At 57.4% G+C, this 55388-nt stretch carries 59 protein-coding genes, 2 tRNA genes and 4 pseudogenes (1 of these 65 running past the window's edge); 38 read left to right on the forward strand and 27 right to left on the reverse strand.

Going from position 1 to position 55388, the window contains the following annotated elements:
* Window positions 1-163: 163 nt before the first annotated feature.
* The 3 genes from ahpF to M1B35_RS29230 form a co-directional block, all read right to left on the reverse strand.
* Window positions 164-1729, reverse strand: a complete 1566-nt coding sequence (ahpF, locus tag M1B35_RS29220; RefSeq protein ID WP_268263778.1) for an alkyl hydroperoxide reductase subunit F — start codon at window positions 1727-1729, stop codon at window positions 164-166.
* Between the two features lie 134 nt (window positions 1730-1863).
* Window positions 1864-2427, reverse strand: a complete 564-nt coding sequence (gene ahpC / locus M1B35_RS29225; protein ID WP_123333464.1) for an alkyl hydroperoxide reductase subunit C — start codon at window positions 2425-2427, stop codon at window positions 1864-1866.
* A gap of 118 nt (window positions 2428-2545) precedes the next feature.
* Window positions 2546-3517, reverse strand: a complete 972-nt coding sequence (locus M1B35_RS29230; protein ID WP_268263779.1) for a site-specific integrase — start codon at window positions 3515-3517, stop codon at window positions 2546-2548.
* Window positions 3518-3693: 176 nt separating this feature from the next.
* On the opposite strand from M1B35_RS29230, the pseudogene M1B35_RS29235 reads away from it, so the two are divergent.
* A pseudogene (locus M1B35_RS29235) lies at window positions 3694-4718 on the forward strand (DNA-binding protein).
* On the opposite strand, the gene gorA reads toward M1B35_RS29235, so the two are convergent.
* Together gorA and galU are read right to left on the reverse strand one after the other, a co-directional pair.
* Window positions 4715-6073 carry a glutathione-disulfide reductase gene (gorA, locus tag M1B35_RS29240; RefSeq protein WP_268263780.1) on the reverse strand — a complete coding sequence of 453 codons (1359 nt, stop codon included), beginning with the start codon at window positions 6071-6073 and terminating at the stop codon, window positions 4715-4717. The pseudogene M1B35_RS29235 and the gene gorA overlap by 4 nt on opposite strands.
* Window positions 6074-6203: 130 nt before the next feature.
* On the reverse strand, window positions 6204-7043 hold the full coding sequence (galU, locus tag M1B35_RS29245) for a UTP--glucose-1-phosphate uridylyltransferase GalU (RefSeq protein ID WP_053157579.1): 840 nt from the start codon (window positions 7041-7043) through the stop codon (window positions 6204-6206).
* A gap of 257 nt (window positions 7044-7300) precedes the next feature.
* Between galU and M1B35_RS29250 the strand changes: the two genes are divergently transcribed.
* Both M1B35_RS29250 and M1B35_RS29255 read left to right on the forward strand, forming a co-directional pair.
* On the forward strand, window positions 7301-7489 hold the full coding sequence (locus M1B35_RS29250) for a hypothetical protein (protein ID WP_123333472.1): 189 nt from the start codon (window positions 7301-7303) through the stop codon (window positions 7487-7489).
* Between the two features lie 152 nt (window positions 7490-7641).
* Window positions 7642-7923 (forward strand): hypothetical protein, encoded by a 282-nt coding sequence (locus M1B35_RS29255; RefSeq protein WP_268263781.1) that lies wholly within the window; start codon window positions 7642-7644, stop codon window positions 7921-7923.
* 72 nt (window positions 7924-7995) lie between these two features.
* On the opposite strand, the gene M1B35_RS29260 is transcribed toward M1B35_RS29255, so the two are convergent.
* Window positions 7996-8226, reverse strand: a complete 231-nt coding sequence (locus M1B35_RS29260; RefSeq protein ID WP_123333476.1) for a hypothetical protein — start codon at window positions 8224-8226, stop codon at window positions 7996-7998.
* Window positions 8227-8413: 187 nt separating this feature from the next.
* Window positions 8414-8764, reverse strand: a complete 351-nt coding sequence (locus tag M1B35_RS29265) for a hypothetical protein (protein WP_123333478.1) — start codon at window positions 8762-8764, stop codon at window positions 8414-8416.
* Window positions 8765-8973: 209 nt separating this feature from the next.
* Here M1B35_RS29265 and M1B35_RS29270 point away from each other — a divergent pair, with 209 nt between their 5' ends.
* The 4 genes from M1B35_RS29270 to ada all read left to right on the forward strand — a co-directional run bounded on the left by M1B35_RS29270 (window position 8974) and on the right by ada (window position 11348).
* On the forward strand, window positions 8974-9276 hold the full coding sequence (locus M1B35_RS29270; protein WP_123333480.1) for a DUF1883 domain-containing protein: 303 nt from the start codon (window positions 8974-8976) through the stop codon (window positions 9274-9276).
* A 35-nt stretch (window positions 9277-9311) separates the two neighbouring features.
* On the forward strand, window positions 9312-9482 hold the full coding sequence (locus M1B35_RS29275) for a hypothetical protein (protein WP_185039246.1): 171 nt from the start codon (window positions 9312-9314) through the stop codon (window positions 9480-9482).
* A 34-nt stretch (window positions 9483-9516) separates the two neighbouring features.
* A complete protein-coding gene (gene alkB / locus M1B35_RS29280; protein WP_268263782.1) occupies window positions 9517-10194 on the forward strand; it encodes a DNA oxidative demethylase AlkB in 678 nt (225 codons plus the stop codon).
* 95 nt (window positions 10195-10289) lie between these two features.
* Window positions 10290-11348, forward strand: coding sequence for a bifunctional DNA-binding transcriptional regulator/O6-methylguanine-DNA methyltransferase Ada (gene ada / locus M1B35_RS29285; protein WP_268263783.1), 1059 nt, complete (start codon window positions 10290-10292; stop codon window positions 11346-11348).
* On the opposite strand, the gene M1B35_RS29290 is transcribed toward ada, so the two are convergent.
* Window positions 11312-11800 carry a GyrI-like domain-containing protein gene (locus M1B35_RS29290; RefSeq protein ID WP_268263784.1) on the reverse strand — a complete coding sequence of 163 codons (489 nt, stop codon included), beginning with the start codon at window positions 11798-11800 and terminating at the stop codon, window positions 11312-11314. The genes ada and M1B35_RS29290 overlap by 37 nt on opposite strands.
* A 117-nt stretch (window positions 11801-11917) precedes the next feature.
* Here M1B35_RS29290 and M1B35_RS29295 point away from each other — a divergent pair, with 117 nt between their 5' ends.
* The 7 genes and pseudogenes from M1B35_RS29295 (at window position 11918) to M1B35_RS29325 (ending at window position 19089) form a co-directional block, all read left to right on the forward strand.
* On the forward strand, window positions 11918-12982 hold the full coding sequence (locus M1B35_RS29295; protein ID WP_268263785.1) for an NAD(P)H-dependent flavin oxidoreductase: 1065 nt from the start codon (window positions 11918-11920) through the stop codon (window positions 12980-12982).
* 177 nt (window positions 12983-13159) lie between these two features.
* Complete coding sequence (gene modA, locus M1B35_RS29300) at window positions 13160-13927, forward strand: molybdate ABC transporter substrate-binding protein (protein WP_268263786.1); 768 nt, start codon at window positions 13160-13162, stop codon at window positions 13925-13927.
* A complete protein-coding gene (gene modB / locus M1B35_RS29305; protein WP_268263787.1) occupies window positions 13928-14608 on the forward strand; it encodes a molybdate ABC transporter permease subunit in 681 nt (226 codons plus the stop codon).
* A gap of 3 nt (window positions 14609-14611) precedes the next feature.
* On the forward strand, window positions 14612-15700 hold the full coding sequence (gene modC, locus M1B35_RS29310; RefSeq protein WP_268263788.1) for a molybdenum ABC transporter ATP-binding protein: 1089 nt from the start codon (window positions 14612-14614) through the stop codon (window positions 15698-15700).
* A gap of 84 nt (window positions 15701-15784) precedes the next feature.
* Window positions 15785-16813: a DNA topoisomerase IB gene (locus M1B35_RS29315; RefSeq protein WP_268263789.1), complete on the forward strand. Its 1029-nt coding sequence runs from the start codon at window positions 15785-15787 to the stop codon at window positions 16811-16813.
* Window positions 16814-16977: 164 nt separating this feature from the next.
* Window positions 16978-18617 (forward strand): annotated as a pseudogene (locus M1B35_RS29320) (ABC-F family ATP-binding cassette domain-containing protein).
* 79 nt (window positions 18618-18696) lie between these two features.
* Window positions 18697-19089: a VOC family protein gene (locus M1B35_RS29325; RefSeq protein ID WP_123333500.1), complete on the forward strand. Its 393-nt coding sequence runs from the start codon at window positions 18697-18699 to the stop codon at window positions 19087-19089.
* Between the two features lie 26 nt (window positions 19090-19115).
* On the opposite strand, the gene M1B35_RS29330 is transcribed toward M1B35_RS29325, so the two are convergent.
* Window positions 19116-19436 (reverse strand): YbjQ family protein, encoded by a 321-nt coding sequence (locus M1B35_RS29330; protein WP_123333502.1) that lies wholly within the window; start codon window positions 19434-19436, stop codon window positions 19116-19118.
* A 369-nt stretch (window positions 19437-19805) separates the two neighbouring features.
* Between M1B35_RS29330 and M1B35_RS29335 the strand changes: the two genes are divergently transcribed.
* Window positions 19806-20090, forward strand: coding sequence for a hypothetical protein (locus M1B35_RS29335; protein ID WP_123333504.1), 285 nt, complete (start codon window positions 19806-19808; stop codon window positions 20088-20090).
* A 417-nt stretch (window positions 20091-20507) separates the two neighbouring features.
* A tRNA-Leu gene (locus M1B35_RS29340) sits at window positions 20508-20594 on the forward strand.
* A gap of 347 nt (window positions 20595-20941) precedes the next feature.
* On the opposite strand, the gene M1B35_RS29345 is transcribed toward M1B35_RS29340, so the two are convergent.
* Window positions 20942-21574, reverse strand: coding sequence for a hypothetical protein (locus M1B35_RS29345; RefSeq protein WP_268263790.1), 633 nt, complete (start codon window positions 21572-21574; stop codon window positions 20942-20944).
* Between the two features lie 549 nt (window positions 21575-22123).
* Here M1B35_RS29345 and ykgO point away from each other — a divergent pair.
* The gene (ykgO, locus tag M1B35_RS29350) at window positions 22124-22273 is read left to right on the forward strand and encodes a type B 50S ribosomal protein L36 (protein WP_020297337.1); all 150 of its coding nucleotides are present in this window, start codon (window positions 22124-22126) and stop codon (window positions 22271-22273) included.
* Between the two features lie 138 nt (window positions 22274-22411).
* On the opposite strand, the gene M1B35_RS29355 is transcribed toward ykgO, so the two are convergent.
* Entirely contained in the window at window positions 22412-22675 is a 264-nt protein-coding gene (locus tag M1B35_RS29355) for a DUF1652 domain-containing protein (protein ID WP_123334472.1), read from the reverse strand.
* A 381-nt stretch (window positions 22676-23056) separates the two neighbouring features.
* On the opposite strand from M1B35_RS29355, the gene M1B35_RS29360 reads away from it, so the two are divergent.
* A complete protein-coding gene (locus M1B35_RS29360) occupies window positions 23057-23545 on the forward strand; it encodes a P-loop nucleotide/nucleoside kinase family protein (RefSeq protein WP_268263791.1) in 489 nt (162 codons plus the stop codon).
* A 360-nt stretch (window positions 23546-23905) separates the two neighbouring features.
* Here the strand turns inward: M1B35_RS29360 and M1B35_RS29365 are convergent, their stop codons facing one another.
* The gene (locus M1B35_RS29365; protein ID WP_268263792.1) at window positions 23906-24310 is read right to left on the reverse strand and encodes a hypothetical protein; all 405 of its coding nucleotides are present in this window, start codon (window positions 24308-24310) and stop codon (window positions 23906-23908) included.
* Between the two features lie 363 nt (window positions 24311-24673).
* Here M1B35_RS29365 and M1B35_RS29370 point away from each other — a divergent pair, with 363 nt between their 5' ends.
* Window positions 24674-25237, forward strand: coding sequence for a histidine phosphatase family protein (locus M1B35_RS29370; RefSeq protein WP_123333511.1), 564 nt, complete (start codon window positions 24674-24676; stop codon window positions 25235-25237).
* A gap of 70 nt (window positions 25238-25307) precedes the next feature.
* On the opposite strand, the gene dapF is transcribed toward M1B35_RS29370, so the two are convergent.
* Window positions 25308-26126 (reverse strand): diaminopimelate epimerase, encoded by an 819-nt coding sequence (gene dapF, locus M1B35_RS29375; protein ID WP_123333513.1) that lies wholly within the window; start codon window positions 26124-26126, stop codon window positions 25308-25310.
* Window positions 26127-26363: 237 nt separating this feature from the next.
* Here dapF and M1B35_RS29380 point away from each other — a divergent pair, with 237 nt between their 5' ends.
* On the forward strand, window positions 26364-27083 hold the full coding sequence (locus M1B35_RS29380) for an SDR family NAD(P)-dependent oxidoreductase (protein ID WP_123333515.1): 720 nt from the start codon (window positions 26364-26366) through the stop codon (window positions 27081-27083).
* Window positions 27084-27191: 108 nt separating this feature from the next.
* On the opposite strand, the gene M1B35_RS29385 is transcribed toward M1B35_RS29380, so the two are convergent.
* Window positions 27192-28676, reverse strand: a complete 1485-nt coding sequence (locus M1B35_RS29385) for an MFS transporter (RefSeq protein ID WP_268263793.1) — start codon at window positions 28674-28676, stop codon at window positions 27192-27194.
* 113 nt (window positions 28677-28789) lie between these two features.
* On the opposite strand from M1B35_RS29385, the gene soxR reads away from it, so the two are divergent.
* Window positions 28790-29251, forward strand: a complete 462-nt coding sequence (gene soxR / locus M1B35_RS29390) for a redox-sensitive transcriptional activator SoxR (RefSeq protein WP_123333517.1) — start codon at window positions 28790-28792, stop codon at window positions 29249-29251.
* A gap of 51 nt (window positions 29252-29302) precedes the next feature.
* On the opposite strand, the gene M1B35_RS29395 is transcribed toward soxR, so the two are convergent.
* Window positions 29303-29740 (reverse strand): GNAT family N-acetyltransferase, encoded by a 438-nt coding sequence (locus M1B35_RS29395; protein ID WP_123333519.1) that lies wholly within the window; start codon window positions 29738-29740, stop codon window positions 29303-29305.
* Window positions 29741-29830: 90 nt separating this feature from the next.
* Complete coding sequence (locus M1B35_RS29400) at window positions 29831-30724, reverse strand: LysR substrate-binding domain-containing protein (protein WP_268263794.1); 894 nt, start codon at window positions 30722-30724, stop codon at window positions 29831-29833.
* Between the two features lie 343 nt (window positions 30725-31067).
* On the opposite strand from M1B35_RS29400, the gene M1B35_RS29405 reads away from it, so the two are divergent.
* Window positions 31068-31964: an arginase family protein gene (locus tag M1B35_RS29405; RefSeq protein ID WP_268263795.1), complete on the forward strand. Its 897-nt coding sequence runs from the start codon at window positions 31068-31070 to the stop codon at window positions 31962-31964.
* A 175-nt stretch (window positions 31965-32139) separates the two neighbouring features.
* Window positions 32140-32595: a hypothetical protein gene (locus tag M1B35_RS29410; RefSeq protein ID WP_268263796.1), complete on the forward strand. Its 456-nt coding sequence runs from the start codon at window positions 32140-32142 to the stop codon at window positions 32593-32595.
* 33 nt (window positions 32596-32628) lie between these two features.
* Here the strand turns inward: M1B35_RS29410 and M1B35_RS29415 are convergent, their stop codons facing one another.
* Complete coding sequence (locus M1B35_RS29415) at window positions 32629-33531, reverse strand: LysR family transcriptional regulator (RefSeq protein ID WP_268263797.1); 903 nt, start codon at window positions 33529-33531, stop codon at window positions 32629-32631.
* A gap of 188 nt (window positions 33532-33719) precedes the next feature.
* Here M1B35_RS29415 and M1B35_RS29420 point away from each other — a divergent pair, with 188 nt between their 5' ends.
* Together M1B35_RS29420 and M1B35_RS29425 are read left to right on the forward strand one after the other, a co-directional pair.
* Window positions 33720-34490 carry a type 1 glutamine amidotransferase domain-containing protein gene (locus M1B35_RS29420; RefSeq protein WP_268263798.1) on the forward strand — a complete coding sequence of 257 codons (771 nt, stop codon included), beginning with the start codon at window positions 33720-33722 and terminating at the stop codon, window positions 34488-34490.
* 337 nt (window positions 34491-34827) lie between these two features.
* A complete protein-coding gene (locus M1B35_RS29425) occupies window positions 34828-35853 on the forward strand; it encodes a tyrosine-type recombinase/integrase (RefSeq protein WP_268263799.1) in 1026 nt (341 codons plus the stop codon).
* Window positions 35854-36081: 228 nt separating this feature from the next.
* Here the strand turns inward: M1B35_RS29425 and M1B35_RS29430 are convergent, their stop codons facing one another.
* The 5 genes from M1B35_RS29430 to M1B35_RS29450 all read right to left on the reverse strand — a co-directional run bounded on the left by M1B35_RS29430 (window position 36082) and on the right by M1B35_RS29450 (window position 40689).
* On the reverse strand, window positions 36082-38001 hold the full coding sequence (locus M1B35_RS29430; protein ID WP_268263800.1) for an AAA family ATPase: 1920 nt from the start codon (window positions 37999-38001) through the stop codon (window positions 36082-36084).
* Complete coding sequence (locus M1B35_RS29435; protein WP_268263801.1) at window positions 37988-38497, reverse strand: ABC-three component system middle component 5; 510 nt, start codon at window positions 38495-38497, stop codon at window positions 37988-37990. The genes M1B35_RS29430 and M1B35_RS29435 overlap by 14 nt, the downstream gene beginning before the upstream one ends.
* 1 nt (window position 38498) lies before the next feature.
* Entirely contained in the window at window positions 38499-39065 is a 567-nt protein-coding gene (locus M1B35_RS29440; RefSeq protein WP_268263802.1) for an ABC-three component system protein, read from the reverse strand.
* Entirely contained in the window at window positions 39062-39355 is a 294-nt protein-coding gene (locus M1B35_RS29445; RefSeq protein ID WP_268263803.1) for a hypothetical protein, read from the reverse strand. Before M1B35_RS29445 ends, M1B35_RS29440 begins: the two co-directional genes overlap by 4 nt.
* A gap of 533 nt (window positions 39356-39888) precedes the next feature.
* Window positions 39889-40689, reverse strand: a complete 801-nt coding sequence (locus tag M1B35_RS29450; protein WP_268263804.1) for a hypothetical protein — start codon at window positions 40687-40689, stop codon at window positions 39889-39891.
* Window positions 40690-40961: 272 nt separating this feature from the next.
* Between M1B35_RS29450 and M1B35_RS29455 the strand changes: the two genes are divergently transcribed.
* The 8 genes from M1B35_RS29455 (at window position 40962) to M1B35_RS29490 (ending at window position 48228) form a co-directional block, all read left to right on the forward strand.
* Window positions 40962-41951, forward strand: a complete 990-nt coding sequence (locus M1B35_RS29455) for an aldo/keto reductase (protein ID WP_123333539.1) — start codon at window positions 40962-40964, stop codon at window positions 41949-41951.
* Complete coding sequence (locus tag M1B35_RS29460; RefSeq protein WP_123333541.1) at window positions 41948-42538, forward strand: flavodoxin; 591 nt, start codon at window positions 41948-41950, stop codon at window positions 42536-42538. Before M1B35_RS29455 ends, M1B35_RS29460 begins: the two co-directional genes overlap by 4 nt.
* A 24-nt stretch (window positions 42539-42562) precedes the next feature.
* Window positions 42563-43555, forward strand: a complete 993-nt coding sequence (locus tag M1B35_RS29465; RefSeq protein ID WP_123333543.1) for an aldo/keto reductase — start codon at window positions 42563-42565, stop codon at window positions 43553-43555.
* A gap of 59 nt (window positions 43556-43614) precedes the next feature.
* Complete coding sequence (locus tag M1B35_RS29470) at window positions 43615-44082, forward strand: (R)-mandelonitrile lyase (protein WP_123333545.1); 468 nt, start codon at window positions 43615-43617, stop codon at window positions 44080-44082.
* A 226-nt stretch (window positions 44083-44308) separates the two neighbouring features.
* Window positions 44309-45085 (forward strand): carboxymuconolactone decarboxylase family protein, encoded by a 777-nt coding sequence (locus M1B35_RS29475; protein WP_268263805.1) that lies wholly within the window; start codon window positions 44309-44311, stop codon window positions 45083-45085.
* A 121-nt stretch (window positions 45086-45206) separates the two neighbouring features.
* Window positions 45207-46151 carry an alpha/beta hydrolase gene (locus tag M1B35_RS29480; protein WP_268263817.1) on the forward strand — a complete coding sequence of 315 codons (945 nt, stop codon included), beginning with the start codon at window positions 45207-45209 and terminating at the stop codon, window positions 46149-46151.
* Window positions 46152-46200: 49 nt separating this feature from the next.
* Entirely contained in the window at window positions 46201-47253 is a 1053-nt protein-coding gene (locus M1B35_RS29485) for an alpha/beta hydrolase (RefSeq protein ID WP_123333550.1), read from the forward strand.
* Window positions 47254-47334: 81 nt separating this feature from the next.
* Window positions 47335-48228, forward strand: a complete 894-nt coding sequence (locus M1B35_RS29490) for a LysR family transcriptional regulator (protein ID WP_123333552.1) — start codon at window positions 47335-47337, stop codon at window positions 48226-48228.
* 425 nt (window positions 48229-48653) lie between these two features.
* Here the strand turns inward: M1B35_RS29490 and M1B35_RS29495 are convergent, their stop codons facing one another.
* Window positions 48654-49328, reverse strand: coding sequence for a glutathione S-transferase family protein (locus M1B35_RS29495; RefSeq protein WP_268263806.1), 675 nt, complete (start codon window positions 49326-49328; stop codon window positions 48654-48656).
* A gap of 81 nt (window positions 49329-49409) precedes the next feature.
* Window positions 49410-50156, reverse strand: coding sequence for an SDR family oxidoreductase (locus M1B35_RS29500; RefSeq protein WP_268263807.1), 747 nt, complete (start codon window positions 50154-50156; stop codon window positions 49410-49412).
* Window positions 50157-50292: 136 nt separating this feature from the next.
* On the opposite strand from M1B35_RS29500, the gene M1B35_RS29505 reads away from it, so the two are divergent.
* The 3 genes and pseudogenes from M1B35_RS29505 to M1B35_RS29515 all read left to right on the forward strand — a co-directional run bounded on the left by M1B35_RS29505 (window position 50293) and on the right by M1B35_RS29515 (window position 52210).
* Window positions 50293-51189: a LysR family transcriptional regulator gene (locus M1B35_RS29505; RefSeq protein WP_185039252.1), complete on the forward strand. Its 897-nt coding sequence runs from the start codon at window positions 50293-50295 to the stop codon at window positions 51187-51189.
* 65 nt (window positions 51190-51254) lie between these two features.
* Window positions 51255-51803, forward strand: a pseudogene (locus tag M1B35_RS29510) (SOS response-associated peptidase family protein); the annotation flags it as partial.
* Window positions 51804-52081: 278 nt separating this feature from the next.
* A complete protein-coding gene (locus M1B35_RS29515) occupies window positions 52082-52210 on the forward strand; it encodes a hypothetical protein (RefSeq protein ID WP_268263808.1) in 129 nt (42 codons plus the stop codon).
* 215 nt (window positions 52211-52425) lie between these two features.
* On the opposite strand, the gene M1B35_RS29520 is transcribed toward M1B35_RS29515, so the two are convergent.
* Both M1B35_RS29520 and M1B35_RS29525 read right to left on the reverse strand, forming a co-directional pair.
* A complete protein-coding gene (locus tag M1B35_RS29520) occupies window positions 52426-52878 on the reverse strand; it encodes a lysis system spanin subunit (RefSeq protein WP_268263809.1) in 453 nt (150 codons plus the stop codon).
* Between the two features lie 24 nt (window positions 52879-52902).
* Window positions 52903-53004, reverse strand: a pseudogene (locus M1B35_RS29525) (glycoside hydrolase family 19 protein); the annotation flags it as partial.
* A gap of 173 nt (window positions 53005-53177) precedes the next feature.
* Here M1B35_RS29525 and M1B35_RS29530 point away from each other — a divergent pair.
* Window positions 53178-53792 (forward strand): site-specific integrase, encoded by a 615-nt coding sequence (locus M1B35_RS29530; RefSeq protein ID WP_259740401.1) that lies wholly within the window; start codon window positions 53178-53180, stop codon window positions 53790-53792.
* Between the two features lie 47 nt (window positions 53793-53839).
* Here the strand turns inward: M1B35_RS29530 and M1B35_RS29535 are convergent.
* Window positions 53840-53913 (reverse strand) — tRNA-Cys (locus M1B35_RS29535).
* Window positions 53914-54359: 446 nt separating this feature from the next.
* On the opposite strand from M1B35_RS29535, the gene M1B35_RS29540 reads away from it, so the two are divergent.
* On the forward strand, window positions 54360-55388 hold the 5' portion of the coding sequence (locus M1B35_RS29540; RefSeq protein WP_268263810.1) for a MalY/PatB family protein. Its footprint extends 123 nt past the window's final position; only the first 1029 of its 1152 coding nucleotides appear in the window; it begins with the start codon at window positions 54360-54362; its stop codon lies off the right edge, out of view.

Consider the following 55388-nt stretch of genomic DNA (forward strand, 5'->3'; position numbering starts at 1 on the left):
CGGGGCGCTGTAGGACTTGGCTTGCCAGCGATAGCGCCCTCCCGCCCTGTACCTGACGCGAAGCCCTTATCAGCGACAAGCCGGCTCCCACACAGTTGGATTGCAAAGCGGCAATAAAAAACCCCATGAGCCAGCTATGGGGTTTTGTTTTTTCAGCGGGCGATCAAGCCGGTGCCGAGGTACGGATCAAGTGGTCGAAAGCGCTGAGGGATGCCTTGGCGCCCTCGCCCACCGCAATCACGATCTGCTTGTACGGCACGGTGGTCACGTCACCAGCGGCGAACACGCCTGGCAGGGATGTCTCGCCACGTGCATCGACAATGATCTCGCCCCGCGGCGACAATTCGACGGTGCCCTTGAGCCAATCGGTGTTAGGCAACAGACCGATCTGCACGAAGATGCCTTCCAGGTCGACGGTGTGGAACTCACCCGAATCCCGGTCCTTGTAGACCAGCCCGGTGACTTTCTGCCCATCGCCTTTCACTTCGCTGGTCAGTGCGCTGGTGATGACCTTGACGTTCGGCAGGCTGTGCAGCTTGCGCTGCAATACAGCGTCGGCGCGCAGCTTGCCGTCAAACTCCAGCAGGGTTACGTGGCTGACGATACCCGCCAGGTCAATGGCCGCTTCAACGCCGGAGTTGCCACCGCCGATCACCGCCACGCGCTTGCCTTTGAACAGCGGGCCATCGCAGTGCGGGCAGAAGCACACGCCTTTGGCCTTGTATTCCTGCTCGCCCGGCACGCCCATTTCACGCCAGCGGGCACCGGTGGCCAGGATCAGCGACTTGGCCTTGAGGCTTGCACCGCTTTCAAAACGCACCTCATGCAAGCCGCCCACTTCTTTGGCCGGAATCAGGGCACTGGCGCGCTGCAGATTCATGATGTCGACATCGTATTGGCGAACGTGCGCTTCCAGGGCACCGGCCAGTTTCGGCCCCTCGGTCTCTTGCACCGAGATGAAGTTCTCGATGGCCATGGTGTCCAGCACCTGGCCGCCAAAACGCTCTGCCGCCACGCCGGTACGAATGCCTTTACGGGCCGCGTAGATAGCCGCCGATGCACCGGCTGGGCCACCGCCCACAACCAGCACGTCAAAGGCGTCCTTGGCGTTGAGCTTCTCGGCCTGGCGCTCCACGGCGCTGGTGTCGAGCTTGGCGAGGATTTCTTCCAGGCCCATACGGCCCTGGCCAAAGTTGACCCCATTCAGGTAGACGCTGGGCACGGCCATGACCTTGCGCTCATCGACTTCAGCCTGGAACAGCGCGCCGTCGATGGCCACGTGACGAATGTTCGGGTTGAGCACCGCCATCAGGTTCAGGGCCTGGACCACGTCCGGGCAGTTCTGGCAGGACAGCGAGAAGTACGTCTCGAAGTTGAACTCGCCTTTAAGGGAGCGGATCTGTTCGATGACTTCAGCGCTGGCTTTCGATGGGTGACCGCCGACTTGCAACAGGGCCAGCACCAGCGAGGTGAATTCGTGGCCCATGGGAATGCCGGCGAAACGCAGGCTGATATCACTACCCGGGCGGTTCAGCGAGAACGACGGCTTACGCGCATCGGTCCCTTGGTCATGCAGGGTAATCAGGCTGGAAAGGCTGCTGATTTCCTTGAGTAATTCGAGCATTTCCTGGGATTTCGCACCGTCGTCGAGGGAGGCGACGATCTCGATCGGCTGGGTGACCCGTTCCAGGTATGACTTCAACTGAGCTTTAAGATTGGCGTCCAACATACGGGCGATTTCCATGTTCTGAATAAAGAGATGATTCGGTAAAAAAAAAACGCCCGAGCGAATCTCGCCCGGGCGTTTTGGGGGCGGTGCAGCTTACTTAGGTGCGGATCACCGCCCTGGAGTCAAACATGGACTTAGATCTTGCCGACCAGGTCCAGGGACGGAGCCAGGGTGGCCTCGCCTTCTTTCCATTTGGCTGGGCAGACTTCGCCTGGGTGAGCAGCGACGTACTGAGCGGCCTTGATTTTGCGCAGCAGCTCGGAAGCATCGCGACCTACGCCGCCGTCGTTGATTTCAACGATTTTGATCTGGCCTTCTGGGTTGATCACAAAGGTGCCACGGTCAGCCAGACCGGCTTCTTCGATCAGCACGTCGAAGTTGCGGGAAATGGTCAGGGTCGGGTCACCGATCATGGTGTACTGGATCTTGCCGATGGCTGGCGAAGTGTTGTGCCAGGCAGCGTGGGCAAAGTGGGTGTCGGTCGACACGCTGTAGATTTCGACGCCCAGTTTTTGGAATTCGGCGTAGTTGTCAGCCAGGTCTTCCAGCTCGGTTGGGCAAACGAAGGTGAAGTCAGCCGGGTAGAAGAAGACGACAGACCATTTGCCTTTCAGATCGGCGTCCGACACATCGACGAACGCGCCGTTTTTGAATGCGGTTGCTTTGAAGGGTTTAACTTGGCTGTTGATGATAGGCATCGTTGACTCTCCGTCATTGGTTGAAAACGTTGTGTGGAAACTTGATGGGGAGAATCCTAACCAATGATCCGGCTGATGGCTCATTGGCAAACCTGATGCTGCCGATTGGTTTTGGCTATCAGCCGAGCTTATTAATAGAAGAAACCTTTAGCGCCTGCTCGACGAGCTTTTCGCTGATCCGCGCCATGCCCATAAAGGGGCTGGCCTCGATGTAGCGCATGGCCGACTTCATGTCCTTCCAGCCGACGTAGCTCATCAGCGATTTCAAGTCCCAGCCGCTGCGGTGAGCCCAGGTGGCAAAGCCGCGACGCAATGAGTGGCTGGTGTAACGCTCGGCGGGAATGCCGGCCCGCTCCAGCGCCTGACGCAACAACGGGATCACGCTGTTGGCGTGCAAGCCCTCCTCGCTCAAATGCCCCCAGCGATCAATGCCGCGAAACACCGGCCCACGGACCAGCGCCGCAACGCCGAGCCAATCGCTGTAGGCCTGAACCGGGCATAGGCGCTGCAAAGCCGGCGTTTGGTAAGTTTTGCCGAGGTTGTCCCTGTCGCCCTTGCTGCGCGGCAGGTACAGGCTGATACCGGAACCGGCCACCGCCTGCACATGCTCGACCTGCAGGCGACACAGCTCATCACTGCGAAAGCCGCGCCAGAAGCCCAAGAGGATTAAGGCGCTGTCGCGCCGAGCCCGCAGCAGATCAGCCTGGCTGCCTTCAGCAATCGCCGTCAGGGCTTCTTGCTCCAGCCAGGCAATGACCTGTTCCAGGTCTTGCAACTGCAGCGGTTCGGCTTGTTTCTCCTGGGCCGGGTGCAAGGCGCGAATGCCCTTGAACACCTGGCGCACCACCGGAGCCTTGGTCGGGTCGGGAAAGCCCTGGCTGTTGTGCCATTGCGCCAGCGCCGACAAGCGCAACTTCAAGGTGTTGATCGACAACTCCCCGGCATAGGCCGCCAGGTAGCGGGCCACGGCCTCGCTGGTGGCTGGCAGGAAGCCGCCCCACGCTACTTCGAAATGCTCAATGGCCGCGCGATAGCTACGCCGCGTGTTATCGCGGGTGGCGGCGAGCAGGTAACGATCCAGTTCACTCATGGGTTCAACTCTGTCGACTGTAGCGAAAACCACTGTTTATGGGGGCCGAATGCGCCTCACAAGGGGTAATACCACTATATCCCATGTCATTATTTCTATGCTTAATCTAATTTCATCGCGTACAATTATGCGTAATTACATACTACGTAACACAGTACAAAATCGTAGGAGGAATCATGGCTCGCGGCGGCATAAATAAGGCAGTGGTGCAAAAGGCGCGCTTGGCGATCCTCGCCCGCGGCGAACACCCCAGCATCGACGCAGTGCGCGTTGAAATGGGCAATACCGGCTCAAAAACCACCATCCACCGCTATCTGAAGGAGCTGGATAACGGCCGCGGCGTGCCGAAGCGCCGGAAGAGCCCCTGGAAGGTGAATTGGCCGATTTAGTGGCGCGCATTGCCCGGCGCCTGGAAGAGCAGGCCCAGGAGCCTCTGGAGCAGGCTCAGGCCGCGTTCGATGAGCGCGTGCAGGCGCTGGAAACAGCGTTGCTGGCAGCCCAGCAGAACCAGGCCGGCCTGGAGCAGCAACTGGACATCCAGGCGACTGCCCTGGCCGAGGAAAGCGCCGCCCTGCAGAGCACCCGCTCCACCCTGCAAAGCGAGCAGACCCGCAACGCCGGGCTTAATCAGGCGGTGGGGGATTTCGAGCTACGCCTGCAAGACAAAGATGAGCAGATTCGTTCGCTGGAAGAAAAGCACCTGCACGCCCGCGACGCCCTTGAGCACTACCGCAACGCCGTCAAAGAGCAACGCGAACAAGAACAGCGGCGCCACGAAGGGCAGTTGCAACAGGTGCAGATGGAATTGCGCCAGGCACAGCAAAACGCTCTGGTCCGCCAAGACGAAATCACCCAACTGCACCGCGACAATGAGCGCCTGCTCAGTGAAAACCGCGCCACAGTGAAAGAGTTGAGACAGGCCCAGGACCTGGCGCAAAAAAGCGAGGCGCTGCGCGAACAATTGCAGGAACAGTCAAATCGCGCCCAGGGCGAAGCCACCCTCCTCCAGGAACGCCTGCGCGTCGCGCTGCTGGAAAGCCAGACGCTCAAGCACAGCCTGGAAGAGCAAGGCCGGATCGGCAAAGAATTGGAGTTGAGAGCCGCCAAGGCCGAGGCCGGCCTTGAGGCATTGCAACGGGCCACCGCCGTGAAGGCGGCGCCAGCAACCAAGGAACGGCCACCACGGCCGAAGAAGACTTAATCCGCGACCGGGGTGCGCATGGTGACGAACTCTTCGGCGGCCGTTGGGTGCACGCCGATGGTTTCGTCGAAGTCGCGCTTGGTGGCGCCTGCTTTCAAGGCGATCGCCAGCCCCTGGACAATCTCCCCAGCGTCCGGCCCGACCATGTGGCAACCCAGCACTTTGTCGGTGTCGGCATCCACCACCAGCTTCATCAGGGTGCGCTCCTGGCAGTCGGTCAGGGTCAACTTCATCGGCCGGAAACGGCTTTCGAAAATCTGCACCTTGTGCCCGTCTTCACGCGCCTGCTCCTCGGTCAAGCCAACCGTGCCAATGTTCGGCAGGCTGAACACCGCCGTAGGGATCATGCGGTAATCCACCGGGCGATATTGCTCAGGCTTGAACAGACGTCGCGCCACAGCCATGCCCTCGGCCAGGGCCACTGGAGTCAGTTGCACCCGACCGATCACATCGCCAATCGCAAGAATCGACGGTTCGGCGCTCTGGTACTGCTCATCCACCTCGACAAAGCCACGCTTGTCGAGCTTGACCCCGGTATTTTCCAGGCCCAGGTTGTCGAGCATCGGCCGCCGCCCCGTGGCATAGAACACGCAATCCGTCTCCAGTTCACGCCCATCCTTCAAGCGCACTTTGAGGCTGCCATCGCCCTGCTTGTCGATCCGCTCAATGTCGGCATTGAATTGCAGGTCCAGGCCGCGCTTGGTCAACTCTTCCTGCAGGTGCTTGCGCACCGCGCCATCGAAGCCACGCAGGAACAGGTCGCCGCGATACAACAACTGGGTTTCGGCACCCAGCCCGTGGAAAATCCCGGCGAACTCCACCGCGATGTAACCACCGCCCACCACCAGCACACGCTTGGGCAGTTGCTTGAGGAAGAACGCTTCGTTGGAACTGATGGCGTGCTCACTCCCGGGAATGTCCGGGATCTGCGGCCAGCCGCCGGTGGCAATCAGGATGTGCCTGGCGCTGTAGCGCTGGCCATTGACCTCCACCTGGTGCGGGTCGATCAGCTTGGCGTGGCCTTCATGCAGGGTCACGCCACTGTTGACCAGTAGATTGCGGTAGATGCCATTGAGACGATTGATCTCGCGATCCTTGTTGGCGATCAGGGTCGACCAATCGAAGTTCGCCTCACCCAACGTCCAGCCAAAACCTGCGGACTGCTCGAAGTCCTCGGCAAAGTGCGCGCCGTACACCAGCAGCTTTTTCGGCACGCAACCGACGTTGACGCAGGTACCGCCCAGATAGCGGCTCTCGGCCACGGCGACTTTCGCCCCAAACCCCGCGGCAAACCGCGCACAACGCACGCCGCCGGAACCGGCGCCAATTACATAAAGATCAAAATCGTAGGCCATTTCACTCTCCCAGGCAGGCCGACAGCATAACCGCAGATGGCGGAAGGGTCAGCGCAGAGGATGGACATAAGGGCAGAAAATGAAAAAGCCACCCGAAGGTGGCTTTTTCGTACAGAAACCTGCGCAGCTATCAGTAAGCCTTGCCGGTCTTGTAGAAGTTCTCGAAGCAGAAGTTGGTCGCGTCGATGTAGCCTTCGGCGCCACCGCAGTCGAAACGCTTGCCTTTGAACTTGTAGGCCATGACGCAGCCGTTTTGCGCTTGCTTCATCAGGGCGTCGGTGATCTGGATTTCACCGCCTTTGCCCGGCTCGGTCTGTTCGATCAGGTCGAAGATGTCCGGAGTCAGGATGTAACGACCGATGATGGCCAGGTTGGACGGCGCATCTTCCGGCTTTGGCTTCTCAACCATGCTGTGCACACGGTAGATGTCGTCACGGATCATCTCACCGGCGATCACGCCGTATTTGTTGGTTTCCTGTGGATCGACTTCCTGGATCGCCACGATCGAGCAGCGGAACTGCTTGTACAGCTTGACCATCTGGGTCAGCACGCCGTCGCCATCGAGGTTGACACACAGGTCGTCCGCCAGCACCACAGCGAACGGTTCGTCGCCGATCAGCGGGCGACCGGTGAGGATCGCGTGGCCCAGGCCTTTCATTTCAGTCTGGCGAGTGTAGGAGAAAGAGCACTCGTCCAACAGCTTGCGGATACCGACGAGATACTTCTCTTTGTCGGTGCCCTTGATCTGGTTTTCCAACTCGTAGCTGATGTCGAAGTGGTCTTCGAGGGCGCGCTTGCCGCGACCCGTCACAATGGAGATTTCGGTCAAACCGGCGTCCAGCGCTTCTTCAACGCCGTACTGGATCAGTGGCTTGTTCACCACCGGCAGCATTTCTTTAGGCATGGCTTTAGTCGCTGGCAGGAAGCGAGTACCGTAACCGGCTGCTGGGAACAAGCATTTCTTGATCATATGAGTCCTTAAAAAGGCTGTGCTTACGAGTTCGGCGCAGTCTAATCAGGCGGCGTGCACCTTACAATGCCCCGCGCTGGCTAACCGCTGCCATCATAGAGAAATATTCTGTCTGATAGTTCCGCAGCATCCCCGAGATAACCCTCGGCGTAAACCTGCAATGCGCTGGCAAGCCCGCGTTCTAACCTGCAGAGTCGAGCCAGCAGGCCTATATAAGGCTATGATTGCGCCCTTGATCCAGCCAACGAGAGCTCTTGATGTCGGCAGCAAAAAGCGTAAACGGTTACCTGATCACCCCAGCCAAAGACGGACAATGGTGGGTCGCCACGACCGGCGGTGAAAACATCGCCGGCCCATTCCCTTCGGAAGCCATGGCCATCGAAGTCGCCGCAGTCCTTCAAGACCAGCCGCCGCCTCCTTCGCGCCGGCGTACCAGCAAGCCCTGAGCGGTGCTGCGAGCATAGGACAAGCCCTGCAACGCAGGGCTTTTTTGTGATTGTCTGTACCGCAATGGCCGTTCGCTATAGCATCTCGCTTCAAATGCTCGGCAGCGCCGCCCAGCCCTTGCCTCACCACTCTTTCGACGACCTTCACCACCATGAAAAAATTACTGGCTTTGAGCGCGGTACTGGCCCTGAGCGGCTGCGCCACCGCATCCAACACCTACCTGGCAAACGGCGAACAAGGCCTGAGCATCGATTGCTCCGGCGAAGCCAGCTCTTGGGCCAGTTGCTATGAAAAAGCCGATGCATCCTGCGCCGGGACCGGCTACCGCATCGTCGGCACCGAAGGCACCCCGTCCCTGAAGGAAAGCGAAAAGACCCTGGGCGCGGATGTGGGCAACTACAAGAGCCGCAGTGTCGTCGTCGTGTGTAAATAAATAGCGGGGCGCAGCTCAAGTAGCGGGCAAATAACGGGGTGTTCAAATAAACCGGGATGCCAGCCGTTGCGGCTACATATGAATCTCGGCGAACTTGATGCCCAGGCCGCGGATGGTTTCGATCAGGTCATCGAGCCGGCCGAATGATTCGACTTCATCATTGTCATCCACCAAGAAGTAGCTGCGCCCTGCGCTTTTCTTGAAAAACACGATCCACTCCCCGGAATTGGCCGGATTCTGGATCACGTGGGTCGCCGAAATACACCCTTCCGCATGCCTTTCCCTGATTTGTTCGCGCTTCATGCCGTCTCCCGAAAAGACCCTGCCGCCCAAGTCAGGCTTCGGCGGCATGGTCGAAATGTGAGCGCAGTTTATCGGATGACCTAACCGAACCGCACGCCGACAAGAGGGTTTTTCCAGGATTTTTCGCCGCCCAGCCCTTGTACAGCGAAATAGCCTCTCCCCCACGCGCCTCATCAATACCAGGCCGTCATCCGGAAATGCAGGCTTCTCCAGCCTTGCGTACATCTTGGGGGCGCAATGGGTTGTTCGACATCTGTTCATGCAGCTTGATGCTGCTGCCACCGGAGCGCTCTTCGATATCAAACACCGCGGCCGGCCCTTCTGCGAGTTTCTGCGGAACCACCACCCGCAGCCCCTCCTTGTGCGGTTCGATCTGCAATGCCTCACGACTGTCGGCCAGCTTCTCGCTCAAGCAGGCGGCGTAATCCTGGGGCTTCTTGCCAGAGATCACACTGAGCGTCGGCGGCGTCTGATTGATATCCGCAACCGTCGCACATCCGCCAATCGCCAACGCCAGGCCCAACACACACCACTTCATACAAAACCTCCACTAAAGCCCCTCCGACAGCACAACCGCTGTTTTTCTCCGGGGCATGGCGCTTTATCGCGCATAAAATTCCAAATAAGCGTTTTAATTTGCCATAGCGCCTGACGGCGGCCCGCTCATCCCCGGTCGGGCCTGATAAACTGCGCCATCTTTGATGCAATCGTTTTGATTTTTGTAGAGAAAGCCCTTCTGGAGGCGCCATGAAATTTATCCACCAGCGCGAGCACCTGAATGAAGATGACATCGTCATCATCGAATGCTCCCAGGTCTGCAATATCCGCCTGATGAACGACGCCAACTTCCGCAGTTTCAAGAACGGCGGTCGCCACACTTACCACGGCGGCGCCTTCGACAAGTTCCCGGCCAAGATCACCGCGCCCAGCACCGGTTTCTGGAACATCACCATCGATACCGTCACCAACCGCGCCATCAGTGTGACGCGCAAGCCGACCCTGACCCACTCGATCCGCATTGTCCGCCGCTCCAGCTCCAAACTGCGCTGAGCCAGCCTCCCACATCGCAATACACAGGTACCACCGTGGCCCAAACAACCAAGTACGTCATCAAATACAAGCTCAATGGCGAGCGCCGTTTCGAGTTCGCGCAACTGGAAACCGGCACCCAGGAAGAAGCCCAAGCAGCCCTGCAAGCCTTGCACGGCCAATCCGATGATGTCATCAGCGACGTCAGCGTAAGCAAGGCCTTGTAACCCGGCCGGCGCTGCCCTGGAGGGAGGTTCGACGATGCTCCATCCGCCACCGCCCGGCACCGCCGATCTGTTCGCCGAGGCGGACCTGCAACAAGCCCCCCGGGTCGACGTCATCGGCCCGCAATCCCGGGTACTGCGTGGTTTCGCCCTGCCTTGGATCGAGCCGTTGCTGCCGGCGTTGCGAACGGTGCTGCAGGGCGCGCCATTACGGCGCATGGTCACGCCGGGCGGTTTCACCATGTCGGTTGGCCTGAGCAGTTGCGGGGAGCTGGGCTGGACCACCGACACCCGGGCTTACCGTTACAGCGACTTCGACCCCAAGACCGGCCAACCCTGGCCACCGATGCCCGATATCTTCCGGCAACTGGCCCAGGCCGCAGCCTTAGAGGCCGGGTTCGCCGACTTCAATCCCGACGCCTGCCTCATCAACTGCTACCGCCCCGGCGCCAAAATGTCCCTGCATCAGGACAAAAACGAGCAGGACTTCAGTGCGCCAATCGTGTCCCTGTCCCTGGGGCTGCCGGCGATCTTCCTGTTTGGCGGCGACCAACGCAGCGATCGACCGCTGCGAGTGCCGCTGCTGCACGGCGATGTCGCGGTCTGGGGCGGCGTCGACCGGCTGCGTTATCACGGCATACTGCCGCTCAAGGAAGGCACCCACCCGCGCCTGGGCAGCCAGCGTTTCAACCTGACCTTTCGCCGCGCTGGCTAAACGGCGTCGGCGGTCCGAGTTCCAGCGCAAGACCCGGAGTGCGGCAGCCTGCAACCCTGGCTAACCTGGCCCGGCCCCGTCATCGAGTAGAGCCCATGAAGCATCCCATCGAACAAGATCCCCGCTGGCAGTCGGTGCTGGCCCGCGATGCCAGCGCCGACGGGCAATTTGTCTACGCCGTGAAAACCACCGGGGTCTATTGCCGCCCCAGCAGCCTGTCGCGCCTGCCACGGCCGCAGAACGTCGAGTTCTTCGACAGCGCCGCCGCAGCTGAAGCAGCAGGCTACCGCCCGAGCAAACGCGCCGCGGGGGATCAGACTCAACTGGCGGCCCAGCATGCAGCCTTGGTAGCCGCCGCATGCCGACAGATCGAGGACGCCGAAACCGCGCCCACACTCAATCAACTGGCCCAGGGTGCCGGTATGAGTGCGTTTCATTTTCATCGGGTGTTCAAGGCGGCCACTGGTTTGACCCCCAAGGGCTACGCCAACGCTAATCGCGCGCTCAAGGTCCGCCAGCACTTGCACAGCGGCCAGTCGGTGACCGACGCCCTCTACGACGCGGGTTTCAACTCCAATAGCCGCTTCTACGAAACCGCCGACCAGGTACTGGGCATGAAACCCAGCGACTACCGCGCCGGCGGGGCCAACAGTGACATCCGCTTTGCCGTCGGCCAATGCTCCCTGGGCGCGATTCTGGTGGCGCAAAGCAGCCGGGGGGTGTGCGCCATTTTGCTCGGCGACGACCCCAACGTCCTGGTGCACGACCTGCAGGACAAATTCCCCCGGGCCAATCTGCAAGGCGCCGTGCTTGAGTTCGAGCAACTGATCGCCCATGTGGTGGGGTTTATCGAAGCGCCGGGGATCGGCCTGAACCTGCCACTGGACCTGCGCGGCACGGCCTTTCAAGAGCGCGTGTGGCAGGCCCTGCAAAGCATTCCGGTAGGCACCACCGCCAGCTACGCCGAAATTGCCCAGCGCATCGGCGCGCCCAAGGCGACACGCGCCGTGGCCCAAGCCTGTGGGGCCAACTGCCTGGCGGTGGCTATTCCCTGCCACCGCGTGGTGCGCAGCGACGGCCAGCTTTCGGGCTATCGCTGGGGCGTGGAGCGCAAGCGTCAGTTGCTGGAACGCGAAGGCGCATCCGGGGACTGAATGCCGATGTAGATCGCCACCGAGTCGGGGCCGGTGTACACCTCGAAATCACTGATAAACCGGCGGCGAACCTGGGGGTGGTCCTGGAAGTAAGCCCAGATCAGGCCCCAGGTCTGAATCACCACGTCGGGCATCGCGCCCCGGGCACTGAACACCAGGTATTCGCCGCCCTCGATCTCCACCTCCGGGTAATCACTGCCGGGTGCCGCCAGCGCCACGCCAGCCGTTACATCGAACAGCCCGGAAGCGTCGGATTCATAGTTGGAGTACACACCGTAGACAAAAGAGTCCGGCTGTTTGTGGCTGACCTTATCGAACAGGTCCTCAAGGTAAAAACGCTGCCACATCGGGCCGATCTGCGCAGTCTGAGCCTGTTGCTCGTCGGCGTTACGGGTGCGGACCTGCAAGCCCGCCACGCGAAAAGGCAGGACTTCGCGCTGTTTTACATCCATGGTCAATCTTCCTGTGTGGAGCAGTGATCGAGTCAACATCGCCTGGCCTTGTACCAGCAACTCCTGATACAAACCCCGCGCTGCCGTCGTTAATTTTTCTGCCGGAGAATATGCCTCATGAGCCAGTGGCCCGATACCCGCATTCTCGATCTGTTAGGCATCGAACTGCCGATCATTCAAGCCCCCATGGCCGGTGCCACCGGCTCGGCCATGGTCATCGCCGCCGCCCAGGCCGGCGCATTGGGCTCCCTGCCCTGCGCCATGCTCACCCCGGAGCAGATTCGCCAGGAAGTCCAAGCCATTCGCCTGGCGACCCAGGCCCCGCTGAACCTGAACTTTTTCTGCCACCAGACGCCCGCCCCCGACGCCCAGCGCGATGCCCGCTGGAAAAACGCCCTGGAACCCTATTATCGCGAGCTGGGTGCGGACTTCGAGGCCCCCACGCCGGTCAGCAGCCGTGCGCCGTTTGATCGGGTCAGTTGTGAGCTGGTGGAAGAGCTGCGCCCGGAAATCGTCAGCTTCCACTTTGGCCTGCCCGAGGCCGGCCTGCTGCAACGGGTCAAGGCCACCGGGGCCAAGATCCTCTCTTCGGCCAGCACCGTGGATGAAGCCCTGTGGCTAGAGCAACACGGCTGCGACGCGATCATCGCCATGGGCTACGAAGCCGGCGGCCACCGCGCCCTATTCCTCACCGACGACCTCAATACCCAGGTCGGCACCCTGGCCCTGGTGCCGCAAATCGTCGATGCCGTGAATCTACCGGTGATTGCCGCCGGCGGTATTGGTGACGCCCGGGGCATCGTTGCAGCCCTGGCCCTGGGCGCCTCGGCGGTGCAACTGGGTACCGCCTACCTGTTCACCCCGGAAGCCAAGATCAGTGCGGCCCACCACAAGGCCCTGCGCAGTGCCAAGGAAAGCCAGACCGCCCTGACCAACCTATTCACCGGGCGACCGGCCCGGGGCATTGTCAACCGAGTGATGCGTGAAATCGGCCCTATCAGCCCATTGGCACCGGCGTTTCCCCTGGCTGGCGGAGCCTTGATGCCACTGCGAGCCAAGGATGACGCGGATTTCGCCAACCTCTGGTCCGGGCAGGCCCTGCGCCTGTGCATCGAACTGCCCACCGGTGAACTGACCCGCCACCTGGCCGAGAAAGCTCTGGCGCAACTCCAGCGACGCTGACGCAGGGTCGGCCGCGACATCGCTCGCGGCCGGCCTGACGCTTACCCCCCCAGACACCCGCAGTTCCGTTCGTCGGTCATTCGCTATATATTCCTCTATACAGCGCTTTAACCGACCGTCGGTGCAGTCCCCCTCTCACCCACTGCCCCACGCCCTTGCCCTCAACGGAGCAGCTTCATGATCCTTCGCGCCTCAAGTTTTGCCCCGACGTGCCTCGCCACCCTGCTCGCCGCATTCGCCATAAGCTCGGTCCAGGCCGATGAAGTCCAGGTGGCGGTCGCTGCCAACTTCACCGCGCCGATCCAGGCCATCGCCGCCGACTTTGAAAAAGACACCGGCCACAAACTGGTAGCCGCCTATGGCGCCACCGGGCAGTTCTATACCCAGATCAAGAATGGCGCGCCGTTCGAAGTGTTCCTCTCCGCCGACGACACCACGCCGCAGAAACTTGAAAGCGAAGGAGACACGGTCAAGGGCTCGCGCTTTACCTACGCCATCGGCACCCTGGCGCTGTGGTCGGCCAAGGAAGGTTATGTCGACGCCAAGGGCCAAGTCCTCAAGGACAACCAGTACAAGCACCTGTCCATCGCCAACCCGAAAACCGCGCCGTATGGCCTGGCCGCCACTCAAGTCCTGGCCAAGCTGGAGCTGACCGACAAGGTCAAGGACAAGCTCGTCGAAGGCCAGAACATCACCCAGGCCTATCAGTTCGTCTCCACCGGCAACGCCGAGTTGGGCTTTGTTGCCTTGTCGCAGATCTACAAAGACGGCAAAGTCAGCAGCGGCTCGGCCTGGATCGTGCCCGAGCAGATGCACGATGCAATCAAGCAGGACGCGGTGATCCTCAACAAAGGCAAAGACAACCCAGCCGCCAAGGCGCTGGTTGACTACCTCAAGGGACCAAAAGCCGCGGCCGTCATCAAGTCCTACGGTTACCAACTCTAAATGCCGCTATCGAGTGCCGATTTCGCCGCCATCTGGCTGACCCTGAAACTGGCGTCCCTGACGACCCTGATTCTGCTGATTATCGGCACTCCCATCGCCCTGTGGCTGTCGCGCACCCGCTCACGGCTGCGCGGCCCCATCGGCGCGATTGTGGCCCTGCCCCTGGTGCTGCCGCCGACGGTGATCGGCTTCTACCTGCTGTTGGCGCTGGGGCCCAACGGGGTGATTGGCCAGTTCACCCAGTCCCTGGGGCTGGGCACCCTGACGTTCAGTTTCAGCGGGCTGGTGATCGGTTCGGTGATCTATTCCATGCCCTTTGTGGTGCAACCCCTGCAGAACGCTTTCTCGGCGATCGGCAGCCGTCACCTGGAAGTGGCCGCGACCTTGCGTGCCAATCCCTGGGACACCTTTTTCAGCGTGATTCTGCCCCTGGCCAGGCCGGGGTTTATCACCGCGTCGATTCTCGGCTTTGCCCACACCGTCGGTGAGTTCGGTGTGGTGCTGATGATTGGCGGCAACATTCCCGACAAGACCCGAGTGGTCTCGGTGCAGATCTACGACCACGTCGAAGCCATGGAATACCTGCAAGCCCATTGGCTGGCGGGCGCCATGCTGGTGTTCTCATTCCTGGTGCTGCTGGCCCTGTATTCCAGCCGCCAGACCAAGGCCGGCTGGAGCTGACCCATGACCTCGACCATTGATGTGCGCCTCAAGCTCGACTACCCGGCGTTCAGCCTCGACTTGGACCTGCACCTGCCCGGGCGTGGCGTCACCGCGCTTTACGGCCATTCCGGCTCCGGCAAGACCAGTTGCCTGCGCTGCATCGCCGGTCTTGAACGCGCGCCCGAGGGCCTGGTGCGGATCAATGACGAGGTCTGGCAGGACAGCCACAAAGGCCTGTTTTTGCCGCCGCACAAACGCGCCCTGGGTTATGTATTCCAGGAAGCCAGCCTGTTCCCCCACCTGTCGGTGCGCGGCAACCTGGAGTTCGGCCTGCGACGCATTGCCCGCCATCAGCGCCGAGTGGACATGGCCCACGCCACCGAACTGCTCGGCATCGGCCATCTGCTGGAACGCCATCCGCAACATCTGTCCGGCGGCGAGCGCCAGCGCGTCGGCATTGCCCGCGCCCTGCTCACCAGCCCCCGGTTACTGCTGATGGACGAACCCCTGGCGGCCCTCGATGCCAAGCGCAAAAGCGAGATCCTGCCATACCTCGAACGCCTGCACGACGAGCTGGATATTCCGCTGCTGTATGTCAGCCACGCGCAGGATGAAGTGGCGCGCCTGGCCGACCACATCGTCCTGCTCAACGAGGGCAAAGCCCTGGCCAGCGGACCGATCGGCGAAACCCTGGCACGTCTCGACCTGCCCCTGGCCTTGGGAGACGACGCTGGCGTGGTGATCGAGGGCCAAGTCATCCACTACGACCCCCACTACCAACTGTTGACCCTGCAGTTACCGGGCAGCCAGCTCAATGTGCGGGTGGCCCACGCGCCCCTCGCCGTGGGCAAGCACTTGAGGTTCAAGGTCCAGGCCCGAGACGTCAGCCTGAGCCTGCAGGCCGGAGAGCACAGCAGCATCCTCAATCGCTTGCCGGTCAGCGTCAGCAGTGAAATCGCTGCCGACAACAGCGCCCACGTGCTGGTGCGCCTGGACGCGGCAGGCACCCCGCTGCTGGCGCGGATCACCCGTTTCTCCCGGGACCAGTTGACCGTGCACCCGGGCCAGGCGCTCTGGGCACAGATCAAGGCTGTGGCAGTGCTGGCCTGAATCACCGCCAACGCTGGGGCACCAACGGGCAGGGCTTGCGGTCAATCTGCAAAGAGGCCCCACCCTTTGCCAAGGAACCCCGCCATGCCCGACCACGCCCCGTCCGAACCGTCGGTTCCCGCCGGCCTGCATTACGTCGATGACCGTCAACCGGGCATCCGGCGCAAAAAGCGTCGGGGCGGTTTCAGCTACGTCGACGTCCAGGGCCGCGTCATCAAGGACCCAGACGAGCTTAAACGGATCAACGCCCTGGCCGTCCCCCCGGCGTACAGCGATGTGTGGATCTGCGCCGACCCGCGAGGCCACCTGCAAGCCACTGGGCGCGATGCCCGGGGACGCAAGCAATACCGCTATCACCCGCGCTGGCGCGAAGTGCGCGATGCCGACAAATACTCGCGCCTGCTGCAGTTCGGCAGCGCCCTGCCCAAGTTGCGGCAGCACCTGGACGACCTGCTGAGCGAACCCGGGTTCAGCCGCACCAAGGTCCTGGCCACGGTCATCAGCCTGCTGGATGCCACCCTGATCCGGGTCGGTAACCGCGAGTACGCGCGGGACAACCGCTCCTATGGCCTGACCACCTTGCGCAGCAAGCATGTGGCGATCAAAGGCCCGGACATCCTCTTCCAGTTTCGCGGCAAGAGCGGCATCGAACACCAGATCACCGTCAAGGACCGCCGCCTGGCGCGCATCGTCAAGCGCTGCATGGAACTGCCCGGGCAAGACCTGTTCCAGTACCTGGACGAGGACGGCCAGCGGCGCAGCATCAGCTCCTCGGACGTCAATGCGTACCTGCATGAACTCACCGGCGCCGACTTCACCGCCAAGGATTACCGCACCTGGGCCGGCAGCAGCCAGGCACTGGCCCAGCTACGGGAACTGCATTGGGAGCCGGAAACGCAAGCGAAGAAGCACATCGTCGAAGCCGTGAAAAATGTGGCCAAACAGTTGGGCAACACACCCGCAGTGTGCCGGCGTTGCTATATCCACCCGGCACTGTTGGACAGCTTTCTGCTCGGCGAACTGGCGACGCTGCCCAAGCCTCGAGTGCGCAAGGGCTTGAAAGCCGAGGAAGTCGGCCTGGCGATGTTTCTCGAACGCTTGCTTAAAACCTGACCGGGCAGACGGGGTTGTCACGCCTGCTTACTGCGCGCTAGGCTACGCCCCTCCCCACCGTCCCAGGACGATTGCCGACGTGAATCACTAAGCCTTCCAGAATGCCCTCGCGACAAGCCAGTCCCTGCGCTTGTTGGTTTCCCCTGCATTTTTTGGAGGTGCTGATGACTCAGGTCACACGGCAACCTGCGCTGATTTCCCTGAATCAGCTGACTTATCGCTTCGCCCATGGCGAAACTCTGTTCGACTCACTGAACCTCAGCTTCGACCGTCGCCCCACGGCCATCATCGGCCGCAACGGCAGCGGTAAGTCGCTGCTCGCCCGCCTGCTCGCCGGGGAACTGCAGCCGTCGTCGGGCAGCATCAGCCGCCACGGCAGCCTGGCCTATGTGGCCCAGGATCTCGCCATCACCGCGGCCCACAGCGTGGCCGAACTCGCCGGAGTTGCGCCGACCTTGCAAGCGCTAAAGCGCTTGGCAGCAGGCGAGGCATCGTTGATGGATTTGCAGCAGGTGGACGAGCGCTGGGACCTGGCCGAGCGCATGGCGCAGATGCTCGATGGCGCCGGCCTCGGCCACCTGCGCGCCGAGGACTCGGCCGCCCGCCTCAGCGGTGGGCAGCGGGCTCGGGTGGCGATGATCGGCGCCCTGCTCAGCGATGCCGACCTTTTGCTACTGGACGAACCCAGCAATCACCTGGACCGTGCCGGACGACACTGGTTGATCCAGCAATTGCAAGCCTGGCGCGGCGGCTGATTGTGATCAGCCATGATCGCCCACTGCTCGACACCGTGCAGTGCATCGTCGAAATCAGCGCCCAGGGCGTGCAACGCCACAGCGGCAGCCATGCTGAATTCCAGGCCAGGCGCCAAGCACAAGACAGCGCCAGCCAGGCCGCGCTGGAACAGGCGCACAGCCAACGCAGCCGCGAGCGTAAACGCCTGCAACAGGAGCACGACAGCATCCAGCGACACGCCGCCCTGTCACGCAAGCAGGCGATGACGGCCAATGTCGCGGGTTTTGAACGGGCCCAGCTCAAAGCCGCGGCGCGGGACATCATGGGCAAGGTGCGCCACGCCCATCAGGACCACAAATCGAACCTCGACGCCCAGGTGCGTACGGCCTATGAACGGGTCTTGGCCGATGCCCCGGTGCTGCTCAACCTTCCGGCCAGCGCCGTGCCCAGCGGGCAGCAGGTGTTTTCCCTGGAGCGCGCGCAACTGCCCTGGCTGCCGCCGACAGCGCCCTCCAGCTACCTGACCTGCCATATCAAAGGCCCGGCCCGGATCATCCTCAGCGGGCCCAATGGCTGTGGCAAATCCACCTTGTTGAAGATGCTCGCCGGCGAATGCGTGCCGCTGAGCGGGCGGTGCACGGTGCCTGTCAGTTGCGCCTACCTCGATCAGTCGCTGGCGCAACTAGACCTCCAACGCTCAGTGCTCGAACAATTGCTGGCCGCCAACGGCCCCGGGGATGAAAGCGCCTTGCGCAATCACCTGGCCCACCTGCAACTCTCACCCCGGCAGGTGACACGGCCCAGTGGTTTATTGAGTGGCGGCGAGCGCCTGAAAGCCGCACTGACCAGCGCCGTGTGGCGCCCTCTTCCGGCCAAGCTGCTGTTGCTGGATGAGCCTACCAACCATCTGGACTTGGCATCGGTGCAGGCCTTCGAAACGGCCTTGCGGGACTTTCCCGGAGCGCTGCTGGTGGCCTCCCACGATCAAGCGTTTATCGATGCGCTCGAACCCACCCATCACCTGTTGTGGACGCCTGAAGGGTGGTACTTGCACGAGGCCGCGCCATGAACTCTCCGCCACCGCACCGACTCAGCGGTATTGGGCGTGATAATCTTCGCGCCCCGATAATCGACACGGATCGTTACCCATGAAGTTCGGATACACCATCGTTTATGTGCCTGACGTCGAGGCGTCGCTGCAGTTTTTCGAACAAGCCTTTGGCTTCAGCCGGCGCTTCCTGCATGAGTCCGGCACCTATGGCGAATTGGAGAGCGGCGAAACCACCCTCGCCTTCGCCGACCACCAACTGGCCGAGATGAATTTCCGCAGCGGCCATGTGGCGGCTCATTCATCGCCACAACCGCTGGGCATGGAACTGGGCATGGTGACCGACGAGGTTCAAGCCGCCCATGCCAAGGCCCTGGCCCAGGGCGCCAGCGAACTCTCGCCCCCAAGCCTCAAGCCTTGGGGCCAGACCGTGTCCTACCTGCGCTGCCCGGACGGCACCCTGGTGGAGCTCTGTACACCCATCGCGGGGTAACCGCCGCAGGGCATCGCAGGTTCAACTCACTTGAGCTTGACCGCGGTGCCCGTGACAAACACCGTCACCATGCCCTTGCCACCGCCACCCATGCTGATCTCAAAATCCAGCCCCAGCACCGCGTCCGCCTGTAACTGGCGAGCCCGCTCCTTGATCTCGTCGGTGGCCTGAATCCGAGCCTCCTTCAATGCACGCTCCAGGGTCTGTGAGCGACCGCCGAAGACGTCCCGCACCGCGCTGAACAAATCACGCACCAGGTTGACCCCCTGCACCGATTCTGCGCTGACGATGTCCAGGTACGCGGCAATTTCCCGACCCTCGATGTGCTGTGTGGTGGTGACAATCATCGGCAACTCCCTTGCCCTTGGCGGGCTTGCAAAAAGCCGCCATCTTAGCGTGAAGCCTGGCGAAGATCGTTGTTCACAACGGCGTTTTTTCGTTTGCCTCATCCAGGCACAACAACATTGTGGGCAATTCGCCTGGCCCCAAAAACACCGAACGTTGAACCACCCTGGAGGTCCTAAAACTATGGGATCGCCACCGACCAACAGGCCCAGGACCTGCGTCACTCAGGATAGACAGGGATAGTCTTCGGCCAATCGGCCAGTGCGGCTCCATGGACAGCAAACGCCTAAACAGGCACCGCCGTCCCGCAGTCCAGGTGGGCATGGCAGGCTGTTTCCCATGCCCCGCACTTATCAGGAAGGAGACGCACTATGGTCATTCACTTCAAGGTTGCCGGGCATCTTGCCTGCGGCCATCACGGTTCCCACCTCAGTTCCACCACTGAACTGACACGGGTCAAATGCCGCACCTGCCGAGGCACCGAAGCCTTCAAGGAAGCCCGCCGCACTCAACGCAACGCCGCCCGCAGAGCCGCACGTAAAAACAAGGCAACCACCACCGCCAATGACTGGCGCAGCGCCTGGATCCAGCGCTTGAGCGCGATGTCCGGCAGGCAGCGCCTGCCACGCGGCTTTACCAACCAGCCTTTTGTCTAGGCGAGCACTGTGCTCGCTTAACGATGCACCCGACGCGCCGGCCAAGATGAAATTTCTTTCACCCACCGTTAAAAAAGCGCTGTGTATAGTCGCCCTGCTCATTCAAGCAACTACGTTCGCCCGCACTCTCCCGCGGGCTTTTTTTTGCCTTGAAAAAAGTGAGCCGCGGTCACCACAAGAGGGGCTGAAGGCTGGCGTCGATCAGTAGCGAAATACCGGCTTTCCATTCGATCGAATGCCGTAGCCCAATGATTTATAGAGCTTTTTCAGCTTCCAAAAAAATCACCACAAGGCCTTCAATTACACTCACTGACCTTGCTTCATGGGTGCGGGGTGTATATATTCCTCACCCTGCTGCAAGGCACTGGCATCGCTTGACGCTGATCAAGACATCCCAGGCCGCTTTATCGCGCTACCGCCCGAATGGCGAAACTGGTAGACGCATGGGACTTAAAATCCCCCGCTCGTAAGGGCGTGCCGGTTCGATTCCGGCTTCGGGCACCATCTATATCAAGGGCTTGCGTGATTAACCTCATGCAGGCCCTTGTTGTTTCTGTTCGAACGCCCCACTCCGGATACAGCACCTCGCCTCAAATGGCGCTGAGAGCACGCGTCGATAACTGCCAGTCCGATGCCTCCAGCACCGAAGTCGTTTGTCCTCCGAAGAGTTGAAGTGACTCCTATGCCCTCGTCTTCGCTTAATCAGCGCCTGAAAAAGCGAATCAGGAATGCCGAGCGAGCGTAATAGATGGGCTCTACCGCTTTGGTCTCAGGGTGATACTAAAATCCACCATCGCCGCTAAACGGTGGGTGAAAACGCCGAAATGAGTCGCTGAATGGACGTGTTTCGTTCATTTATCCAGATTCAATAGTTCGTGCATCCGTTCGCCTATTATTCCTCGCAACCACGTAGCATGAAACTCCATGTCTTCCAGAGAAGTCCCCTCAGCCAATCGGTAATTGAACTCCTTGCCCCTCGGGCCCTGACACACGACGCTGAAATGGCCATCGCGGTCATAACTGGCGAGCATGTAAGGGCTGATACAAATAATGTCGCTAAACGGCACCTGCACCTCGGTGGGCTTACGACCGCGACGGGTGACCGTGAGGGTCAGCAGTTGCTGGTTTTCGTCGAACGTGAAGGCCAGCACTCTAGCAGCAGAGGACATCCACGCGAAGACCAGCCCCATGAGCACAACAGAACCACACAGGAACTGGATGAGCGACGACGTTGTGAGGCTAGACCCATCGCTGCTCGGTTCACCTGGTATCGCTTCGAACCCGAGAAGGAGCAGTATCGTCAGCACTAAGCCGGGCAACAACCAAAGCACCACAAAGCTGAAACCAAAAATGGCCGCCCCCGTGCTGCCAACGGTCAGTAAGTCCGGGCCGCGATGCCAAATAGGGGGGTGGGCGGCTGGGCTTTCAGTGCTTGACGCGACTTGAGGCGTTGCGACGCGGTGAGGTGGACTTTGACGATTCATCTAGCAGGCTCCAGGGGTGCTGCTTAGACAGTACCACTACTGCCAGACAGTCTGGCCCAAGGGTATCAGGCTTTTTCACGCCGCCTCGGTGCCCACCTGCCAACGCGAGCCAATAAGGGTGATGACAAATAGACGCACACAGTGGACTAGAAAAGGTAGGCCATGGCTACCGAACAGAAAGAACGCACGGCCAGACTTGCCGGGAATACTTGCGCAACCCTGCAGGCCCAACGTCACCGCGACCGTAAAACCGCCTACCACCATCCGTTTCTCCATCACGTGCTTCCATGTTGTTTGGCCGTCAATGGCCTGGCCGCGATGGGGTCGGCGCGAGTCTATAGAAATGATGGTAATTAGGCACAATCCCTTTCGAGCCCTACGCGGCTACGCAGCCCTGTCTCAGAAATGACAGCTCTGGAACAGATCCCCCAAACACCGTCCTGCCAGCAACGCCGTAAAAATCCACCGGCGGACAATTGAGTATTGATAATAATTCTTATTGGTGATTAAGATATGTTATTACATCTCAAGCCAAGCAGGAGTCTCACCATGAAAGTGCTGTCATCGCTCAAGGAAGCCAAAAACCGCCATCGGGACTGCCAGATCGTCAAGCGTCGAGGGCGGATTTATGTGATTTGCAAATCCAACCCGCGCTTCAAGGCCAGGCAAGGGGGCGCCAAGAACAAAAACAAAGGCTGAAGATCGGTAGGAGGATCGGCGAGGCCGGTGCCGATGAAACACATCTGGCCTCGCCCTTGATGAACGAGTCAAACGTCTTGGGTGCCCTCCGCACCCGAGCAAGCGATCCGGAAACGTCAGCCCTGGGCTAACGCCCTGTCAACCGGCATAACTGCTGAAACCACCGGCGAAAGCTCTGCGCCCTGCCTTGATTTCGGTGCGTAATTCGCCGATCAGATTGGAGATTGACCTGATGCTGGTGAGGTCGCTGGTCGACACGCCAGGGAGTAACAACTCGACGCGCCCCGACTCTGAGTCGAAGATCTTGATCGTCAGGGAGCCATTGGCGTTGACCGTGCAATGGCAAGACAGGGGAAGAAAGCCGGATTCCACAATGTGGCAAAGCTCAACAATGGCAAGCATGGCGTCCTCCGGCAGCACCGGCGTTTGAGATTCAACCGATTCAGCGTAGGTCAGCCCTAGCAGACTCGCTTTGGCCACCCCCGGGAAATATGCCAACTGGCTCGCAGTTCAGGCAGTTTAAGAGAGCCCGAGCCAATCCATCGCCCTTTGGTCGCTCTGACATGGCGTGATCCTAGGATTTTTTAACCTCAGCCCTATGAATCGGTAATCGACCTTTGCTAGGTTGAGCGACATGAACGCTCACCGCCTAGCAACTCGCACCGCAATGATTAGCCCCATCGACGCCGTGGTGGGCTAGCGCTGTTCAACGAACACCCAACCCGCCTCAGAGGCGGGTTTTTATCCCCGGCGCTCTGAGGTTTCGCCCCCAGGAGACCGACCATGCACCACCCTTCCCCCGCCGTACTGCACTTGCTCTGCGGCAAGATTGCCTCGGGCAAATCCACCCTGGCACACCAGCTCGCCCAGGCACCGAGCACAGTCTTGGTCTGTGAGGATCAATGGCTGGCGCAGTTATACCCTGGCGCCATCGCCACCCTCGCCGACTACCAGCTCCATGCACAACGCTTGCGCGCCGCCATGGAACCACTGGTCATTGCATTGCTGAGAGCGGGAACCAGCGTGGTCATGGATTTTCCAGCCAACACCGTGGCGCAACGTGCCTGGCTCAGGGGATTGGCGGACAACGCCCAGGCTGAGCATGCGTTGCATGTGCTGGCCATCGACGACGAGGTCTGCCTGGCGCGGCTGCGGGAAAGAAACCAGCGTGGCGATCATCCTTTCGCCACCGATGAGGCGGCATTTCGACTGATTTCCAGTTACTTCGTCGAGCCCCACGCCGATGAGCAATTGCATGAGGTTCGTTATTAGCAGGCCTGGGCCTCGTCAGCGACGCTGAGGGGCCAACAAGGTAAATTTCAGGCAAAAAAAAGCCCAAGTAGCTGATGGAAACTTGGGGCTTAAAAATGCATAAACCGTGGTAGGTGAACGCGACGCAATCTTATCTCAGCCCAACACCTGTAACAATATATTTTCGTAAAAAAAACGCAGAAAAAATCATCTAAGTCATTCAATAACCACACTTTTTTCGCGGCAACGATAAAATATTCCCACAGCATTTAAAGGGTTTCCACGTTCTTTCTTGCGTTCTGCCGCGGAAACTACAGCCCGTGCCTCCAGCGGTAAAATGGCAGCAAACGGCACGCACCTGCTGCCTGGGCCTGATGCTCATCAGAAGGTGATGGCAGTGCCTGGATAAAACAGCGTGTTCAACACGATCAGGGCCAGCCAGAGACCGATTTCCAGGGTCTCGGAAAGGGGCTGGATTTTCCTGATCGCGCCATAGATATGCACGACGGCCATCAACAAAAACACCAGATACAACACATCAAAGGCGTAACTATCACGAATACCGTTCATGACGGAGTACAACATGATGACTTCCACCACCAGAATAAAAGCGCCCAAACATCGACCGAAATAAACAGCCAAGTGCCGCTCTTGGGGTATCGCCCAGCCCATTAACTTGGCCCATTGCAAGGGCGCAACAAAGATAGGCAAAGCAAAAAACAAGGTTGTCACGATCATTAATGTGGCGAGGTACTCTTTACTGTATATCGAGAAAAAACCCAACATGCTCTATTCCCTGTTTTTATTATCAATAAATCTACGGGGCAATAGTTGCAGCTCCTTATTGAATTTTCCAATCAGAAAACCAAAAACAGGACTAAAGAGAGTTCAGTAATTAGAAAACTGTACTAAGGATTGAGCCGGTCATGGGCATCCTTGCTACAGGCATCCCGAGCAGACACTCACGCACTCGAACGGAGCGCTGAACCGCTCTGCTATTCCCCTCGCCACTTGGGTGCCGTCAACGATTAACGCTTGCTGCTCAAAAATTGACGAACAGTTTTTAACTCCATGCTTAAGCTTCGCTGTATAAAACGTGGCGAAACGGTCAATACAGAAGCCGATGTTAGTTCCAGGGAGATTGTTACAGTGAATAGGGAAATTATTTTAATGCGTCATGGCCAACCGAACCTGGATGAGGTCAAGCCGATTTCAGCGCGGGATATGAAGCACTGGATTGAGCAATACGACCTCTCGGAAATCACTGCCCAACCCGCACCACAAACCAGTGTGGAACTGGCCGTTAATGCCAGCGTCATCGTATCCAGCACCGCGCCGCGGGCACTGACATCCGTTCGGGCCCTGGGCCTTCAACCGAGCATCGTGGATGAAGTTTTCTGCGAGGCGAAATTGCCCTATGGACGCTGGACCCGACCGCGACTTTCGCCGTTTACCTGGGCCTTTATTCTTCGAATTTTATGGCTGTGCGGTTTCTCAGGGAACGTCGAGTCCGCCCAGAAGGCAAAGTTGCGAGCCAAAGAGGCTGCCGAACACCTGGCATCCGTGAGCGGCGAAGGCTCGGTTCTTTTGCTCGGTCATGGGTTCATGAATCGAATGATTGCCAAACAATTGGAAGCTGCCGGATGGACGCGCCATCACAGCAGCGGTAGCCGGTACTGGAGCGCGACAACCTATCGAACCGGTAAGCATTGAAACGCCGGCGCGCACGGTCCAAATGCGGAGGTGGTCATGATTAACCGGGCTGCCGATGACGCAACCTCAACTAAGCGTCATGCAGCATGCGGTCCGAGATAACCCCCGAGAAGGTTTTCTGCACCGGGCCGCTCAGAAACACCGCCCCCACGCCGTCCCATTGCACCGCCACCGTGCCGCCATCACATTCAACGTCGACGCGGTGGTCCAGCAGGCCACGACGAATGCCATTGACCACCGCACCGCAGGAGCAGGAACCAGAACCCAGAGGAATAGCGCCGCCCCGCTCCCAAATACGCAGGCGAATGTGCTGGCGGTCAATGACCTGGACAAAATGCACGTTGGCCCGGAGCGGGAACAGAGGGTGGTTTTCGATGGTCGGCCCGATTGTCGCGATATCAACGTCGCTCAGGTCATCGACAAAATAAGTGCAATGGGGATTGCCCATGCTGCAAGCCGCCGGGTCGCCCGCCAGAGGCAACAACGCCGTGTTCAGTTCTTGCGCCAGGGGAATCTCCGACCAGGCCAAAAACGGCTCCCCCATGTTGACCGAAATAGCACCGGTTGACGTTCGCTCGCAGGTCAGCAGCCCACGCTGGGTGCGCAGGATGACCGACGCCTGGGTTGACTCACGCATCAATAAATCGGCAACACCGCGCGTCGCACTGCCACACACATCCAGCGTCGAGCCATCGGCATTCCAGAACATCACCCGCGCTGCGGCATCTTCACAATCGAGCACTACTGCGATCTGGTTGAAGCCAATACCTCGGTTTCGATCCCCCAACCGCCGAGCCAGAGCGCTGGTCATGGGGTTGGCTGAATCTCTCGAATCGACAACGACGAAGTCATCGCCATTGGCGTGCATTTTAAGAAACCTCAGCGGCATAGATAGACAGACCTTAAGCGGCGGGACAGGCCGTGAATTGACGGTTGACGACGATCTAACCGTCATTCGCATAACCTTTGCAAGCACAGGGTCGCCCCACCTCTCCACCCGACCGCCCCAGACCATCATCCGCGCCCTTCGCCGAACACCTGGAAACAACCTCTTGATTGCCAAGCCATGAGGCGTCTGTTTGCATGCCAGCCCCAACGTTCAGCAAACAGGTCAAGGAGACGATTAATGAAAACGATGGTGATCGGCGCAAGCAAAGGGTTAGGCAGAGCCTTGATCGACGGCTTGGGTGAACCGGGGGACACCTTGATAGGTGTGTCTCGGACCCGCCCCGAAAACCTGATAGCTCAAGCGGGTGTCGAGGTGCAGTGGCTGGAAGCCAACCTTGGCGAACCGGCAAAGGCTGCGCAGATCATCGAGCAGGCGGTGGTGGACGGCGGGCTGGATACGCTGATCTACAACCTCGGCATCTGGGAAGCGTTTGCCTTTGACCCGGCGTACGACTTCCTGGAGGACCACGACGACCAGGTGGAAAACATCGTCAACTGCAACATCACGTCGACCATTATTTTGATCAAGCGCCTGCTTCCGGTGCTGCTCAAAAGCGCGAACCCCAAGATCATATTGACCGGGTCGACTTCCGGTTTGCCGCAAAGTGGACGACCCGAAGTCACCTTTGGCGCCTCCAAGTTCGCGTTGCAAGGTATCGCCGATGCGCTGCGTGAAGGGTACCGGCAGCAACGCCTGGGGGTGACCTGCTTGAACCTCGGCTACCTGAATACCGAAGACCCGCTGAACACGCCAAGAGCGCTCGCCGAGCAGCGCGGGGAAGGTCATTCAATTCCCGTGCACGACGTCGTCCAGGTGGTACGCATGGCCTTGAGCCTGTCTTCAGCAAGCTTCGTCAAAGAAATCACCTTGCCAGCAATATTCGATGAGCGCTTCTGATAGCGGGATCCCCCCACCAGAAGATGCCTGGGTCGGCTGCTGCGGTTGATGACCATCAGCAATCGACCCAAGGCAGCGACCCTACTCCCCTGCCTCTACAGGTCCCTCCTACCCGGCTTTCGAATAAAAACGGACCACGCGCAATCCTGTAAAAACGCCAAGGGTCGGCGCGATCGCGAACACGCCAAATAGCCAGCCCGCAGCGCTGGCCGTGCCGACAACGCCTCCAGGGCTAGAGAGGCCGGCAACGTTGGCCACCATGCCTGCCAGGGCCGCGCCAAGGGCGGTGGCGAACAACTGCACGGTGGTAATCGACGCTGCTGCCAGGTCCTGCTCGCCCGCCGAGGCGACCTGAAACACCCGAGTCAACAGGTGCGGCCAGGCCAGCCCCACACCCAAGCCAATGGCAACGAGCGCCAGGCATATCGGCGAGAGAGCCCACCAGTCCCCCTCGCTTTCGACTCGCATCAGAACGGCAAGCGCCACCATGCCGGCCAGTCCAAGAACCGGGCCTGCAAGGATCGCACGCCCGATATTTTTGCCGCTCGCTCCGGCGCTTGCGATGGACCCCAGGGTCCATCCGGCCGCCATGAGCGCTGCGAGATAGCCAGCGACTAGTGGGGATTGGTGGTGAAGGACCTGGAGGAACAGCGGCACGAATATTTCACCACTGGTAATGGCCACCGCCAGCAGTGACATCGTTGCATACAGCGCCCCCAGTGTTGTGGTGATGCGAAATGCACCCGTTGGCAGCAGCCTATGGCGGGCACGGTTTTCTGTGCCTATCAGTAGGACCGTCAGAATGGCGGCGACTGCAATGCCCCCGATGTTCCAGGAAAGGATTGAGGAGACGCTGGCCGCCGAAACCACGAGGACTGCCGACGTCAAGAGAACCAGTTGGGCCATTGGGACCGCTGGGCGTTGAGCTTTATTGGCACTGCGTTTAGGCAGCGCGGCAACAGCCAGCAAGGCGAACAATGCGGCAACCGGAATGAGCAACCAGAACGCCATTCGCCATACACCGAGCTCAGCAAAAATCCCGCCTACCGCCGGACCAACCAGCGTTGCCACCCCCCACATGCCGGAGACCAATGCCATTGCGCGCGGCCATAAGGCCTCCTCGAAAACCAGCCGGATCATCGCGTAAGACAGTGCAAACAGAAAACCGCCGCCCAGCCCCTGAACAAAACGTCCAGCCAGCATAACGGGCATTGATGGGGCAAACGCACAGACGAACGTGCCGAGGGCAAACACCAAGGTGGCAATGATGTACGCGCCGCGCGGCCCCGCGCTGACCAGCAACCGCGCCGACAGCGCTGAACCGAGGATCGAGGCCGCAACGAACAGCGTGGTGTTCCACGCGTAATAGTCGATGCCACCAAGGTCCCTGACAACAGAAGGCAGAATGGTGGTGGCGATATACACATTGATCGCATGAAGGACGACGCCTCCCGCCAGCGCAAGCGAGCGCACGCCATTCCTGCCAGACAGCAAGGCGGCCCAAGCGTTTTTTGGAGGACAGTCCTCCCTCAAGGCACTGGCCTCTACAGTCGATTGTGAATAGTGATCAGCTGGCACATCAGGCTTTTCCATATGGACTCCACGTCGAGATTTCACTCGCAGCGGCGAATGAAGGCTTGCAAAGGCAAACCGACACTCTTTATAAAACCTCATGTATAGATGAGGTCAACACGGAGTAGGCATTTATGATCGATGTGCGCGTGCCACTGTCGGTAGGAGAGCTCGCCCGCCGGTGCGGCGTCACCATCGCGACCGTGCACTTCTACGAAGCCAAGGGTCTCATCCACGGACAACGAAGCGCAGGTAACCAGCGTCGTTATGCCCGGGATACTCTTCGCCGAATTGCCATTATCAAGATCGCGAAACGCGCGGGCATTCCCTTGGCCACGATCAAGGACGCCCTGGATGGGCTTCCCTCGGGACGCCCCCTGACAACCAGAGATTGGACGCACCTCTCCACACTCTGGAGAGACATGCTGACTGAACGGATCCACAGCCTCACCCAGCTTCGCGATCAACTCGACGGTTGTATCGGCTGCGGCTGTCTCTCTATGGACGACTGCCCTCTTCGCAATCCCGGTGATCGTTTGAGCCAGCTAGGGGAAGGAGCCGTCTTGCTGGAGAAAGACTCCGTGCCCACGGAGTGATTGATCGGTTGAGTCCATAGGGCTGTCAGGATTGCCCGCCGGATGCCTAAATTATTTCAGGCACTTTTCAAAACGAACATCACCCTCTGGCAAGTGCTCCACAGGCCGCCAGCCGAGGTTCCGGTAAAAGCCATTCGCGCGGCTTGCCTCGGCGGTTTCTAGCCAGATGGTCTGGTGGTGCTGAAACAGAAAAGCCTCCGCTCTCTCCATCAGGCTACGCCCCAACCCGAGCCCTTCGAATTCGGGCAGAACGAAGGCCGCAAACACACACCCCTCCTCGACATCCGCCATGGAAAAACCTACGGGGACGCCATCGACTTCCGCGACCCAGGCGCATGGCGCTTCAAGAATTGCCTGCCCGATAGCCTCGGGAGTGATGCCCATTTCCGCTAACTGATCACGGGATAAATGGTTTTCCTGAACACTGGTTCGAATATCAAAAATGGCATTGATATCGCCTTGGTTAGCAAGCCTGATTGCTTTTTTCATGAGGTCCTCTTTTGTACCCTGTCCTTGGGATGGAAACTTGACTTACAGACCTGACGCATTCCACGAAGGCCGTCTGCGTGCCGGGAAAGGTCATTTTGGATAGCTGAGTTTTTCAAAAAAACCGATGGCTTCTTCAACGAATGCCCGAAGATTAGCGGTCCTCTGCCGATCCGCTCTATAGACCAGGCTCAATGGCAGCGAGGGGCCCTCGTAGTCGCGTAGCACCGGCACTAGCAAGCCGCTTGCAATAGCATCTGCCAGGGTATCTTCATCACCAAGAACGATCCCGAAACTGTTGACTCCAGCCGTGATCAACGCCCGCATATCGTTAACCGATAAGCGACTCTTGAAGCGTGCCTCATGGGGTTCGCCATCTTTCGAGAAGCGCCAACACTCTTCAGAAGTTCGATCTGAAAACATGTAGGAAACACAGTTGTGATGGGCTAAATCCTCAGGGGTTTCAGGTACGCCAAATTTCTCAATGTAGGTTGGTGATGCACAAGCCAACAACTGATATTTCTTTAGTTTTCGCCTGACCAATGAATCAGATTCAAGTCCAATACCGCCTACGCGTATAGCGGCTTCATAACCCTCGTTGGTCAGGTCAACGAAACGCTCTGTCAGTGTCAATGAGATTTCTATTTTGGGGTAGCGCTCAAGAAACAGCTGGATGAACGTCATAAAACTACCCGCCCCGAAATTGATCGGGGCACTTATACGTAATCGACCGCTCGGCTCATTTAGAGCCTCGTTCGCCATCGACTCAGCCGCTTCCGTCTCAGCGAGGATGAGCCTGCATCTTTCCAGATAGCGCGTACCAAATTCCGTGACACTTTGGCGCCGCGTAGTTCGATTTAAAAGACGAACCCCCAGCCGACTTTCCAACGCTTGCACATGCTTCGCCACCATTTGCGGCGATATTCTAAGTTTCTCTCCTGCTGCTGCGTAGGACCCCGCATCCGCCGCTGCCACGAACGCCTCCATCGCTTTTAACCTATCCACATTAACAACCTGGTTGAGCGAATGATGCTCACAATCCTATGTTTATCTCCCATTCTTGTGCAATTAAGATTTAAACGCGTGCTCTGGCTGCAAGATGATCAGCGCCACCACTAATGGGCAAGCGTCTTGCGCCTTGTTGATACCCCTCATCCAAGTGGCCGTCGCCGCAGGCTCCAGCAGCCTCATCGTCGACCGCCTCGGTCTTTCAAGCGTTTCCTGAATGGAAGGACGTTGGTGTAGGGGTGTTTGTTTTTTAGCGACGACCCAGTGTCTGCACGTCATCTATCAACGCCAAATTTCACTAGAGAACAGAGAACTGAACCCCATGAACGCAACAAAGGACCTCACACTAAGGTTGCTGTTTCCGCAATGGCAGGGCGGCAACAATCCCCCCTACTACTTTGGCGCTCAACTCCTCTCCTGGCTTGCACCCACCCCATCCGGCCCGGTCGCCGAAGTTAAAGTCGACGTGCCCACTAATGATCCACTGCCGCTGGAAGATGGCATCTTGGGGCGTAGCGCATTGCTCAAACAAATGCACAACGCCCGAACATTGATTGATCAATATGCACCGGACAGGCTTGTTGTTTTGGGCGGTGACTGCCTCGTGGATTTGGCGCCGTTCGCTTACTTGAATGAGCGATATGACGGAGACCTTGCGGTGCTTTGGGTTGACGCCCACCCCGATGTTTTGACGCCCAGAGACTTTTCAAACGCACACGCCATGGTCTTGGGCAATTTGCTCGGTGAAGGTGATGCGGACTTTGTGGGCGCCGTGAAACGACCACTCAAGCCTCAAAATGTGATGTACGCCGGGCTGCAGGAAACGATGCCCGTAGAAACGGCCCTGATCGAGCGACTGGGCCTAAGCAAAGCGAGTGCAGCGCAACTGTCGGTTAGCAGCGAACCCGTTCTGAAGTGGTTCAGATCAACCGGCGCAAAACATTTGGCGATCCACTTGGATCTCGATGTGCTTGACCCTGTTTTTTTCCGCTCGCTCTTGTTCGCCAATCCGCGAACACCTGAGGGCACCTATGACGGCGTTGCCCAAGGAAAAATGCCCATCAGCGATGTAGTGCGAGTGCTGTCAGACGTTGCGGCTATCGCCGATGTCGTTGGAATCGGCATTGCCGAACATCTGCCCTGGGATACGTTGGCCCTGAAGAACATGCTGGCAAATCTTCCGTTGATTGGCCGTAGGGCCAATAACCTTCAAACCTGAGCCATTGAAATGCTCTGGAGCCGCAAAAACAAACGTCATCAGCAATTGCCGGGAATCATGTCCGTGCAACTACAAAAAAATACAAAATCGATACATGTTGCCTACAGCGAAGCTTTGCCCTTGCCGATAGCATCACTTAAGTGAATGTCGCAAACGCCCTGAAATTGGAGCATCAATGAAAATCGCCTCATCCGACAATACGCTAGCGATGCAACTGCGGGTTACGACCTCCTCGCCAGCCTCTGTGACCGAAAGCTCCGCCAACGCCAGCACTCAAACCACGACCACCAAGGTCGAGATATCAAAAGAAGGCCATGAAAAATTAGAGAGTGAAAAGTACGCTGACATTGACAACGCGCCCTTGCCAGAAGACGTCAAAGAAGTCCTGAAAAACATTCGTAAGCTGCAGGAAAAAATTGCTCAAAAAAACCAGGAACTCATGGAATTGATGAGCGACAAGACGTTGTCCGAGGACGAGATCAAGCGGCAGCGAGAGGTTTTGACGACCGAAATCAGAAGCATGCAATCGGCGTTGGGAACGGCAACAAATGCCCTGAATAATGCAATGTCCACTCACAATATGGATTCCAAAGGTCGGGACTTGGCCAAAGGCCTGATTGGGATGAAATAAGCAATACGATAGGTAGTGTCGAATTCTTTTCGATTAAATCGGTAGAGCCTTCGAACACATTTCAATAAAAGCTCGCAATTTCGGCTGATTTTTTGCTGCTTTTGAAAAGTAAAGGAACAACCCGTCATTACCTGGAGAGCAGTCCAGTAATGCCGGTTCAAGTGTCCCGTTCGCGAGCTCGCGCGAAGTGTGGAACGTTGAAGAATAAATCAGCCCAACACCCTGAACAGCCAGGCTGCGCATCAACTCCCCATCATTAACCGTGAGCGGGCCGTTGGGTTCGATCCTTACGCTTTCGTTATTTTCAATAAACTCCCAGCGATAGATATCTCCCTTTTCAGGGCGCCGAAATCGAACGCATTCGTGATGCACAAGATCGCTGGTCACTGTGGGTTTTCCGTTAGCCTCGAAATAGGCAGGCGACCCAAAAACAGCCCATTGAAAGGGTTTTGAGAGCCTTACCGCGATCATGTCTTGCTCGATGTATGAGCCAATCAATATCCCTGCGTCATAACCTTCGGATACGAAATGGTCATGGCGGTTACTGACTGTGATGTCCACATTCAAATTGGGCCAGGCTTGTCGAAACTTGGGCAGTAGAGGTTCGATGACGTGTGGCAAGGCCAAACGCTCAACAATCAGCCTCAGTGTTCCTGAGGGGGCCTTTGCCGACTGCGCAGCATCCTCGAGACCATTGGCAATCGCTTGCGCGGCAGGCTCGATTTTCAACAGCAAATTTTTCCCCGCCTCCGTGAGTGACATCTTGCGAGTTGTGCGGTGCAAGAGCGGCACTCCAAGGCGAAGCTCCAACTTCTGCAACGCCTGGCTGATGGAGCCTGGGGTTTTACCAAGATCAAGAGCGGCTTTACGAATACTCAGCCGCTTGGCAATGGCTAGAAACTCGGACAATCCATCAAAGCTATCGGCGTGGCTCATCTCATTCCTTCATCCGTCCAGCACATCAGTGGTTGATTGCGAAACCTGTACTGTACGTGGATTTTCAGCCTCAATCCAAAACGATTAGGTTGTTTTATTAAACAATCTGTTCGGTATTGGGCGGCTTCTTTGCGCCTTTAGTCGCGGATACAGTGGCCTCCACCGCCAAGAAACTAAAGGAACTTCATATGTCTATTGCACAGCGTTTTGCTGGTCTTGTGGGCGCCACTGCCGCGCTGATGGTCACGGCGGCCCCTGTCGTTGCCGAAGACGATCTGAAAAGCGAAAAAGTGCTGATGGTGGTTTCCAGCCTCGACAAAAAAGCCTCGAACCTCGTCGGTGGCTTCTGGTTTCCAGAACTGACCCATCCGGTTGAAGTCTTTGATGAAGCTGGCCTCGCTTACGACATTGCGAGCCCCAGGGGCGGCTTCGCGCCGTTCGACGGTTTCGACCTTAGAGACCAAGCGACCCTCAACTTCTGGACCAACCCGGAACACCGCAACAAGGTAGGCAGCACCCTCAAACTCTCGGATGTCGACCCGTCGCAATACACCGCAATCTTGCTAGTCGGTGGTCATGGCCCCATGTGGGACTTCGTCGGCAACCCTGAACTTGATGAAATCGTGCGCACCGTTTATGAAAACAACGGCATTGTCAGTGCCGTATGCCACGGCCCAGCGGGGCTGATCGACGTCAAACTCAGTAACGGCCAGAGCCTGATCAAAGGCCGCCGCCTTACGGGGTTCACCGCTGAAGAGGAAGTTTCGCGCCAGTACGACAAGATCGTTCCATTTGAACTGGAAAGTGCTTTGAAAAACGCCGGCGCAACATTTGAAGAAGCCCCCCTCTTCGAAAGTCGGGTGGTGGTCGATGGCCGCCTGGTCACCGGTCAAAACCCAGCGTCAGCGAAAGCGCTCGGAGAGGCCGTGGTCAAAGCCCTGCAATCAAAATCCATCTGAGTTGATTCAATCTTGTTGTTGGGCAACATGCAGCCCGACGCCAAGATTGCTGCTCGCCACTCAGTAGGGGCATGGTTTCTTTTGTGCACTCGTTGCACTTTTAACCATCGAACAACCGAGGGCAAACTCAGCACACTGGGGAGATACAACATGCCGCGTTTAAACTTCCTACTGAGGTACGCAACATTGCTGGGCGTTTTTGGCGCCCTGCAATTTAGTAACTGTGCCAAAGCTGCCGACCTCAATGCCTGGGCGGCGTCAGTCCTGAGGCCTTCGAAAGTGCCTCACTTTGAGGCTGGAAAATGTCTGTGGGGGCGGGGGAGTCCAGCCCCCGCACATGATACGACGCACCCGAAAAAGGAAAAACGGCAAGATCTGGGTTGGCTACTACTACAACGGCAGAGATGCCAACGGCAATCGCGTCGAGATCCCTCTTGGCGGTGACCTCGATGAAGCCAAAGCCGAATGGGCTCGCCTGGAGCGCAAAGCTACGCCCAAGCCTGTCCACTTGATGGGCAGGCTATTCGACGACTACGAAGAAAAGGTCGTACCAGGGCTGAAATCCGGCACCCAGAGGGATTACCTCAAAGGCCTCAAGCAGCTACGCAACGCCTTTGAGTCAGCCCCCGTCGACGCGGTCACCCCACAAGTGATTGCCCAATATCGTGATGCACGGACAGCAAAGGTGCGCGCCAAGCGCGAGATTGCCCTCCTTTCGACCATATTCACCTTTGCCCGCGAATGGGGGCTGACCGAAAAAGCGAACCCCTGCGCGCGACTACGCAGGAACAAAGAGACACCACGCGACTTCTACGCTGGAAAAATCGTTTGGGATGCTGTGTACGTACAGGCCCCACCCGAGCTGAAAGACGCAATGGACCTTGCCTACCTAACTGGCCAACGCCCCGCCGATGTACTCAAAGCATCAACTGCCGACCTCAACAACGGGTTCCTGATGGTAGGCCAGGGCAAGACTGAGAAACGCCTGCGTATCCGCCTGCACGATGGAACAGACGCATCAGCCCTCAGCACCTTCCTCGATGCTCTGCTCGAGCGCAAAACCATGGCCGGAATCAGAAACTCAAGCCTGATCACCAACCAGGCAGGCCTGCGAATGAGTTACGCCATGCTGAGGAATCGGTGGGACGAAACTCGAGAGAAAGCAGCCAGGAAAGCTGAAGCCGAAGGTGATGCAACGCTTGCCACCGCAATCCGTCATTTCCAATTTCGCGACATCCGACCAAAAGCGGCCAGCGAAATTGACGACATTGGGCATGCTAGCCGACTGCTTGGCCATTCAACGCAGGAAATGACAAAAAAGGTATATCGCCGTATTGGTGAAATAGTACACCCTACGAAGTGAAACGGTTTTCGGAGTTCTCTTTGAAAACCATAAAAAACCAACCGTAAATATGATGCATATCCATTGGGCGGCGTAATACAAACCACATGCATATCCGACGAAAACACTAATTTTAACCAAAGGGCTGTGATGCTAACTACGCCCCGCAGCCCGGAGCCTTACTAGCCAACGATCGCACTAAAAGCTTATAGCTTCGAAATTAAATCGACAACTAGAAACCCAATCGAACTACTTTCCTGACCCACCTGACAACTGAAGCGTATGCATTCCTTTTTCATAGTATGGACCAACACAATAAGAGCTCTCATTTAACCCTGGGTCAATCATCGATGTAGTCATGATTATCTGGTATTTCTGCTCCACGCCTTCAAGCGAACGCACTAGAAGCCTTTGAAAATTTTGGCTACGCATCGGCCCCATCCCCTTATCTTCGATGTTATCCATCAACAACAATCGGGGGTACCGCATATTTTCATCCCATATTGACTCTTGAAGAATCGCCAAATGGAAACTGTTTTTCATAATTGTTTCAGAGCTTGCGGAAAACTTCGACCTACCATCAACCAGCATATAATCTCTAGCAAAGTCAAACTCAAACTTTCCAGGATCAATAAAGTCACTTTCAAATCCACCATCTTGCCGAAGCAACGTAATTGTTCTCTCCGAAAGATTTGACTCTAATCTTGACTTCCTAGACTCAGTCAAATAGGCATTCTTCTTAATTTCATCTTTCAGATGCAGAATTTGATTGTTTAGCTTGTCACGATCAGATATAAGCTGCTCTACGCTCGATACGAGTTTTATTTTTGCCTTCAGATTCGTCACACGCTCTTCAAGAGTCCCAATTCTAGAAGACAAGGTATAAAGTTTCAAAACCTTATCAGAACTCAGTGTCAGCGCAGCCTTATGCTTTGACTTAAGAGTGTTTAGCTGATGACCCTCTACTTGAATATACCTATCGGCCTCCTCTAACCTCGTCCTAAGCTCAACCAGCACCGACTCACTCTCACGCTTCTGAAAGTTCAAGTCATTCAACGCAGCCAAATAAGAGCTCTTTCTTTTCTCATCATCCACATCGGTTTTGCAGAGATGGCATGTACCTGTGCCATGGGACTCTATTGTAGACAAGCAACATGGGCAAAATTTGAATCTAACCTCCCCAAACAAGTCATAGGTTGCTCTCGACTCTTGTAGTGATTTAAGCCTAAACTCAATAGCTTTGATAAAAAGTTCTGACTCGACAATTTCATTGACTAGCTCAACTCGCCTCGAGGTTCTAATATCAATTTCTTTTGCAAGTGTAGAAATTTGCTCGGCAACTTTGGCAGCAGCCTCTTTAATTTGAGGACTTGAATCCGTGTCGGGTTGCAGTGCTATTTGCTGACGTTCTATCAGCAGCGCATTTAACTCCTGATTGGCCTCTTCAATTTCATTGTTAAGATGTTCGGCCCTCAAAACACCTTCTGTAGGCGAGATGTATTTAAAAATGGCTTCCAACTGGCCATATATTTTACTGAAATCTGTTTCAGCTTTAGAAAGCTGCTGCCGCAACCCATAGGTACCCAAGTCATCCACGCCCAACAAAAAATCCCCGATTGCTTGGCGCATGCTTGGTTTATCAAATGCCAGTTCGGCTTTGAGAATTTTATTAACAGGGGTATCTTGATCCACATATATCAAACGTAATATCTGGTGAATCGTGAGATTTGAACTATCATCATTTTGGTGATGTGGCCAACCAAACAGTTCAAAAATTTGTTGTGAGAAACTATGCTTATTCGCAGTACGCATAATACCGTACTGAACCCAATCAGCATGATTTATCTGTGAGCTTTCATAATCGCCAGAAAAAAACTGCATAGGAGGCTTGCTCGCCGGCTCAATTGCTCTTGACACCGTTAGCACATAGCCATTTATTTCAATTTGAACAACAACACTATCACATGCAGCAGCTTCTTTGTTCCAGCGCTCCTCCCTAAGATCACCACCCAGACCAAAAAACAATAAGTCCATTATAGTGGACTTACCAATACTGTTATCACCGCGTATTATGTTGATACCCAGATGAAATTTCTCGTCATAAACTGCCCGGCCAGATTTCATGACGAGAAAACGATGTATAAATAGCGTTGAATTATTTGATATCATAAATATATTCCATTAGGCCTGAGCGCTTTTTAAGCCCTGCATCTCCATTAAACTCAACTTTTGGCAATGCCTTAGTTATAATATCAAACGCAGCACTCTTCAAAAAAATATCATTTTCAACGAGTTCAGTATAACCATCAGGAAGAAGCTCACTATTGACCTTAAGAAAGCCACTTTCAAAATCAGACTTTGAAATAACGCCTTTGGCAATCAGTTCCAGCGCTGCGGTTTTTTGAAAAACTTGAAGATCATACAAAACCCTGGCGGGGTTGCTAATGTCCTCAAATTGTCCAGGAATAGATTTCAAATCAGCCTTGAATTCTTTTATGTTTGCAGGCCACGGCTTTATATTTTTCAACTGACTTGGAAATAGATAATAATAATCTAAAACTCTCAACTGATCCCACGTCAAAAAAAACTCATCAGTAGCTCGCAATATTGCTAACAACCTATACAAGCAATGGTTTGCATCGTATGCAGGATGATATATCAGCACTTTATACCTCCCAGACCAGATGACACTTCCCTGTTAAAAAATACAACATCCCATAGATTAAATACTGATCAATTGATACATCGACACTACAAACCTCAGCAAAAATTGTATTCACAATATTGTGATAAATAGCTTGATCAATATCCTCCGGACGGGCCCCAGACTTTAGAAGCGGGCGAATTTGACCGTCGAAGGACGCCTTTATTTTCTGAAGAATATAAAAGTAAATATATTGCCTTCGCGGAGAGAGCTGAGCTCTTGCAGCGATTTTTGCAAACCTGTCCTTATGCTCTATAGCTTCTTCGACAAGATCTTCTCTGTTTCCATTAACAAGCTTTTTCTGCAGCCCGATTACTGGTCGGCCTGCCCTATCGGCAAGATAAGTATTGAGCAGTTCGACAAAATCCTGAAACTCTTCGTCACCTTCGGAAAGAGCACCTATCCTGTCAAGTCCTGCCCTGATAACATTAGGATCAGGAGCTGCTGCAACTATATAGGTGACATTATGTTGATCACCACCAACGACTGAGCCTTTTACATCCGACTCTGTAACAACAATTTTATTCATTCAGGCTTACCGGAATTTCGATTTCCGCCAGTAATACCTCCACGGACTTTTGATTTTGAAACTGTTATTACATTTCCACCTTGAGGCTTACTTTTAACAAGGTTTATGAGTAAGACGCAGATAAAAAACACTAGCACAGCAACCAAACATAGCAGTACGAAAAGCTGAGTGCTATTAAGATTTTTAAGTATAGGGGAGGAAATCAGTGCGGGATAAACGCTATAAGCGACGAAGGCACCAACAGTGGCACTCCCACCATACTTTAAGGCGGTGCTCCAAAAATTTTCCATGCGTCAATCCTTGATTGTTGGCAAACAGCCATCATCCCGGACAACCGCACGTGCGTAAAGAGCCTTTCACCTTTTTACTGATGCATACCTTTACTTAGTCCGCTCATTATGGACGAACTGCTTTGACCCACTGATCAACCCACCCTAGCGAGGAGTTCGCGCAAAAAAATCCTGTGAGTTGCGGAACACCGCCGGAAAATTGCGGAACACTTCACTTTTTTGAGAGCATAAAAAAACCCGTAGATCATTGATCTACGGGCTTTTTATAGTGGAGGCCGAGGTCGGAATCGAACCGGCGCAGGTGGATTTACAATCCAATAACATTTTCAATTATTACAGTGACTTAGCTTATTTTTGTTTCCGCAATTTCACTTTTTTAGCAGACCTACAGCCAAGGCGGGCCAAGGGTCGCGATTCAAGTTGCGGAACGGATTGCCCCATCCTGTTTGATAGAGTTCGCCGAGAACTGGAAATTTCCTGCCCTCGGTAGGATGCCAAACTCCTTGCTGTAAAACTGGCATCCCGGCTTGTGCTTAGATCTTCGGTTTCACGGCCTTGGCTTTTTCGTCGGCCAGTTTCTGTTTGCGCACGGCTTCTGCGTTCGCATCCTGTGAGGCCAGCTCATCGAACATCACTTTGGCGTCGGTGATGGAGAGCGTATAGGACGCCACCATCTGATCTTTTTCTTTTGCCGCTCTAACCGTGATGATTTTCCCGCAGTTCGGGCTGAATGAGCGCGGAGCGGTGACCGAAACGCCAGGAATAGGAGTGATTGTTCCGTTACCCTGGCATGGAGCCAGGCCCGATCCAGTCCATTGTTTGCCGTTGCGGTCGTATTGCCAATTGAGGCCCATTGCTCCGATTACCATGGTGTCGGAAGGTTGACCGAACTTCTCGGTGAGGGCGCTCTTGAACGTGTTGACGTCGATGCGGCCTCCTTTATCGAAGCGTTGAACACGCGCCACGAACCATACCTTGCCAGCATCGTTCAGCAATGCCGCAAACTCGTCCGAAGGTCCACCCGGGTGGTTGGTGCCTGTGCTCATCATGAGATCACTGGTTTTCGCCGTGACACCGGCTGCTTTTCCATTAGTCAGCATCAGCGGCGTAACTGTGAAGTCGGGATTGGCCTTGGCAATGGCTTCTTGAGCTTGCGCCAACGAAGAACCGATGGTCACGCCCGAAATGTCATCTGCTGCCAAAGAGGCTGTGCTCGCGAGTGCTACGAAAGTTGCAGTGGCCAGAACACTTAGCCCCTTGAGGCGAGTGCGCTTGCAAGTCTGTTTAACTGCTTGGGCTTCGTTGAACTCGTTTGCAACAAAGGGGAATTGCATGAGACCTCTTCCTGAAGTCGATTGAAGGGCGGGCAAAGTATCACAATGGGTCCATTTGCAAAAAGCAGCAGCGCCCATAGGCCGCATGTTTGCCGAGGTCTGGCTGGAACAGTAGCGCAGCGTAGAACGCCTAAGCGTCCATGAAGACACAAGCGCCACCTCCATTTTCTGGGACTAATGAGCAAACCTCATGAAGCCTTGCCGATTTACCCGTCTAGTCCTCATTCGTTAGCCCGCTTACTGTTCCCCAACGCCATATTCGGGAGAACGAAATGCACAAGCGCACACTCGGCAACAGCTCACTTGAAGTATCGGCACTCGGCTTCGGCTGCATGGGCCTGAGCCATGGCTACGGGCCAGCGACAGAGACGCAGCAAGCGATCTCGCTGATTCGCACGGCAGTTGATCGAGGCGTCACGTTCTTCGATACCGCCGAGTTCTACGGCCCCTATCTCAATGAGCAAGTAGTCGGCGAGGCGCTGTCCCCGGTTCGTGACCAGGTCGTGATCGCCACGAAATTCGGCTTCGCCGTCGGTGCCGACAACACAAAGCAGACTCTGGACAGCCGGCCCGAACGTATTCGGGTAGCCGTCGAGGGGTCGCTGCGCCGACTGAGAACCGATTACATCGATTTGCTCTACCAGCACCGCGTCGATCCGGACGTGCCGATTGAGGACGTCGCTGGGGCGGTGAAAGACCTGATTAGCGAAGGCAAGGTCAAGCATTTCGGCCTGTCGGAGGCCGGTGCAAAGACCATTCGCCGTGCGCACGCGGTGCAGCCGGTCACGGCGCTGCAAAGCGAATACTCGCTGTGGTGGCGCGAGCCTGAGCAGGAAATCCTGCCGATGCTTTGGGAACTGGGCATCGGCTTCGTGCCATTCAGCCCTTTGGGCAAAGGTTTTCTCACCGGCACGGTATCGGCGGAGGCCACTTATGGCAGCGACGATTTCCGCAGCATCGTCCCTCGTTTCAGTCAGTCGGCGCTGCGGGCCAATCAGGGCCTGGTGGTGTTGATCCGTCAGATCGCTGCGCAGAAACAAGCGACACCGGCACAGATCGCGCTGGCCTGGCTGCTCGCGCAGGCACCGTGGATCGTGCCGATTCCGGGAACGACCAAGCTGCATCGCCTGGAAGAAAACCTCGGCGGCGCGGACATCACGCTCGATGCAGCCGAGCTGAAGGCGATTGATGCTGCGCTGGCGCAGATCCGCATCGAAGGCGAGCGCTATCCCGAAGCCCTCAAGGCGCGTGTCGGCCGATGAGCAGCGATCACGATCCACTGCGGCGCACGGTGATCGCTGCGCTGGCGAGTGCCCCGCTGCTATCACTCGCCGACACGCAAAGCCCCCATGAAACCCCACGTTCCGGTTCGCGGATTCTGGTTGCGTACTTCTCGCGCTCGGGCAATACCCGCGTAGTTGCCGGGCTGATCCAGCGTGGACTGAGTGCCGATCTGTTCGAGATTCGCCCGGCCCACGCCTACCCCGAGGACTATCTGCAAACCGTGGAGCAGGCGCGCCAGGAGCGTGACAGCGGCTTCGAACCCGAACTGCAAAGCAAGGTTCACGCCCTCAGCGATTACAACACGATCTATCTGGGCTTTCCGATCTGGGGTGAAACCGCCCCGCCGATCGTGCGCGCCTTCCTCAGCGCCCACGACCTGACCGGCAAGACCCTCATCCCCTTCAACACCCACGGCGGTTATGGCTTGGGCAGCAGCCGCAGCGTACTCGTCAAGCACGCGCCGAAGACTAAGGTTCTGGAAGGGTTTGTGATGGAGGGTGAGCAGGAGCGCAAGACCATGGAACGCGTGAACGGCTGGCTGAGCGATCACCCCCTCACGCGTTAATCGAATTCTGTACGGAGTGACATCATGAAAAACCGCACATTGGGCAATGGCCTGGAAGTGTCCGCTCTGGGCCTTGGCTGCATGAGCATGACTTCGGCCTACGGGCCGGCTGCCGAGAAGGCCAGCATGATCAAGCTGATTCGTTCGGCCCACGAACAAGGCGTCACCTTGTTCGACACCGCTGAAGCGTATGGCCCGTTCGCCAATGAAGAACTGCTGGGCGAGGCCTTGATGCCGATCCGCGAGCAAGTCGTCATCGCCACCAAGTTCGGCTTCGATATCGACCTGATCACCGGCGCACGCGGCGGCGGCACCAACAGCCGTCCGGAGCATATCCGCGCCGTGGCCGAAGCGTCGTTGAAGCGTCTGCGCACCGATTGCATCGACCTGTTTTATCAGCACCGCGTTGATCCGCAGGTGCCCATCGAAGACGTCGCCGGCACCGTCAAGGATCTGATCGCCGAGGGCAAGGTCAAGCATTTCGGCCTGTCTGAGGCGGGCGTGGAAACCATTCGCCGGGCGCACGCGGTACAACCGGTCACGGCCGTGCAGAGCGAATATTCGCTGTTCTGGCGCGGCCCGGAGCTGGAACTGCTGACGGTACTGGAAGAACTGGGGATCGGCTTCGTACCGTTCAGCCCGCTGGGCGCCGGTTTCCTCACCGGTCAGATCGACGAGCACACGCAGTTCGACGCCAGCGACTTCCGCAACTTCGTCCCGCGTTTTTCTCCTGAAGCGCGCAAGGCCAATCTGGCGTTGGTCGACGTGGTGAAAGCCGTCGCGCAACGCAAACACGCTACGCCAGCGCAAGTGGCACTGGCCTGGTTGCTCGCACAGAAAGCGTGGATCGTGCCGATCCCGGGCACCACCAACCCCCATCGACTGGAAGAGAACCTGGGCGCGGTCGGGCTGCAATTGATCGACGATGATCTGCGCGTGATCAACGAGCAAATGGCGCAGATTCAGGTGCACGGTGAACGCCTGCCGGAATCGGCACTGAAAATGACCGGACTCTGAGTCTGCCCAACGCGGCGCCACGTACAGCGCCGCTTTCACGTCTGACCGGAGTTGATCCGATGAACCGATTGATCGCACCACTCGTTGCTTTGTCATTCATGGCGGCAGAGTCCCAGGCCGCCAGCGAAATCCGCGTTACGCCGAACGGATCGCAGCCCTCGGTCAAGGGCGCGGCGCAAAACTTTACCGGCACGGTGCGCGTTGATGGCCTGTTCAAAGGTGATGCGCCCGCGCGCATCGGCGGCGGCACGGTAACCTTCGAACCCGGCGCACGCACGGCGTGGCACACCCATCCGCTGGGGCAAACGCTGATCGTCACTGCAGGTGTCGGCTATGTGCAGCAAGAGGGTGGCCCGCGACAGGAAATCCGTCCGGGCGATACTGTCTGGATTCCGCCGCACGTCCGTCATTGGCATGGCGCCACGGCCAGCAATGGCATGACCCACATCGCGATTGCTGAAGCCGCGGACGGCAAGACCGTCACCTGGGCGGAGCAGGTCTCGGAGGCGCAGTACGCCGGCCAATGAAGTTACGGAATGTGTCGAAGCTGCTCGCCCGGCACCTTTGACGCAAACCATCATCCGCTCCCCAGGCCCCGCAACAGCGGGGTCGCGCCGGGATTTAGGCGATTATCGCAACACCGACTCATGAGTTCTGCTCAGGAGTCCATGCGCCTTTTCGGGGTTAATCGCCCCAACCATCCTCCGTACGATCCAGCAACACCGCAGAGACCTGCAATGGACGGAGCCTTTCATGATGACCACTGACGAACGCAACCGCACTGCCCTCCCCGCACTCATCGTGCTTTGTCTGGGCGTTGCGACGATCTTCAGCGTTACCACCCAAGCAGCCGAGGCATCGCAGACCATGACCAGCACACCCGCCAGCGCAACTACATTGTCGAGCCAACAACAAACGATTCCACTGATCGCGGCATTCATGGCGACCAGCGACATGCCTCACCTCAACGCGGCGCTCAACCAGGGACTCGATGCCGGCCTGACCATCAGCGAAACCCGCGAAATTCTGGTGCAGCTCTACGCCTATGTCGGCTTCCCGCGCAGCCTCAACGCCTTGAACGAGCTGATGACGGTGGTGCAGGCGCGCAAACAGCGCGGCATTGAAGATGCGCCGGGGCGTGAGCCGAGCCGGGTGATTCCGGTGGGGGCTGAGTTGTTAGCGACGGGTACGGCGAATCAAACCAAGATCTCCGGCGCCCCGGTCAAAGGCCCGGTGTTCGAGTTCGCTCCGGTGATCAACCGGTTCCTGCAAACGCACTTGTTCGGCGACATCTTCGAGCGCGACAACCTCGACTGGCAAAGCCGCGAACTGGCGACCGTTGGCGCGCTGGCAGCGACGCCGGGGGTGGAATCGCAGCTGCACTCGCACATGGCGGCGAGCCTGCGCGTTGGTCTCAGCGCGGCACAGTTGCGCCAAGCCACCGAGCTGCTGAAAAAACACGGCGATGCGCAGACGGCTGAACGGGCCAGCGCAGCGCTGAACCAAGCCCTCTCGGCTTCGGGGAAATGACATGAAAGCTGCAAAGCATTTGCTGTGCATCTCGCTGTTGAGCCTGTTGGCGGCCTGCGCGAACCATTCCGAAGGCCCGCTGCTGATCCAGAAGCAAGGCAGCTTCGCTGCCGGCGGAACGATGACCACGGCACCGGGCACCTTCAACCCGCGCCAACCGATGGCGCCCAACGGCCAGACTTACCACGGTGACCACGCCTACGCGTTCTATCAGATCCCGGTCAATGCGCGAAAACTGCCCATCGTCATGTGGCACGGCGCGGGTCAATTTTCCAAGACGTGGGAAACCACCGCCGATGGCCGCGAGGGATTTCAGAACATCTTTCTGCGCCGCCACTACGGCGTCTATCTGATCGATCAGCCTCGGCGTGGTGATGCCGGACGCAGCATGGTCGATACCACAATCAAGCCTGTGCCTGACGAACAACTGTGGTTCAACCAGTTCCGCATCGGCCTGTGGCCCAACTACTTCAACGGCGTGCAAGTGGCACAGGACGCACAAACCCGCGAGCAGTTTTTCCGGGCGATGACGCCAAACACCGGGCCATTCGACATGGGCGTGGTCTCCGATGGCGTGTCGGCGCTGTTCGACAAAATCGGCCCGGGGATTTTGTTCACCCATTCGCAAGGTGGCGGGCCGGGCTGGTTGACGGCGATCAAGAACGGCAATGTCAAAGCCATCGTGGCGTTCGAACCGGGCAGCAGTTTCGTGTTTGCTGACGGTGAAGTGCCGGCGCCGATTCCCAGCGCGTTTGACACGGTGCAAGGCGCAGCGGTGCCGATGGAGCAATTCATGGCACTGACGCGCATTCCGATTCTGATCCTCTACGGCGACAACATCCCGGAACAGGCCGTCGACCTGCCCGCGCAGGACAGTTGGCGCGCACGCCTGAAGATGGCCCGCCTGTGGCGTGATGCAGTCAATCGCCACGGCGGTGACGTGCGGCTGATCCACCTGCCGGAAATCGGCATCCACGGCAATACCCACTTCCCCATGTCGGATCTGAACAACGTGCAGATCGCTGATCTGGTCGCGCAATTTCTCAAAGAAAAACAGCTGGACTGACCCAAACATTTTTGAAACTGCCGCCCTTTTGATTGCTCAGGAGCTTCACGTGAAGAACACTCTCAAAGCCACGCTCATGTCGGCATTGGTCGGCCTCTCGACGGGCGAAGCCTTGGCCGCCGACTACAAAAAGAACCCGTTCACCCTCGCCTACGACGGCGCGATCAGCAAGAACGAAGCGGGCAAGGTCAATATCCACCCGGTCATCTACAAGCTCAATGGTCTGGACATCGCCGCCAACGTTTACACCCCGGCCAACTACGACGCGAAGAAGACCTACCCGACCGTGGTCGTTGCACACCCCAATGGCGGCGTGAAAGAACAGGTTGCCGGTCTGTATGCCCAGCGCCTGGCGGAACAGGGCTACATCACCATCACGGCCGATGCGGCGTATCAGGGCGCCAGTGGTGGTCAGCCACGCAGCATCGATAAACCGGCGTATCGCATTGAAGACATCCACGGCATGGCCGACTTCATCAGCCAGTTTGCCGGTGTCGATGACAAGCGTCTGGGCCTGCTCGGCATCTGCGGCGGTGGCGGCTATTCGTTGGCGGCGGCGCAAACCGATAAACGCTTCAAATCGCTGGCGACGGTAAGCATGTTCAACTCAGGCCGGGTACGCCGCAACGGCTACAACGACTCGCAAATGGACAGTATCCAGCAACGTCTGCAGCAGGCATCAGCAGCTCGCGCGCAAGAAGCCGCGGGTGGCGCGGTGCTGTATTCGGGGGATGCCAACCTCACCGACGAGCAAATCGCCAAACTGCCTTTCGAGCTGTATCGCCAGGGCTACGAGTACTACTGGAAGACCCACGCACACCCCAACTCGACCTTCAAATACACCACCAGCAGCCTGATCGACTTGATGCGTTTCGACGCCACTGACCCTATCGAATTGATCAATCAACCGTTGCTGATGATCGCCGGCAGCAAGGCCGACAGTCTGTACATGACTCAGGATGCCTTCCCCAAAGCAACCGGTACCACGGACAAGGAAGTGTTCATTCTCGATGGCGCGACGCACATCGAAACCTACTGGGTGCCGCGTTATGTTGATGCGGCGATTGGCAAGCTGACCGAATTTTACGCACGAACCCTGTGATGAGCGCCTTGAGGGTCGCGCATCCATGCGCAACCTGCTTTCATGGAATAATCCCGCGTCCCTCATGAGAGGCCCTCATCAATGTCCCGCGCCAACCTCAACGACCTGCAAGCCTTCGTGGTGATCGCCCGCGAAGGCAGTTTTACCCGCGCAGCCGCACAGCTGGGCGTCTCGCAGTCAGCGCTGAGTCACACCATGCGCGCCCTTGAAACTCGGCTGGGCGTGCGCCTGTTGACGCGAACCACACGCAGCGTTTCGCCGACCGAGGCCGGTCAGCGCTTGTATCGGTCGATGGCGCCGCGCTTCGATGAGATCGAACTGGAATTGGCCGCCGTCAGCGAATTTCGCGACACCCCTGCCGGCAATGTGCGCATCCAGGCGTCGGAACACGCGGCGAACAATATTCTGTGGCCGAAGCTGCTGAAGGTGCTGCCCGACTACCCGGACATCAAAGTCGAAATCACCGTTGACTACGCCCTCTCCGACATCGTTGCACAGCGTTATGACGCAGGTGTGCGCCTGGGTGATCAGGTGGCCAAGGACATGATCGCAGTGCCGATCGGGCCATCGTTACGCATCGCCGTTGTCGGCTCGCCGCAGTATTTCCGGCATCGGCCTTACCCGATGGAACCGGGAGATCTGGCGGCGCACAACTGCATCAACCTGCGCCTGCCGACTCACGGCAGCCTGATGCAATGGGATTTCGAAAAGGATGGCCACGAACTCAAGGCCCGCGTCGAAGGCCAATGGACATTCAACAGCAGCGTGCCAATTCTGCGTGCGGCCGTGGCGGGATGTGGCTTGGGCTTCCTGCCGGAGGACATGGTGGCGAAGGAGCTTGCTGACGGTAGCCTTGTGCGGGTCTTGGAAGATTGGTGCCAGCCCTTTGCCGGTTATCATCTCTACTACCCCAATCGCCGTGAACACTCATCAGCGTTTGGCGTTGTAGTCGAAGCGTTACTCTACAAGCGCTGAGTCATCGACCTTCAAGGCGCATGAGTTTCATCCGTCCCCACAAACCCGTGAATGAGCAAATGCTTTTGATCGATTGCAGTAGGACCCGATCGGCTGCAATGGGTCGATTTCTGCTGATTATGAATGGCAGCTATCGGCTGTGGATTCAACCGGTCGATGCAACAGATTGGCTAAATCGTTCAGCGGGTGTTTCGTAGTCTAGTGTTTTCCGAGGGCGGCTATTCGCCAACGACTTCTCGGAGCAAGCGGACTGAGAATGCACTGAATGTCGACGTGGGGACCAGTGTCAGCAGGCCGCGCCTCGACCAATTAAGCAGCCTCTCTGAGAGCTCAGCGAGGGCTATGAGCTTTAGAGGGGCAGGAGTTGGGTGCAGGACTTTTCGATGATATTGCAGTCGAGCGCGGGCTGAACCGAAATGCCCGATTCAGCTAACCAAGATGGCCTTGGCTTGCTGAAGATGCGTGCGGAACCGGGACGCATAATCTTCGGCAACTGCAGCTTGAACACTCGCGCGATTTGCTAGCGCATGGCGCCACTCTGCAATGCGACCAAGTCCATCGAACAATGGATGACTGGGTTCGAATCCTAGTATGTTGAAGTAGCGGAAAACTGGAGCAACGGTTATATCCACCATGCTGAGCTTCGCACCAGCGAAGTAATCGCCGTCCGATTTTTCAAGTTCGAATCGCTCTAGTTTGCCTCTCAACGCTGCTGATTTACTTAGCGCTGTCTGCTGATCCGCTGCATTCAAATATCCCCACGCATCCGCGAGCATGGCAGTGGCGAATTCGATCCAGGCACGGTGTTGAGCACGGGTGATTGCATCTTCCGGGTGCAAAGCGGGCTCCGGATACACCTCTTCGATGAATTCACAGATTGCCACGCTCTCGAAGAGCACGTTCGTACCCTCGCCGCCTTTTTGCACCTTTAGAAGTGGGACTTTGCCCGTTGGAGACATGGCCAGAAACCAGTCGGGCCTGACCTTCAGATCCACATCAATGCGCTGAAATGGAACCTGCTTTTCGAGGAGTAAAATTGCCACTCGCTGAACAAACGGACAAAGCTCGTGGCTAACGAGCGTGTGCTGTGATTGCGACATTTGAATACCCACTGTTATTTCGACAACTCCCACCTCCGGGCAGGAAGCGGGATGTGCAGACTTGAAGGCGTGCTTATCTCGTTAAAGCGAGCGACCACCATCAACAATAATTTCCGTTCCCACCGTCCAACGAGACTCGTCTGACGCGAGGTACAGCACCGCCTTAGCTACTTCTTCAGGCGTACCAAAACGGCCAAATGGGATAGTCGCAGCAATATCTTTGTTGACCTGCTCGCGGTAGGCATCGGGGATACCCGCCTTGTCGTACAGCGGCGTGTCGATCGGACCAGGGCTGACCGCATTTACCCGAACACCACGCGGTAGAAGCTCGCTAGAAAGCGTTTTCGACATGTTCAGAAAGGCAGCCTTTGTTGCGGCATAAATGGATGAGCGCGCGGCGCCCAGGTGCGCACTGACCGAGGTGTTAAGAACCACCGATGCTGGGTTGGAGAAGACCGGCAGCAGTGCTTGCAGGAGGAAGTAAGGGCCTTTGACATTAATGTCAAAGGAGCGGTCAAACATCTCTTCGTTCCAGTCTTCGATTGGCATCCAGACGGATACGCCAGCATTGAGGAAGGCAACGTCGAGCTGCCCGTAATGAGACTGAACAGCGTGGGCCAGCTCCTTCTGGGCTGTGATACTGGCGGAGTCGGCTCGTAGCACCAGAACCTCGCTGCCTAAGACAGCTTTGGCGTTTGCAATTGACTCAGGATTAACACCGGTGACGATCACCCGAGCGCCTTCTGTGAGGAATTGTTTTGCGGTCTCCAGACCAATGCCACTTGTGCCGCCAGTGATGAGCGTACGCTTGCCTTGTAAACGGGACATGTAAATTTCCTCTCATTTGTGACGACCAGTCGAACGACTGACCTTCTGAGAGCAACTATGTATTCATGCTGGAGCGCTGATAAGATAGCCAAATAGAATAAATCTCATGCGAAATCCGCATGAAAGAGGACATGTGATGGATCGGTTGTTACTGATGAGCTGTTTTGTACGCGCCGTCGAGACCGGCAGTTTTTCAGCTGCGGGGCGTGATCTTGGACTCGGACAACCGAACGTCAGCCGTTATGTCGCCGCACTCGAAGATCATCTGCAAACCAGGCTGCTTCACCGATCGACAAGAAAGCTGACGCTCACACCGGAAGGTGAGCAGTACTACGCAGATGCGCGGCGTATTTTGGGCTCAGTAGAAGAGTCAGAGTCCTCTCTGAGAGGGAACGTGGCACCGTCCGGGCTACTGCGCGTCGCATGCCCGACTGCATTGGCGCACACCTTTATCGTGCCCCATGTGGCTAGATTTCTGGAGCTCTATCCAGAAGTGTCGCTCGATCTCCAGATCAACGATCGCTACGTCAATCTGGTCGACGAGGGAGCCGAGCTCGCGATTCGCATTGGCCACCTTGAGGACAGCGCAATGCGTGCCCGGCCACTAGCGTGGTTCGAGCGTGTGTGTGTGGCCAGCCGCGAGTACTTGGCGAAACGTGGTTCTCCCTCTTCGCCTGATGACCTGAAGGAACACGACTGCCTTATTTACACTCTGCTATCTACCGGTACTAACTGGCGGTTTAAAGACATTGATGTCCCGGTCTCCGGTCGCCTGCGGGTCAATTCACCCGAGGCGATACGTGAGTACGTCAATGCAGGATTAGGAATCGCGCAAGGCCCTCAATGGCTTTATGAGGAAGGGCTAAGAAGTGGCAATCTTCAGCTGCTGCTTAGCGACTACGTAGCACCACAGGTGCCGATCCAGGTCGTTTACCTAGCGAATCGGCTGCAGCCCAAGCGAGCCATCGTTTTCATGGACTTCATGGCGGATGTGTTTGCAAAAAGCTCTGCATTCCATGAACGCCTAAAGTAGCCTCAACCCCATGACCAGCGTGCGAACGGATAACCAGAACTACGGAGGCGATTCAGTGCGGTGCAGAGGACGGCCTAGATATAGATGCCGTCCGCTGGTGATGGGCGCCCTTTTGAGCGAAAGGGAAACGACCCGCCCCAATCAATGCCCGGGTCGAGACCGTTACAACGGGAAAATTCTTCAAGCAGCTTTGGCCCAAAGGCCGGGCCATTGTGCCGAGCGAAGGCTGGTATGAGTGGGTGAAGGCCCCCGATGATCCCAAGAAGAAACAGCCCTACTTCATTCGGCTGAAAAGTCAGCGGCCTATCTTCTTCGGTGCTCTGGCCCAGGTTCATCCGGGTCTACAGCCCCACGACGGGGACGGGTTCGTGATCATCACCGCAGCGAGCAATTCAGGGATGGTCGATATTCACGACCGCAGGCCCCTGGTGCTTACCGCAGACATCGCCAATGAATGGCTTGATCCAGAGCTTTCAACAAAACGAGCAGAAGAGATAGCCAAGAACCTTTGCCAGCCAACCGAAGTGTTTGAATGGTATCCGGTCGGGAAGGCTGTGGGCAGCGTCAAGAACCAGGGGTCTGAACTAATAGAGCCTGATCAATCTGACAAGTAAATCCAGAACACGAGGGCCACCGCGCTGACCCACGCCAAAGTCAGCAAGAACGACAGGCCTGCAAGCCGTTTATCCATAAAAATTCTTTCTCGTTTTGAACCTGCAATTATAAAAATAAATTCTTGCTAGTAGCAAAACAGTGGCTACGCTAATGAGCGCGTCACCCTCTCCGACTGGAAACCCTAACAACGTTGCGTGCAACCATATACTGCCTGCAATGATTGGAAAGGACTAGGTAACCGAGTCGTATAACTCTCAGTCTAAAAAGGAATATAGACATGGGCATTAACGTTACAAATAAATCCTCAAATAAAATTGAAGTCGCCATTAACCAATGGGGCAACGACGGCGACACCAGTTTTTTTTCCGATAGACAGAGAAAAAAAGGAAAGCTGGAACAGGGCTGACAGCCGCGGCTTTGTGCTCTCTTTGAAAAGGGGAGGCACGCAGAAGCCATACTATGTCCAGGCTGACAGTTCAATTGTGGTTGGAAACACAGAAGTAAAAGATGGCGATCGTGTTCTTGAGCCAATCAGCAATTAGTTCGAGAAGGTCATTCAAGGTGCCTCTCGGGCACCTTGTCTTTATAGAAGTACCGAAGAACAAGTGTTAACAATCGACGCTATTGTTGATAGCTCTCATGCACATACTTCTGACATGCACGCAAAGCGATTAGTCCTTGGTCCCCGTCACCGGTGATAGCGACAATTCGTTGAGCAACCGCTGGGGCAAGTTCGGCTCTCGCAACTCCATGAACCACGCTGCCGACGCCGGCGGCGGTTGACAGCCCACCGCCACCACTCGGGGCAGCGGCGAGTAGGACTGACAGCCGTACATCAGCAGTAGCCAGTTGGTCACGCAGGCGAGTCTGATAGGTTTGAGCATCGCGCCGCGCCTTGTAATGGGTTTGATCATTCGTCTGCAGGCGATCCTCCAGCGCCCGGCGCTCGACCTGCTGGCGTTCCTGCCAGTCGATCACCGCCGCCGCGGCCTGCTCGCGATCACGTCCATAGGACTCGGCCTGCTCGGCCAGTGGCTTGCCGTAGTGGATGGCTTGCCAGGACCAGGGCGGCAATCAGCCCGTGCACGCCCAACGCACTCAAGGCAGCACCTTCAGCGCACGCTCATACAGCGCCTCGCGGTCGGCCATACCGTTGGTACCGCCGTTGATGCGCTTGGTGATGGTGAGAACGTCGCCCTTGACCAAAGGCACGCAGGATAACTATCGGAAAGGTCTGCGACAGATCTGCAAGGCATTCACTGGCGCTCCAATCGACGCTCTGACGCCCCAAGTAATCGCTCAGTACCGCGATGCCAGAAAGGCCAAAGTACGCGCCAACGGGAGATAGCTCTGCTCCATGTTCACATTCGCACGTGAAAGAACCCCCTCGGGACTTCCACGCCGGCGAAATTGTGTGGAATGCCGTCTATACCCAAGCCCCGCAGGAACTCAAAGATGCAATGGATCTGGCATACCTGATCGCCCAGCGCCCGGCCGATGTACTGAAGGCGTCTGCAACTGACATCAACAAAGGATCCTTGATGGTCGGCCAGGGGAAAACCCAGAAACGCCTACGCATTCTTTTGCGTGATGGTGTAACAGCTTCCGACCTCAGTGCCTTCCTGGATGATCTGCTCGACCGCAAAGCCATAGCCGGGATCAAAAGCAGCAACCTGATTACCAATCAGGCTGGACTGCGCATGAGTTACGCCATGCTGCGCAATCGCTGGGACGAGGCACGTGACGCTGCGGCGACAAAGGCGGCTGCCGAGGGCGACCCCGAGTTGGCGGCAACAATCCGGAAGTTTCAGTTCCGCGACATCCGACCAAATTCGCGACATCGCCGATGCCTGCGCCCTGCTTGGGCACTCAACTCAGGAGATGACAAAAAAAGGTTTATCGCCGCGTGGGCGCCATCGTCAAACCAACAAAATAATCCGCACATGCGGAACACATTCCAAAAGATGCGGAACACTTTGCTTTTTTGAGGGCATAAAAAACCCCGTAGATCGTTGATCTACGGGGTTTTTAAGGGTGGAGGCCGAGGTCGGAATCGAACCGGCGTAGGTGGATTTGCAATCCACTGCATAACCATTTTGCTACTCGGCCCCAAGTGTCAAATACTGCTGTAACACAGCGCTTAACACAAACAAACTTTAACGCTACCAAGATCGCTTCGATCTCGTAACTCTTTGTTTTCTAAAGAGTTTTTACGTTTTCCGTTTCAGGAATGGACGCAATTATGGACGCGTTTTACAGTCCTGGCAACTCCTATTCGAATTTTTTTCCAGTAACGCTGCGAGCCCCCAAGAATACGGGCGTTCGAGCGGGCCTTGGGGCCCTGTATCGGGGCCGGATGATTGCACAATCTCGGGCAGATAGCTCGCCTCGTTGACGCGTCTAGGCCATTGCCCTCCCCCAAATGGTCGGCGGATTGTGCCGACTGCCTGGCACTGCCCTCCTTAATCGCTCCCCCGGCGCTTTCGGCAAGCGCTAGAATCCGGCTAGCCGCCGGGTGGTTGCCGGCTTTTTCCCGACTCGACGAGACGCGTTTGATGAGCCTGAATTTCGACACCCTGTACCCGCGCCACGGCACTGGAAGCACCAAGTGGAGCCGTTACCCGGAGGATGTGCTGCCGATGTGGGTGGCCGATATGGACTTCGCCGTGGCCGAGGAGATTATCCAGGCCCTGCGCCAGCGCCTGGAGCATCCATTGCTCGGCTACAGCGTGCCCCAGGACGAACTGCGGAACGCCATCGTTGCCGACCTGTGGCACAAGTACGCCTGGCGCGTGCAGGCCGATGAGTTGGTGTTTCTGCCGGGGGTGGAGCCGGGCTTCAACATGGCCCTGCACGGTTTTGTAAAGCCGGGGCAAGCGGTGGTGGTGCAGACCCCGAATTACCGGCCGCTGCGCATGGCCCCGGACAACTGGCAGTTGCCCAAGACCGAATTGGCTTTCGAGGTCGACGCCGAGGGCACCACCTACCACACCCCCATCGAGAAACTGCGCCAAGCCTTGCAAGGGGCCGGCGCCCTGCTCCTGAGCAACCCGCACAACCCCCTGGGCAAGGTCTTCCCCCGCGAGGAACTGCTGGCGGTGGCGCAAGCCTGCCTGGATCAGGGGGCGCTGATCATCTCTGACGAGATTCACGCCGAGCTGTGCTTCGACGGTCGCCGGCATATTCCCACCGCGTCCCTCAGCCCGGAGATTGCCCGCCGCACCATCACCCTGATGTCGGCGACCAAGGCCTACAACATCGCCGGGATGAAAACCTGCTTTGCGGTGATCCAGGACCCGGCCACCCGCCTGCGCTTCAATAACGCTCGGGCGGGGATGGTCGACAGCGTCAGCCCCCTGGGCCTGGAAGCGACCCTCGCCGCGATCACCCTGGGCGGGCCGTGGCAGGCGGCGCTGATGGAGTACCTGCAAGGCAACCGTGATTACCTGGTGCAGGCGGTGGCGACTCGGCTGCCGGGCATCCGTATGCACTCGCCCCAGGGCACCTACCTCGCCTGGCTGGATTGCAGCGCGTTGGGGCTGGCCGACCCCCACGACTTTTTCCTCAAGCAGGCCAAGGTAGGG

This window comes from Pseudomonas morbosilactucae (assembly GCF_023241665.1).
GTDB lineage: Bacteria > Pseudomonadota > Gammaproteobacteria > Pseudomonadales > Pseudomonadaceae > Aquipseudomonas > Aquipseudomonas morbosilactucae.

Coding starts and splice junctions, on each gene's coding strand:
- M1B35_RS29515 (WP_268263808.1), top strand. CDS start 52,082: ATGGGCATTAACGTTACAAATAAATCCTCAAATAAAATTGAAGTCGCC.
- M1B35_RS29465 (WP_123333543.1), top strand. CDS start 42,563: ATGAAAAACCGCACATTGGGCAATGGCCTGGAAGTGTCCGCTCTGGGC.
- M1B35_RS29315 (WP_268263789.1), top strand. CDS start 15,785: ATGCCCGACCACGCCCCGTCCGAACCGTCGGTTCCCGCCGGCCTGCAT.
- M1B35_RS29430 (WP_268263800.1), bottom strand. CDS start 38,001: ATGATATCAAATAATTCAACGCTATTTATACATCGTTTTCTCGTCATG.
- M1B35_RS29255 (WP_268263781.1), top strand. CDS start 7,642: ATGAAAAAATTACTGGCTTTGAGCGCGGTACTGGCCCTGAGCGGCTGC.
- ykgO (WP_020297337.1), top strand. CDS start 22,124: ATGAAAGTGCTGTCATCGCTCAAGGAAGCCAAAAACCGCCATCGGGAC.
- M1B35_RS29440 (WP_268263802.1), bottom strand. CDS start 39,065: ATGAATAAAATTGTTGTTACAGAGTCGGATGTAAAAGGCTCAGTCGTT.
- M1B35_RS29260 (WP_123333476.1), bottom strand. CDS start 8,226: ATGAAGCGCGAACAAATCAGGGAAAGGCATGCGGAAGGGTGTATTTCG.
- M1B35_RS29500 (WP_268263807.1), bottom strand. CDS start 50,156: ATGTCCCGTTTACAAGGCAAGCGTACGCTCATCACTGGCGGCACAAGT.
- M1B35_RS29415 (WP_268263797.1), bottom strand. CDS start 33,531: ATGAGCCACGCCGATAGCTTTGATGGATTGTCCGAGTTTCTAGCCATT.
- M1B35_RS29380 (WP_123333515.1), top strand. CDS start 26,364: ATGAAAACGATGGTGATCGGCGCAAGCAAAGGGTTAGGCAGAGCCTTG.
- M1B35_RS29470 (WP_123333545.1), top strand. CDS start 43,615: ATGAACCGATTGATCGCACCACTCGTTGCTTTGTCATTCATGGCGGCA.
- alkB (WP_268263782.1), top strand. CDS start 9,517: ATGCTCCATCCGCCACCGCCCGGCACCGCCGATCTGTTCGCCGAGGCG.
- M1B35_RS29420 (WP_268263798.1), top strand. CDS start 33,720: ATGTCTATTGCACAGCGTTTTGCTGGTCTTGTGGGCGCCACTGCCGCG.
- modA (WP_268263786.1), top strand. CDS start 13,160: ATGATCCTTCGCGCCTCAAGTTTTGCCCCGACGTGCCTCGCCACCCTG.
- M1B35_RS29490 (WP_123333552.1), top strand. CDS start 47,335: ATGTCCCGCGCCAACCTCAACGACCTGCAAGCCTTCGTGGTGATCGCC.
- galU (WP_053157579.1), bottom strand. CDS start 7,043: ATGATCAAGAAATGCTTGTTCCCAGCAGCCGGTTACGGTACTCGCTTC.
- M1B35_RS29360 (WP_268263791.1), top strand. CDS start 23,057: ATGCACCACCCTTCCCCCGCCGTACTGCACTTGCTCTGCGGCAAGATT.
- ahpC (WP_123333464.1), bottom strand. CDS start 2,427: ATGCCTATCATCAACAGCCAAGTTAAACCCTTCAAAGCAACCGCATTC.
- soxR (WP_123333517.1), top strand. CDS start 28,790: ATGATCGATGTGCGCGTGCCACTGTCGGTAGGAGAGCTCGCCCGCCGG.
- M1B35_RS29295 (WP_268263785.1), top strand. CDS start 11,918: ATGAGCCAGTGGCCCGATACCCGCATTCTCGATCTGTTAGGCATCGAA.
- M1B35_RS29425 (WP_268263799.1), top strand. CDS start 34,828: ATGATACGACGCACCCGAAAAAGGAAAAACGGCAAGATCTGGGTTGGC.
- M1B35_RS29230 (WP_268263779.1), bottom strand. CDS start 3,517: ATGAGTGAACTGGATCGTTACCTGCTCGCCGCCACCCGCGATAACACG.
- M1B35_RS29410 (WP_268263796.1), top strand. CDS start 32,140: ATGAAAATCGCCTCATCCGACAATACGCTAGCGATGCAACTGCGGGTT.
- gorA (WP_268263780.1), bottom strand. CDS start 6,073: ATGGCCTACGATTTTGATCTTTATGTAATTGGCGCCGGTTCCGGCGGC.
- modB (WP_268263787.1), top strand. CDS start 13,928: ATGCCGCTATCGAGTGCCGATTTCGCCGCCATCTGGCTGACCCTGAAA.
- M1B35_RS29495 (WP_268263806.1), bottom strand. CDS start 49,328: ATGTCGCAATCACAGCACACGCTCGTTAGCCACGAGCTTTGTCCGTTT.
- dapF (WP_123333513.1), bottom strand. CDS start 26,126: ATGCCGCTGAGGTTTCTTAAAATGCACGCCAATGGCGATGACTTCGTC.
- M1B35_RS29330 (WP_123333502.1), bottom strand. CDS start 19,436: ATGATTGTCACCACCACACAGCACATCGAGGGTCGGGAAATTGCCGCG.
- M1B35_RS29265 (WP_123333478.1), bottom strand. CDS start 8,764: ATGAAGTGGTGTGTGTTGGGCCTGGCGTTGGCGATTGGCGGATGTGCG.
- M1B35_RS29505 (WP_185039252.1), top strand. CDS start 50,293: ATGGATCGGTTGTTACTGATGAGCTGTTTTGTACGCGCCGTCGAGACC.
- modC (WP_268263788.1), top strand. CDS start 14,612: ATGACCTCGACCATTGATGTGCGCCTCAAGCTCGACTACCCGGCGTTC.
- M1B35_RS29270 (WP_123333480.1), top strand. CDS start 8,974: ATGAAATTTATCCACCAGCGCGAGCACCTGAATGAAGATGACATCGTC.
- M1B35_RS29290 (WP_268263784.1), bottom strand. CDS start 11,800: ATGGATGTAAAACAGCGCGAAGTCCTGCCTTTTCGCGTGGCGGGCTTG.
- M1B35_RS29405 (WP_268263795.1), top strand. CDS start 31,068: ATGAACGCAACAAAGGACCTCACACTAAGGTTGCTGTTTCCGCAATGG.
- M1B35_RS29365 (WP_268263792.1), bottom strand. CDS start 24,310: ATGTTGGGTTTTTTCTCGATATACAGTAAAGAGTACCTCGCCACATTA.
- ada (WP_268263783.1), top strand. CDS start 10,290: ATGAAGCATCCCATCGAACAAGATCCCCGCTGGCAGTCGGTGCTGGCC.
- M1B35_RS29450 (WP_268263804.1), bottom strand. CDS start 40,689: ATGCAATTCCCCTTTGTTGCAAACGAGTTCAACGAAGCCCAAGCAGTT.
- M1B35_RS29460 (WP_123333541.1), top strand. CDS start 41,948: ATGAGCAGCGATCACGATCCACTGCGGCGCACGGTGATCGCTGCGCTG.
- M1B35_RS29325 (WP_123333500.1), top strand. CDS start 18,697: ATGAAGTTCGGATACACCATCGTTTATGTGCCTGACGTCGAGGCGTCG.
- M1B35_RS29345 (WP_268263790.1), bottom strand. CDS start 21,574: ATGAATCGTCAAAGTCCACCTCACCGCGTCGCAACGCCTCAAGTCGCG.
- M1B35_RS29475 (WP_268263805.1), top strand. CDS start 44,309: ATGATGACCACTGACGAACGCAACCGCACTGCCCTCCCCGCACTCATC.
- M1B35_RS29385 (WP_268263793.1), bottom strand. CDS start 28,676: ATGGAAAAGCCTGATGTGCCAGCTGATCACTATTCACAATCGACTGTA.
- M1B35_RS29480 (WP_268263817.1), top strand. CDS start 45,207: ATGACCACGGCACCGGGCACCTTCAACCCGCGCCAACCGATGGCGCCC.
- M1B35_RS29355 (WP_123334472.1), bottom strand. CDS start 22,675: ATGCTTGCCATTGTTGAGCTTTGCCACATTGTGGAATCCGGCTTTCTT.
- M1B35_RS29335 (WP_123333504.1), top strand. CDS start 19,806: ATGGTCATTCACTTCAAGGTTGCCGGGCATCTTGCCTGCGGCCATCAC.
- M1B35_RS29250 (WP_123333472.1), top strand. CDS start 7,301: ATGTCGGCAGCAAAAAGCGTAAACGGTTACCTGATCACCCCAGCCAAA.
- M1B35_RS29455 (WP_123333539.1), top strand. CDS start 40,962: ATGCACAAGCGCACACTCGGCAACAGCTCACTTGAAGTATCGGCACTC.
- M1B35_RS29400 (WP_268263794.1), bottom strand. CDS start 30,724: ATGGAGGCGTTCGTGGCAGCGGCGGATGCGGGGTCCTACGCAGCAGCA.
- M1B35_RS29445 (WP_268263803.1), bottom strand. CDS start 39,355: ATGGAAAATTTTTGGAGCACCGCCTTAAAGTATGGTGGGAGTGCCACT.
- ahpF (WP_268263778.1), bottom strand. CDS start 1,729: ATGTTGGACGCCAATCTTAAAGCTCAGTTGAAGTCATACCTGGAACGG.
- M1B35_RS29395 (WP_123333519.1), bottom strand. CDS start 29,740: ATGAAAAAAGCAATCAGGCTTGCTAACCAAGGCGATATCAATGCCATT.